Annotated in this window: 48 protein-coding genes and 1 pseudogene (1 of these 49 cut by a window edge); 14 read left to right on the top strand and 35 right to left on the bottom strand. The window is 61.0% G+C overall.

Features of this window, described 5'->3' with window-relative positions; genetic code table 11:
- Nucleotides 1–160 precede the first annotated feature (160 nt).
- The 11 genes from FE782_RS04205 to FE782_RS04160 all read right to left on the bottom strand — a co-directional run bounded on the left by FE782_RS04205 (nt 161) and on the right by FE782_RS04160 (nt 9,710).
- Nucleotides 161–1,423 (bottom strand): YhcN/YlaJ family sporulation lipoprotein, encoded by a 1,263-nt coding sequence (locus FE782_RS04205; protein ID WP_138192800.1) that lies wholly within the window; start codon nt 1,421–1,423, stop codon nt 161–163.
- 204 nt (nt 1,424–1,627) lie between these two features.
- Nucleotides 1,628–1,915 (bottom strand): hypothetical protein, encoded by a 288-nt coding sequence (locus FE782_RS04200; RefSeq protein WP_138192799.1) that lies wholly within the window; start codon nt 1,913–1,915, stop codon nt 1,628–1,630.
- The gene (locus tag FE782_RS04195) at nt 1,912–2,253 is read right to left on the bottom strand and encodes an alpha-helical endospore appendage domain-containing protein (protein ID WP_138192798.1); all 342 of its coding nucleotides are present in this window, start codon (nt 2,251–2,253) and stop codon (nt 1,912–1,914) included. The genes FE782_RS04200 and FE782_RS04195 overlap by 4 nt, the downstream gene beginning before the upstream one ends.
- 20 nt (nt 2,254–2,273) lie before the next feature.
- Nucleotides 2,274–2,561 carry a nucleoside-diphosphate sugar epimerase gene (locus FE782_RS04190; RefSeq protein ID WP_138192797.1) on the bottom strand — a complete coding sequence of 96 codons (288 nt, stop codon included), beginning with the start codon at nt 2,559–2,561 and terminating at the stop codon, nt 2,274–2,276.
- A gap of 1 nt (nt 2,562) precedes the next feature.
- Nucleotides 2,563–3,621, bottom strand: coding sequence for a YheC/YheD family endospore coat-associated protein (locus FE782_RS04185; RefSeq protein ID WP_158299251.1), 1,059 nt, complete (start codon nt 3,619–3,621; stop codon nt 2,563–2,565).
- On the bottom strand, nt 3,618–4,577 hold the full coding sequence (locus tag FE782_RS04180) for an NAD-dependent epimerase/dehydratase family protein (protein ID WP_138192795.1): 960 nt from the start codon (nt 4,575–4,577) through the stop codon (nt 3,618–3,620). The genes FE782_RS04185 and FE782_RS04180 overlap by 4 nt, the downstream gene beginning before the upstream one ends.
- Entirely contained in the window at nt 4,574–5,905 is a 1,332-nt protein-coding gene (locus tag FE782_RS04175; RefSeq protein WP_158299250.1) for a UDP-glucose dehydrogenase family protein, read from the bottom strand. The genes FE782_RS04180 and FE782_RS04175 overlap by 4 nt, the downstream gene beginning before the upstream one ends.
- Nucleotides 5,902–6,753, bottom strand: coding sequence for a GT-D fold domain-containing protein (locus FE782_RS32205; protein ID WP_158299249.1), 852 nt, complete (start codon nt 6,751–6,753; stop codon nt 5,902–5,904). The genes FE782_RS04175 and FE782_RS32205 overlap by 4 nt, the downstream gene beginning before the upstream one ends.
- Before the next feature lie 19 nt (nt 6,754–6,772).
- Entirely contained in the window at nt 6,773–7,612 is an 840-nt protein-coding gene (locus tag FE782_RS04170) for a glycosyltransferase family 2 protein (protein ID WP_158299248.1), read from the bottom strand.
- A gap of 2 nt (nt 7,613–7,614) precedes the next feature.
- Nucleotides 7,615–8,691: a glycosyltransferase gene (locus FE782_RS04165; RefSeq protein WP_138192792.1), complete on the bottom strand. Its 1,077-nt coding sequence runs from the start codon at nt 8,689–8,691 to the stop codon at nt 7,615–7,617.
- Nucleotides 8,688–9,710 (bottom strand): YutH/CotS family kinase-like spore coat protein, encoded by a 1,023-nt coding sequence (locus tag FE782_RS04160; RefSeq protein ID WP_138192791.1) that lies wholly within the window; start codon nt 9,708–9,710, stop codon nt 8,688–8,690. The genes FE782_RS04165 and FE782_RS04160 overlap by 4 nt, the downstream gene beginning before the upstream one ends.
- A 250-nt stretch (nt 9,711–9,960) precedes the next feature.
- Here FE782_RS04160 and FE782_RS04155 point away from each other — a divergent pair, with 250 nt between their 5' ends.
- A complete protein-coding gene (locus FE782_RS04155; RefSeq protein WP_138192790.1) occupies nt 9,961–11,781 on the top strand; it encodes a glycosyltransferase in 1,821 nt (606 codons plus the stop codon).
- Complete coding sequence (locus FE782_RS04150) at nt 11,778–12,860, top strand: glycosyltransferase (protein ID WP_138192789.1); 1,083 nt, start codon at nt 11,778–11,780, stop codon at nt 12,858–12,860. The genes FE782_RS04155 and FE782_RS04150 overlap by 4 nt, the downstream gene beginning before the upstream one ends.
- A 94-nt stretch (nt 12,861–12,954) precedes the next feature.
- Here FE782_RS04150 and FE782_RS04145 read toward each other — a convergent pair whose 3' ends face one another.
- Nucleotides 12,955–14,028 carry a glucose-1-phosphate thymidylyltransferase gene (locus tag FE782_RS04145; protein WP_158299247.1) on the bottom strand — a complete coding sequence of 358 codons (1,074 nt, stop codon included), beginning with the start codon at nt 14,026–14,028 and terminating at the stop codon, nt 12,955–12,957.
- Nucleotides 14,029–14,292: 264 nt separating this feature from the next.
- On the opposite strand from FE782_RS04145, the gene FE782_RS04140 reads away from it, so the two are divergent.
- The 3 genes from FE782_RS04140 to FE782_RS04130 are packed head-to-tail and all read left to right on the top strand — an operon-like array spanning nt 14,293 to nt 16,683.
- On the top strand, nt 14,293–14,508 hold the full coding sequence (locus FE782_RS04140) for a hypothetical protein (protein WP_138192787.1): 216 nt from the start codon (nt 14,293–14,295) through the stop codon (nt 14,506–14,508).
- Nucleotides 14,509–14,520: 12 nt separating this feature from the next.
- Nucleotides 14,521–15,324: an archaetidylserine decarboxylase gene (asd, locus tag FE782_RS04135; protein ID WP_138192786.1), complete on the top strand. Its 804-nt coding sequence runs from the start codon at nt 14,521–14,523 to the stop codon at nt 15,322–15,324.
- Between the two features lie 60 nt (nt 15,325–15,384).
- A complete protein-coding gene (locus tag FE782_RS04130) occupies nt 15,385–16,683 on the top strand; it encodes an aminotransferase class I/II-fold pyridoxal phosphate-dependent enzyme (protein ID WP_138192785.1) in 1,299 nt (432 codons plus the stop codon).
- A gap of 208 nt (nt 16,684–16,891) precedes the next feature.
- On the opposite strand, the gene FE782_RS04125 is transcribed toward FE782_RS04130, so the two are convergent.
- Entirely contained in the window at nt 16,892–17,827 is a 936-nt protein-coding gene (locus tag FE782_RS04125; RefSeq protein WP_138192784.1) for a hypothetical protein, read from the bottom strand.
- A gap of 249 nt (nt 17,828–18,076) precedes the next feature.
- Between FE782_RS04125 and FE782_RS04120 the strand changes: the two are divergent.
- Nucleotides 18,077–18,601 (top strand): annotated as a pseudogene (locus tag FE782_RS04120) (IS256 family transposase); the annotation flags it as partial.
- Between the two features lie 729 nt (nt 18,602–19,330).
- On the opposite strand, the gene FE782_RS04115 reads toward FE782_RS04120, so the two are convergent.
- From FE782_RS04115 to FE782_RS04095, 5 genes are all read right to left on the bottom strand, one after another.
- Nucleotides 19,331–21,049, bottom strand: a complete 1,719-nt coding sequence (locus tag FE782_RS04115; RefSeq protein WP_138192782.1) for an ABC transporter substrate-binding protein — start codon at nt 21,047–21,049, stop codon at nt 19,331–19,333.
- Nucleotides 21,050–21,147: 98 nt separating this feature from the next.
- Nucleotides 21,148–22,053, bottom strand: coding sequence for a carbohydrate ABC transporter permease (locus FE782_RS04110; protein WP_138192781.1), 906 nt, complete (start codon nt 22,051–22,053; stop codon nt 21,148–21,150).
- Nucleotides 22,054–22,065: 12 nt separating this feature from the next.
- A complete protein-coding gene (locus FE782_RS04105) occupies nt 22,066–23,025 on the bottom strand; it encodes an ABC transporter permease (protein WP_138192780.1) in 960 nt (319 codons plus the stop codon).
- Nucleotides 23,026–23,184: 159 nt separating this feature from the next.
- Nucleotides 23,185–24,720, bottom strand: coding sequence for a response regulator transcription factor (locus FE782_RS04100; RefSeq protein WP_138192779.1), 1,536 nt, complete (start codon nt 24,718–24,720; stop codon nt 23,185–23,187).
- On the bottom strand, nt 24,713–26,506 hold the full coding sequence (locus tag FE782_RS04095) for a cache domain-containing sensor histidine kinase (RefSeq protein ID WP_138192777.1): 1,794 nt from the start codon (nt 26,504–26,506) through the stop codon (nt 24,713–24,715). Before FE782_RS04095 ends, FE782_RS04100 begins: the two co-directional genes overlap by 8 nt.
- A gap of 185 nt (nt 26,507–26,691) precedes the next feature.
- On the opposite strand from FE782_RS04095, the gene FE782_RS04090 reads away from it, so the two are divergent.
- The gene (locus FE782_RS04090) at nt 26,692–29,532 is read left to right on the top strand and encodes a glycoside hydrolase family 3 protein (protein WP_138192775.1); all 2,841 of its coding nucleotides are present in this window, start codon (nt 26,692–26,694) and stop codon (nt 29,530–29,532) included.
- A 315-nt stretch (nt 29,533–29,847) separates the two neighbouring features.
- On the opposite strand, the gene FE782_RS04085 is transcribed toward FE782_RS04090, so the two are convergent.
- Genes FE782_RS04085 through FE782_RS04075 form a run of 3 tightly spaced genes read right to left on the bottom strand, consistent with a single transcriptional unit; the run spans nt 29,848 to nt 32,905 of the window.
- Nucleotides 29,848–30,921: an aminopeptidase gene (locus tag FE782_RS04085; protein ID WP_138192773.1), complete on the bottom strand. Its 1,074-nt coding sequence runs from the start codon at nt 30,919–30,921 to the stop codon at nt 29,848–29,850.
- A gap of 35 nt (nt 30,922–30,956) precedes the next feature.
- A complete protein-coding gene (locus tag FE782_RS04080; RefSeq protein WP_138192771.1) occupies nt 30,957–32,159 on the bottom strand; it encodes an ABC transporter permease in 1,203 nt (400 codons plus the stop codon).
- On the bottom strand, nt 32,156–32,905 hold the full coding sequence (locus FE782_RS04075) for an ABC transporter ATP-binding protein (RefSeq protein WP_138192769.1): 750 nt from the start codon (nt 32,903–32,905) through the stop codon (nt 32,156–32,158). The genes FE782_RS04080 and FE782_RS04075 overlap by 4 nt, the downstream gene beginning before the upstream one ends.
- 182 nt (nt 32,906–33,087) lie before the next feature.
- On the opposite strand from FE782_RS04075, the gene FE782_RS04070 reads away from it, so the two are divergent.
- Nucleotides 33,088–33,426 carry an ArsR/SmtB family transcription factor gene (locus FE782_RS04070; RefSeq protein WP_138192767.1) on the top strand — a complete coding sequence of 113 codons (339 nt, stop codon included), beginning with the start codon at nt 33,088–33,090 and terminating at the stop codon, nt 33,424–33,426.
- A 155-nt stretch (nt 33,427–33,581) separates the two neighbouring features.
- On the opposite strand, the gene FE782_RS04065 is transcribed toward FE782_RS04070, so the two are convergent.
- The 7 genes from FE782_RS04065 to FE782_RS04035 all read right to left on the bottom strand — a co-directional run bounded on the left by FE782_RS04065 (nt 33,582) and on the right by FE782_RS04035 (nt 41,817).
- Nucleotides 33,582–35,498, bottom strand: coding sequence for an S-layer homology domain-containing protein (locus FE782_RS04065; RefSeq protein ID WP_238392341.1), 1,917 nt, complete (start codon nt 35,496–35,498; stop codon nt 33,582–33,584).
- A gap of 251 nt (nt 35,499–35,749) precedes the next feature.
- The gene (locus FE782_RS04060; RefSeq protein WP_138192763.1) at nt 35,750–36,397 is read right to left on the bottom strand and encodes a nucleoside/nucleotide kinase family protein; all 648 of its coding nucleotides are present in this window, start codon (nt 36,395–36,397) and stop codon (nt 35,750–35,752) included.
- A gap of 53 nt (nt 36,398–36,450) precedes the next feature.
- Nucleotides 36,451–37,509: a Gfo/Idh/MocA family protein gene (locus FE782_RS04055; protein WP_138192761.1), complete on the bottom strand. Its 1,059-nt coding sequence runs from the start codon at nt 37,507–37,509 to the stop codon at nt 36,451–36,453.
- Complete coding sequence (locus FE782_RS04050; protein ID WP_138192759.1) at nt 37,506–38,234, bottom strand: ThuA domain-containing protein; 729 nt, start codon at nt 38,232–38,234, stop codon at nt 37,506–37,508. The genes FE782_RS04055 and FE782_RS04050 overlap by 4 nt, the downstream gene beginning before the upstream one ends.
- Nucleotides 38,235–38,328: 94 nt before the next feature.
- Nucleotides 38,329–39,927, bottom strand: coding sequence for an extracellular solute-binding protein (locus tag FE782_RS04045; protein ID WP_138192757.1), 1,599 nt, complete (start codon nt 39,925–39,927; stop codon nt 38,329–38,331).
- Nucleotides 39,928–39,956: 29 nt separating this feature from the next.
- Nucleotides 39,957–40,868 carry a carbohydrate ABC transporter permease gene (locus tag FE782_RS04040; RefSeq protein WP_138192755.1) on the bottom strand — a complete coding sequence of 304 codons (912 nt, stop codon included), beginning with the start codon at nt 40,866–40,868 and terminating at the stop codon, nt 39,957–39,959.
- A 19-nt stretch (nt 40,869–40,887) separates the two neighbouring features.
- Nucleotides 40,888–41,817, bottom strand: coding sequence for an ABC transporter permease (locus FE782_RS04035; RefSeq protein ID WP_238392340.1), 930 nt, complete (start codon nt 41,815–41,817; stop codon nt 40,888–40,890).
- A gap of 300 nt (nt 41,818–42,117) precedes the next feature.
- Here FE782_RS04035 and FE782_RS04030 point away from each other — a divergent pair, with 300 nt between their 5' ends.
- Entirely contained in the window at nt 42,118–43,836 is a 1,719-nt protein-coding gene (locus tag FE782_RS04030; RefSeq protein ID WP_138192751.1) for a cache domain-containing sensor histidine kinase, read from the top strand.
- A complete protein-coding gene (locus FE782_RS04025) occupies nt 43,833–45,434 on the top strand; it encodes a helix-turn-helix domain-containing protein (protein WP_138192749.1) in 1,602 nt (533 codons plus the stop codon). Before FE782_RS04030 ends, FE782_RS04025 begins: the two co-directional genes overlap by 4 nt.
- 70 nt (nt 45,435–45,504) lie before the next feature.
- Here the strand turns inward: FE782_RS04025 and FE782_RS04020 are convergent, their stop codons facing one another.
- Together FE782_RS04020 and FE782_RS04015 are read right to left on the bottom strand one after the other, a co-directional pair.
- Nucleotides 45,505–46,086 (bottom strand): hypothetical protein, encoded by a 582-nt coding sequence (locus FE782_RS04020; protein ID WP_138192747.1) that lies wholly within the window; start codon nt 46,084–46,086, stop codon nt 45,505–45,507.
- Complete coding sequence (locus FE782_RS04015; protein WP_158299246.1) at nt 46,064–48,010, bottom strand: DEAD/DEAH box helicase; 1,947 nt, start codon at nt 48,008–48,010, stop codon at nt 46,064–46,066. Before FE782_RS04015 ends, FE782_RS04020 begins: the two co-directional genes overlap by 23 nt.
- Nucleotides 48,011–48,114: 104 nt before the next feature.
- Between FE782_RS04015 and FE782_RS04010 the strand changes: the two genes are divergently transcribed.
- The gene (locus FE782_RS04010; protein ID WP_138192743.1) at nt 48,115–48,387 is read left to right on the top strand and encodes a YusU family protein; all 273 of its coding nucleotides are present in this window, start codon (nt 48,115–48,117) and stop codon (nt 48,385–48,387) included.
- On the opposite strand, the gene FE782_RS04005 is transcribed toward FE782_RS04010, so the two are convergent.
- Nucleotides 48,374–49,165 carry an SDR family NAD(P)-dependent oxidoreductase gene (locus FE782_RS04005; RefSeq protein WP_138192741.1) on the bottom strand — a complete coding sequence of 264 codons (792 nt, stop codon included), beginning with the start codon at nt 49,163–49,165 and terminating at the stop codon, nt 48,374–48,376. The two genes, FE782_RS04010 and FE782_RS04005, sit on opposite strands and share 14 nt — an antisense overlap.
- 52 nt (nt 49,166–49,217) lie before the next feature.
- Nucleotides 49,218–49,676, bottom strand: coding sequence for a chemotaxis protein CheX (locus FE782_RS04000; protein ID WP_138192739.1), 459 nt, complete (start codon nt 49,674–49,676; stop codon nt 49,218–49,220).
- 106 nt (nt 49,677–49,782) lie between these two features.
- Between FE782_RS04000 and FE782_RS03995 the strand changes: the two genes are divergently transcribed.
- Nucleotides 49,783–50,718 carry a zinc dependent phospholipase C family protein gene (locus FE782_RS03995; protein ID WP_138192737.1) on the top strand — a complete coding sequence of 312 codons (936 nt, stop codon included), beginning with the start codon at nt 49,783–49,785 and terminating at the stop codon, nt 50,716–50,718.
- Nucleotides 50,719–50,722: 4 nt separating this feature from the next.
- On the opposite strand, the gene FE782_RS03990 is transcribed toward FE782_RS03995, so the two are convergent.
- The gene (locus FE782_RS03990; protein ID WP_138192735.1) at nt 50,723–52,018 is read right to left on the bottom strand and encodes an MFS transporter; all 1,296 of its coding nucleotides are present in this window, start codon (nt 52,016–52,018) and stop codon (nt 50,723–50,725) included.
- A 130-nt stretch (nt 52,019–52,148) separates the two neighbouring features.
- On the opposite strand from FE782_RS03990, the gene FE782_RS03985 reads away from it, so the two are divergent.
- Both FE782_RS03985 and FE782_RS03980 read left to right on the top strand, forming a co-directional pair.
- Nucleotides 52,149–53,051 carry a LysR family transcriptional regulator gene (locus FE782_RS03985; RefSeq protein ID WP_138192733.1) on the top strand — a complete coding sequence of 301 codons (903 nt, stop codon included), beginning with the start codon at nt 52,149–52,151 and terminating at the stop codon, nt 53,049–53,051.
- A 13-nt stretch (nt 53,052–53,064) separates the two neighbouring features.
- On the top strand, nt 53,065–53,871 hold the full coding sequence (locus FE782_RS03980) for a histidinol-phosphatase (protein ID WP_138192731.1): 807 nt from the start codon (nt 53,065–53,067) through the stop codon (nt 53,869–53,871).
- Between the two features lie 86 nt (nt 53,872–53,957).
- Here FE782_RS03980 and FE782_RS03975 read toward each other — a convergent pair whose 3' ends face one another.
- Both FE782_RS03975 and FE782_RS03970 read right to left on the bottom strand, forming a co-directional pair.
- Entirely contained in the window at nt 53,958–54,452 is a 495-nt protein-coding gene (locus tag FE782_RS03975) for a DinB family protein (protein WP_138192729.1), read from the bottom strand.
- 353 nt (nt 54,453–54,805) lie between these two features.
- On the bottom strand, nt 54,806–57,671 hold the 3' portion of the coding sequence (locus FE782_RS03970; RefSeq protein ID WP_138192727.1) for an Ig-like domain-containing protein. The gene runs 1,889 nt beyond the window's last position; the window shows 2,866 of its 4,755 coding nt (coding positions 1,890–4,755); its start codon lies off the right edge, out of view — the gene reads right to left on this strand; the stop codon is at nt 54,806–54,808.

Genomic DNA, 57,671 nt, shown 5'->3' with positions numbered 1-57,671 from the left:
TAGTATGAGGGGCGAAAACCGATGGTGCTAACGACCCGAAAAATAGGCGCATACGCGATTCTCGGATCGCATATACTTGTCGTCCGATCCCGGAGCGCGCGAAGAACCCTCCCGGACGTTCCCGGGAGGGTTCTTCTTTCGCTTCAATAGCAGGATTCGATTAACGCGCGGACCCGAGCGTGCCCGCCTGCGCCCGGTTCATGCCCGTCCCGGTGCCCGTGACGCCTCCGCCGTTATGTCTCGGATTGTTTCGGTCGAAGCTGTTGTCCATCAACCGAGTCGCCCCGTTGCGGTTGCGTTGGTCGTAGCCGTTCTGCATGTCGTAGCGATTCGCGTCGTTGTCGGCGTTGAAGAGGCGCTCGACGAATTCGTTGAACTGCGAGACGAGGCCTTCGCCGTCTGTGCCGCCGAAGCTGTTCGTCTTGTAGGTGCCGAGGCGCTGCATGAAGCTTCGGTCGGAGCTCACGTATACGTTGCGCACGTTCGGCGCCAACGAGCGCACGATGCTCTCGACGCGGGCGCGCACTTGCATGCTGAGTCCGTTGTTATTATTGTAGGCGCTCAATTGACCGAACTGGCCGCCGTTATGCATAAACCGGCTGTTCGCGTCGTCCGTGCCGTTCATGCCCGTCGGGTTCAACCCGATGCGCCCCGAACGGCCGGTGCCCGTCACTCCGCCGTTGCCGGCGTTCATTCCGTTCATGCCGGCCGAGCCCGCCGCCCCGTTGGCGCCGGTCGTACCGGTCGTACCGGTCGTTCCCGTCCCGCCGGCCGCGCCGGTCGTTCCGCCCGCATGGTCGCTTCGGTCGTTCCGATCGCCGTTCAAGCCGAACATCTGTCCGAGTCCGCCCAGGAAGCCGCCCGGATTGCCGTCGCCGCCCGAATACCCGCTGATTTCCGACCCGCCGCTCAGGCCCCGGCCGGCGCCGCGGGCGTTCGTCCCGTACATGTTCGGAGCGCTCGCCGACGAGCCCGCCTCTTCCAAGCTCGTCGTGCCGACGCCGCCTCGGCTGCGGACGCTCGGAAACACGCGGCTGTCCGTGGCGCCGTAATAGTTGCCTCGCATGCCGAATTCGCTCGCGTTCGCGCTGCTTCGCGCGTTGCTTCCGCCGAGAGCCGGGCTGTTTCCGGCGTTCTCGTTCAACTCCACGGCGACGTAGGCGTTCGATTCTCCCATCACGACGCGAGCGCGGGAGATGCCGTCGATCCGTTCGATCGCTCTCGCGATGTCTCGGTTGATGCGTAGATTGCGATTGTTATGATTGCCGTAATCCGTCGCGCCCCGGATGCCTTGTCCGGCCCCCGTTTGGTTCGTGCGGTAACCGTTCTGCGACATATTCCCGGCGTCGTTCTGTCCTCCGCATGCGGCAAGCGCAAGAACCGAGGCGCCGAGGACGGTTACGCGAAGAAGCTTCTTCAACATCGTCCCTCATCTCTCCGTTTCTCAAGGTTGTGGTGGAAACATCCTATAGGATGCGCCTCCGCTCCCTGATCATGCGCCGCGCGCGTTCCATAAAGCTTGTCTATCAAGGGAAATGGTTTACGGCTCCGCAAACAACTGGGTTCCCTTCGCGCGTTTCCTTCATTTATGTAGGGGAGCCCGGCGGGATCCCGTTGACAATTTCGCTCACCGTTTCCGCCGCCGAGCCTTCGGTTTGCCTCGCGGAGCCTGATACGGGGCGGTCGCGACGCGCGCCCGCTTCCGGGCCGCTTCAAGAAGCTTCGGCGGCGGTGAAGCGCAGCGGGCCAGCGCCGCGATCGCCTCGGGATGCGTCGCGATCGCGCGGGCGCATCCCTCGTCGCGCTCTGCGATGTCGGCGACGCAGGAGAGGATGCGGTCGACCGCGCGGCGGCTTCGCAGCGCGGCCCGCATGTATTCGCTCGCGATCGACTGCAACGAATCCTCGATCCTCATAAGTCTCCGCCCCCTCCGAGCCCGAGCATCCCCGGGTCGCCGAACGTATTGTCGGGAAGAACCTCTTCCTCGACGAGCATCAGCTCGACGTGCTTCGCGAGACCGGCCTCCATCTTCGTAATGCCGTGAATGAGATCGATCAATTGCGCATGAAATTCGCAGGAGCTCGTTACGAATATATTGCAATCCTTAATTCGGGAATGCCGGACCGTATCCAGCATCCAATCCCGAAGCGTCTCCATCTCCGATGCCTTCGCCTCTAGGATGTCGGCGACGCACCACTGCATCGCGGCGGCCGCGGTCAGCATTCGAAGGCTCGCTTTCGTTCTTGCCGACATACCGGCTTCCACCTCTTCCGTTATTCCTCTTCCGAGACGCGCAGTTCCTTAATAGCATATTTGACATGGTTCGCGAGCGCCTCCTCGAAATCGGCGAGCGCATTCACGTACGCCCCGATCTCCCGCATGACGTTGGTCTCGGCTTCCGTGTACGGATTGCCGGAGACGAGCGTCAATTCGTCCGCGCGGATGCGCCGCAGAAGGCTCGCCATGCGCGTGACGACGACGCTCTCCGCCTGCATCGATCGAGCGAGCTGCTCCTGCGACTTCGCCATCGCCTGGAGTTGTTCGTCGATAATATCCTTCATGTTACGCCCCTCCTTCTCTGGAACGAAGCAGCGCCGCCGCATACCGGACGGGGTTCTGGAACGTAGCCGCCCAAGTTTGCCGGTCGCCAGCGTTCCGGAACGTGATCCGAAGGTCGCGGAAGTTCGATTCGATAAACCAAGGGTGACCTTGATCGTCCAAGGCGATGTCGAGCCCGAGATCGGCGATCGGCGGCAGCTCCCGCTCCAACGCGGAAGCGATGCTTACGCCGAGCGCCGCGACCCGCGCCTCTACCTCCGCCGGGTTCCAGCCCCATTCGCGGAACAGCTCGACGGCCTTCATCGAGGTGCCCCCGCAGTGCAAATTCGTCACGATCGCCCGCTTCCTCGCGACCTTGCCGACCATGCCGGTGCACTGCCAGTTCCCGTCCGCTCCCCGTTGGATCGACACGCGGAAGTCGACCGGGCGACCGCGGTATTTCATGAGCGGAATGCCCTGCTGCACAAGATAGTTCCGGCGACGCCCCTTCACCAACGCCGCAATGCGCCGGACGTCGATCCGCTTGCGCTCGGTCCGCCCGAGCCGGTTCACCTCGGCGTACGTCGCGCCGCCGGCCCGGCTGATGCGGATGATGCCGTTCCCGACGGACGCGCGGCTCGGCTTCAGAAATACGTTCCGATTCGCCGTCAACAGGTCGTTCACGGCGCGCGCCGTAAGCGACGCCGTCTCCGGCAAGTAAGGCTGCAGCGCAGGCTCCTTGGCCAGAATCCGATGGATCGTCAGCTTCGAGACGACGTTCCGTTCGTTGCAGACGAGCTTGCCCATGCGCTTCAGGCGAAGAATGCTCCGCCTCGCCGACGCGCGCGTCGTGCGCGTCCGGTTCAGAATGACGTCGGGAATCGGACGCCGCTTCCACACCGGATCGACGCCGTTCCACCCTCTCGCCGTCCCTTCCTTCCAATCGATGTCGACGAGCGAGAAAAACCACATCTCTTCGCCCGCCTCCCGCGCCGCCTGCACGTAGAAGTCGGGCTTTTCGAACGACCGTCCGCCCTTCATGAGGCTCGAAATCAACGTTCTAGGATATAACATCCCGATCATGGCTTCACCTCCGAGCCGTATAAGCGGACGATATACGCCCATTGTCTCGCCATGCCCTCCTCGAGCGATACGGCGGGAGCGTAACCGAGCTCCCGCCGCGCGAGCGACACGTCGGCCCGGGTCGCGAACGGATCGCCCGGCTGCTCGGGAAGGCGCTCGATCCGGAGCGGCTTGCCGGCGAGCGTCTCGATCCGCCGCAGCACGTCGTTCACCGTCGCCGTCTCTACGCCCCCGACGTTGAAGACGGTCCCGTGAACGCCGTACGTCATGGCCGCGACGTTGGCCTGCACCAAGTCGCTGACGTAAGTGAAGTCTCTCGTCTGTTCGCCGTTCCCGTATAACGGGAGCGGTTCGTCGAACAGCGCGGCCTTCATAAACCGATGAAAGCCCATGTCCGGCCGCTGCCTCGGGCCGTACACCGTGAAGAAACGCAGCGCCGTATAAGGGACCCCGAATTCATGATGATACACGTGGCACAGCTGCTCTCCGGCCAGCTTCGTCAGCCCGTACGGGGAGATCGGCCGCGTGGGAGAGTCTTCCGAGCTGTACGCGCCGCCTCCGCCGCCGTACACGGACGAGGAGGACGCATACACCAGCTTCTTCAGCCGAGGCGCGCGCTTGCAAGCTTCCAACACGTTCTGCGTGAGCAGCACGTTCGCATGGAGATAATCCTTGAACGACGAACCCCAGCTGCCTCGAACTCCGGCGATGCCGGCGAGGTGGAAGACGACGTCGGCGTCCGCGAACAGCGCGTCCAGATCGATCGACAGCAGGTCGGCGGGCATCCAGACGAACCGCGGATGCCGGATCGCTTCCTTCAGATTATCCTCTTTGACGAATTTCGCCGGGTGGGCGCCGATCTGATCGACGCCCGTCACGTCGTGGCCGCTCGCGAGCAGCGCCTCGCTCAGGTGCGAGCCGATGAAGCCCGCCGCGCCGGTGATGACGATCTTCATCGCCCCCGCCCCCTCGCCACGCCGTAATACTGCCATCCCAGCCCGCGAAGCGCGACGTCGTCGAGGAAGTTCCGCCCGTCGAACACGACCGGCGTCGCCGCCGCCGTCGCCCATTGCTTCCAAGGCAGCGTCTCGAACGATTTCCAAGGCGTCGTCAAGACGACGGCATGCACGCCGTCCGCCGCCCGTTCGACGTCGGTCGCGACCTTCACGCGTTTCGCGGCGCCCTTGCCGAGCGGCTTCGTCCAACGGATCTCGTCGACCGCCCGGACGGTCGGATCGAACGCCCGAACCTCGCGAACGCCGAGCTTCAGCAGACGCTCCATGAGACGGATGCCGGGCGATTCGCGTTGATCGTCCGTGTCTTCCTTGAACGCGACGCCGAGTACGAGCACCCGCTGCCCCTTGAGCGGCGCGACCGCCTGCATCCGTTCGACGAACCAATCGATCTGGGTGTCGTTCACCCGCTTCGCTTCCGCCAGCATGCTCAGCTTGACGTTCTTCCGATTGGCGAGGTGGAGCAGCTCGGCGACGTCTTTCGGGAAGCAAGAGCCCCCGTAGCCGATGCCCGCGGATAGATGATGCGACGAGATGCGAGGGTCCATCCCCATGCCGCGCGCGACGCCGCCGATATCGGCGCCGACCTCCTCCGCGAGCCGGGCGATTTCGTTAATGAACGAAATTTTGGCGGCCAGGAAGCCGTTGGACGCATACTTGATCATCTCGGCCGTCTCGAAGTCGCATGTGTAGTACGTCGTCGGAAGGCCGGAATAGAGCCGCTTCACCGTCTCGACGGCCAGCGGATTGTCGCCGCCGACGATTGTTCGGGAAGGCTGGAACGAATCGTGCAGCGCGCTGCCCTCCCGAAGAAACTCGGGATTGGAAACGACGTCGACGGGCGTCTTCGTCAGGTCGACCTTCTCGGCGAACCGCTCCTTGATCCAACGGTTCGTGCCGATCGGTACCGTGCTCTTCGTGATGACGATCTTCGGACCGTCGATAAACTCGGCGATCGTGTCGATCGCCGAGGTCAAATACTTCAGATCGGCGTTGCCGTCCGCCGCGGACGGCGTGCCGACCGAGATCATGAGCAGCTGGCTGCTCGTCACCGCCGTGCGGCCGTCGGCCGTAAAGACGATCTTTCCGTCCTGCAGCAGCTCGTGCAGCAGCTCTTCCAATCCGGGCTCGCGGAAGGGCAGCTCTCCGCGATTCAGCCTCTCGACCTTCGAGGCGTCGACGTCGTATCCGATCACTTGATGACCGAGCTTCGCCAGGACGAGCGCCGTCGTCGTCCCGACGTACCCCGAACCGATTACGGTTATATTCACGCTCCTTCTCCTCCTCCAGACGATTGCGGCGCCTCCGGTCGTTCCTGCGCCGGCGCCGCGGACGCCGTACCCGAAACGGAGATCTCGGCCGGCGCCTTCGCGGTCCGCGGCCTCCACGGCCGCACCTTCCGGTCGCCCTTCACCATAAACACCGCGGATTTGCCGAAGTCGATCGCGACCCGCCCTTGCTCCCTAGCGAGCCGCTCCGCCAAAATGACGGCGTTGACGCCCGCCGAGACGAGAACGATATCGCACTCGACCTTCTCCATCTTCCGCAGCACCTTCGGAATTTCTTCGAATCGGTCGATGCGAATGAGCTTCGCGAAATCGATGTCGAAATCGTTGTATTTCGTGCCGACCCATCGCTTCAAATCGCCGGCCCAACGAGAGATGACGACCGCCTTCTTGCCCCGCAGCATCTCCCAGAACGACTCGTACTCCACCATGTGACGGTTGACGAACGTGTGGCATACCGCCTTCGGCCGAATCTTGTAACGGCGGAAGCAGCGGTCGGTCAACGGGCGAAGCGTATGCTGCTTCGCCAAGATTTCGCGATCGTTCTCGTACGGAATGCCGACGATGTCGGCTCTCTTAATGGAAGCGATCAGCTGCTCCCGCAGAAGAACGTTCGGCAGACGCACGCCTTTCCAATTCGTCGTTCGCGACAGTCTCGCCCAGCGAGTGGAGAGAGTTTTGCGAATCGACCAGACTTTGTATTGGGCGAGGCAGATGTTCTCGCCGTCGCCGACGCGGACGACGGACAGGGGCCGCTTCTCGGCCATCGCTTGATGAATCCGTTCGATGACCTCTTCCGTCGACAGCCACGCTTCGCGCTTCGGTTCGTCCATACGCTCCCCTCCCGAAACTTTATTTCTTAATGAGGCGGCCGACCTTCAGCCGTCCGCGCACCCAAACGAATCTTGGTTTATATTTGTCGCCCCAGCGCTTCAGCGCCTTCTTGTACAAATACCTCGTCACTCTGGCGTATTTGTCCCGGTTTTCGATGCGGGAGTTGTTGCTCTCGTGATTGAGGCGGTTATAGATCGCCTTGCGCACCGCTTTGAAGCGATAGCGTCCCGCCAGCTTCAACAAGATTTGCCGGTCTTCCGCGAAGCGCCCGCCTTCCGGCACCCGCGTGGACCAGCCGCCGACCTTGCGCAGCGCTTCGGTCCGATAGAACCGCGGATAGATCATGGAATGGAACGTGATGAAATCGTATTTGCCGCGGATTTGGCGTTTTTTCTTTTTCCCCAAATACTTGAGTCGGTTGCCCCTCTTCTTCTTCCACACCTTGTCGTTTCCGTAGACGACGGCGACCTTCGGCCCGCCCTCCTCCATCTTTCGAAGACATTTCTCGAGCGTATCCTTCTCGTACCAGTCGTCCGCGTCCAGTTGGGAAAAGTACGGCGTATCCACGAGCGACAACGCGTGGTTGAGCGTGTAGCACACGCCTCGGTTTTTCCGCTGCTTCACGTAACGAATGCGCGGATCCCGTTCCACGTACTTCCGCACGATTCTTTCCGTCTTATCCTTCGAGCCGTCGTCGACGATCAAGAGCTTCCAATTGTCGATCGTCTGCTTCAGTACGCTCTCGATCCCGCGGCGAATGAACCTCGCCCGGTTGTACGTCGGAATGACGACGGTCACGATCGGCACGCGTTCCGCGGACGATTCGGGAGTCTCGCTCCCGGAGTTGATCGTAAACAAGCTTATCTCCCCTTTCGCAGCAAACGACGATAGATGTCTTCCAGCCTCTTCACTTGCTTGACCGCGTCGAACCGCCTCTCGACCTTCGCGCGGCCGTTCCGTCCCATCTCCTCGCGCAGCGCCGGCTGCTCGATCAAAGCGATCAGCCCCTCGGCCAGCCGCTTGACGCTGCGCTCCGGCACGAGAATGCCTTCGACGCCGTTCCCGACGAGCTCCGGAATGCCCCCGTGCTTCGTCGACACGACGGGCAGCCCCGTGGCCATCGCCTCCTTGATCGAGTTCGGGATGCCCTCTTGGTTGCCGTCCTTCGTCGTCAGGCTGGGCAGGCAGAAGATGTCGGCCCGGCGCAGCAGGTCGGTCAGCTTGTCGTGCCGGATATGGCCGCGGAGCCGAACGCGGTCTTGCAGCTTCCACTTGCGGATGAGCCGCTTCAGCCGGCGCCCCTCCTCGCCTTCCCCGATGATGACGAGCCGGCTCGTCGGATGCTTCTCAAGCACCTGCCGGAACGCCTTTACCAAGTACCGAAATCCCTTCTTCTTATGAAGCCGGCCGACGCCGACGACCGTGACCCCCTCCGTCCTCGGCTCCCGTTCGACGTAAGGAAACCGAACCAGATCGATCCCGCTGTACATGATCTTGATTTTGTGCCGGGGGCAGCCCCAACGGATCAGCTTGTGTTTCATATGCCGTGACGGCACGGTGAACTTCTCGCCGGCGCGGAACAGCTCCGGCAGCTTGCGATGATAGGCCTTGCGGGGGCTCCGCTTCGCCGGCAGGTCGAAGCCGTGGAACGAGGTCAGCATCGGGATGCGCAGCCGGCGCTTCACCGGCAGCAGGCTGACGCCGGCGTTGCCGAAGCGGGCGTGAATCAGGCGAACGCGGCGTCTTCGGAAAGCGCGGACGATCTTCGAAGGCCGATTCGGCAGCCGCTTGATTTTTTTATAAGGGAATCTCTTCAAGTTCATGCGCTTGCGCGCGAATACGATCGGCTTCACCGTGCGGATGCGCCGCAGCTCTCCGTAGATGAACGTCTCCGACGGAGGAAGGTAGCGAAGCCGGACGAATGCGATGCGTTTCATGCTTTCCCCTCCTTCCCCGAGGACGCGTCGCTGCCGAAGAAGCGCTTCTTCGCGTATTCCGTTCTTCGCCGCTCATGCTCGAGGTAGAACGCCACTTCTTCCTCGGTCATCTTCTTGTACTTCTTCTTGCGCAACGTCCGTTCGAATACGTGAGGGAAGAGCAGGTCGATCTCGACGAGCCGGCGGACGTCCTGCGACAGCGGGTTGATCTCGAGGTAGCGCTGCAGCATGAGGCGGAACGTCCTCGCTTCGAAGGCGCGCCGTTTGGCGTACATGCTGTGAATGCGGATCAAATCTTTGGACGGCGCGTCGTACCGCACATCCTCGAAGTCGATGAGCTTGAGGCTTCCGCCGTGAATCAAGACGTTCTTGTTGTGCAGGTCGCCGTGCACGAGCGTTCGGGCGCCTGCGCTCCCTTCCGCGTAAGCCCCGTAAGCGCTCTTCTTCAGCTCGCGGAACGCCATCTCTCCCGTCTTCAAGAAGTAGGGGATCGCCGCCGCGATCAGACCTTTCTTCCCGCTCTTCGTTCGGCCTTCCTTCGCCAGCCAATCCTCGATAGAACGAAGCCGCTGGGCGTACTCCTCCCGCCAATCGAGATGGCCGTACTCCTGCACGCCGGAGGGATACTCCATTCCCGCCGAAGCGCGGTGGAACCGGGCCGACAGCTCGACGATCCGCAGCAGATCGTCCGGCTTGTTAAGCGGCGCTCCTTCGCCCGGAAGCCACTCGTACAGTACGTACGGCGCTCCCTCGTGCTCGAAGAAGAGGCGTCCGTCCTTCGCCCGTACCGGCGGGGCGAGACCGACGCCGCGCTCCGCCAGCAGCCGCTCCGATTCGGCGATGAATCGCTGCCGCTCCGGCGGTTCGAACAGGCTCTTCAGCGCGTACGCGTCGCCGGATTCGGCGACCAGCTTCGCCACGAAGCTGGAGTCCGGTTTATGTTTGATGAGTTCATGCGATTGGAGGCGGATGTCGTACGCCGCCTCTACTCGTTCGTAAAGCTTTTCCGTAGTGACCACGCTCCCCTGACAGCAAACCCCTCTCTCCCCATCAACCTATGCTCGGGCGGAGTACGAGGAGTGGGCAAAGCGGCAACGATTCTGTGCGGACGACCCGGTTTGGAAGGCGGCTGTCTATACACTCCTACCCGGCGCGTCATAGAGTAAAGCAGCACATTGAAGGGAGGAATGCCTTCTGAATCGCATCGCCGTCGTGCGGTCCGTCTTCCTGCCTATCAGCGAAACCTTCATCTATGGAGAGGTTCGCCGAATGAAGCGTTACGAACCGCACGTATTTTGCGGAAGGCGCATCAACAGAGGCGAACTTCCGCACGAGCATGTCGCCGTCGACCCGACGCATCGGCAGTTGGACGCGCGGCTCGGGAGGGGCGAGTTCGCCTTGATCCACGCCCGATTCGGCAACTCGGGCATCCGCATGCTTCCGTTCCGCCGGAAGTGGCGCGTGCCGCTCGTCACGTCGTTCCACGGCTGCGACGCGCCCGGCACCGCCCGCATGCGTCGACGCCGCGGCGCATTAAAGCGCCTGTTCGCCGAAGGGGATTGCTTCACGGTACCCTGCGAAGCGATGAAATCGGACCTCGTTCGACACGGTTGCCCCGCGGAGAAGATCGTCGTCCATTACAGCGGCATCGACCTCGAGCGATTCGCCTTCAAGGTACGCGAGGCGCCGGACGACGGTACGATCCGGATCCTCTACGTGGGGCGGCTCGTCGAGAAGAAAGGCGCGGAGACGCTGCTCCGCGCGTTCCGCCACGTCCATCAGGTGTTCCCGAACGCGCGGCTGACGATAGTCGGGGAAGGCAAGCTGAAGCCCCGCCTGAAGCGGCTCGCCCGCCGTCTCCGCATCTGGCCGTATGTAGAGTTCTTAGGCGCGCTTCCGCATCGCGCGATCTCGAAGCAGCTGAACGAAGCTCACATCTTCTGCCTCCCGAGCCGGAAGGACCGGACGGGCAACGTCGAGGGCATCCCGAACGCGCTCAAGGAAGCGATGGCTTCGGGGCTTCCGGTCGTCTCTACGTTCCACTCCGGCATCCCGGAGCTGATCGAAGACGGCGTCAGCGGCCACCTCGTCCCCGAGGACAGCGTCGGCGCGCTCGCCGGAAAGCTGATTCACGTCGTGGGGCGGCCGGATACGTGGGCGAAGCTCGGCAAGAACGCCCGGGCGCGCGTGGAGGAAGACTTCGATGCGATCCGGCAGACGGAGAAGCTGGAGAAGCTGTTCGACGCCGTTATCGCCGGTTATGAGAGGAAGGAACGCGAGCGCCGGGAACGGCCGCTGTTCAGCGTCGTCATCCCGACGTACAACCGGGAGCGTTATATCGCCCGCGCGATTCGCAGCGTGCTGAACCAGACGTGTGACGACTATGAGCTGATCGTCGTCGACGACGGCTCCACGGACCGGACGGGGAAGATCGTAAGGTCGTTCGGCCGGCAGGTGCGGTATATTCGGCAGCGGAACCGCGGCCCGTCCGAGGCGCGCAACGCCGGCATCCGGGCGGCCAAGGGGCGGTTTATCGCGTTCCTCGATTCCGACGATCGGTTTCTTCCGAAGAAGCTCGAAGAGAACAAGTCGTTCCTTGAGCGGCATCCGGACTGCAAATTTTTATATTCGTGGTACTACGACGTCCGGGGCGGCCGGAAGCGGCTGCGCAAGGGGAAAGAATACGAGGACCTGGACCGCTTCCGGTACCGGCTTTACCGGCGCGACTTCACGATCCGCACTTCGACCGCGGTCGTCCGCCGCGACTGCTTCGACAAGATCGGCTTATTCCATCCGAAGTACCGGTACTCGCAGGACTGGGATATGTGGCTAAGGCTCGCGACGCATTATCGGGGCTACTGTCAACGGAAGCCGCTGGCGCTGTATCGCCGGCATCCGCGAAAGCCGATCCCGCATGTTAAACGGCACCGCAGCATCCGCCGTACGGCGCGGACGTTGTACCGGTGGGACGAAGCGACCATCGCGTCTTTGCGCGTAAAGTTCGACCGCGGCGAACGACCGAAACAGCCGCAGAGCGCGCAGCCGATGTTCGGCGCGATGTTCGTCACTCGAAGGAGGCCAAGACCATGAACGAACCGTTGCCGTCGATTTTGCATCATAAATATTCCGTGGAGGACGGACACGTCATGGCGCAAATCCGCAACGTGGAAGGTTATCGCGGGGTGCTCGTGACGAAAAGTCCGAAAGAGCTGCGGCCCGGCGCCCCCAAGGCGCAGGTGCTGCAGCTCGAGAAGCTGCGCTCCGATCCGGACCTGCTGAAGCGGCTTCGCGTCGCGGGGCTGCATGTGCATCACGGGACGCTCGCGCCGCCCTTCCAATTTCTGAAGGAGAAATACGGCGTCCCGATGTTCGTGGGCTTTCGCGGCAACGACGCGACGGCCTACCCGAAGAAGGACGAAGAATACCGGAAGGCGCTGCGCAAGCTGTTCGCCGTCGGCGATCGATTTTTCCCGGTATGCGAGCATCTGAAGAAGGAGATCGTCCGGCTCGGCTGCCCGGAGGATCGCATTCGCGTCCTCTACGGCGGCGTCGACCTGTCCCGCTTCGAGTTTCGGCCGAGGTACGTCCAAGACGGGAAGAAAATCCGCTTCCTCGCCGTCGGCCGATTCGTCGAGAAGAAGGGCTTCGACGATCTGATCCGGGCGTTCGCAGAGGTGAAAAAGAGGCGCGAGAAGGCGAAGCTCGTCTTGGTCGGTCAAGGTCCGTGCGAAGCGCAATACCGCAGGCTCATCTCGCGGCTCGGCCTCGAGGGCAGCGTCAAGATCAAGGGATGGGTCGATTATCGGGGCATTCAGGAGATGTATTACCGTTCCCACGTCTTCTGCGCGCCGAGCGTCACCGACCGCGACGGGAACCAAGAAGGTATTCCGAACACGCTGAAGGAAGCGATGGCGACCGGTATGCCCGTCGTCTCGACGATGCACGCCGGCATTCCGGAACTGGTCGATTCCTCGAAATCCGGACTGCTCGTCCCGGAACGTTCGCCGGCGAAGCTGGCGGAGGCGATGATCTGGCTGGCGGAGCATCCGGAGCGTTGGAAGGAGCTCGGAGGGAACGCGCGGAAGAAGGTAGAGACGGATTTCAACCTGAGCGTGCAGCTGAGGAAGCAAAAAGCTTATTACGACGAGGTCGTCGAGCGCCGTCCGTAAGGGCGGCGCAGCGGAGCAGTCGAGGGGCGGGGCAGCCGCCTTTTCTTTCTAGCCGGCGTCGGACGGGCTGCCCCCGGGGCGGCGGGGCCGCCCCTTAACGAGGGAAGAACAACTGCGAATGGTCGCCGATCCACAGCTTCACGCTTTGCGGAGGTTGGGTCCGGCTAAGCACCTTCGAATCGCTGCCGATCAAGCTTTCGTCGATGCGGCGGGCGACGCCTTCCAGCTCCGCGTCTTCCATGACGATACTGTTCTCCACCTCGCAGCGAGCGATGCGAACGCGGTCGCCGACGGACGTGAACGGTCCGATGTAGCTGTCTTCGATTACCGCGCCGTTCCCGATGACGACCGGTCCGCGAATGACGCTGTTTACGATCTTGGCGTTCTCTCCGATCGATACGGGGCTGGACACTTGCGAGCTCGCGTCGATCGATCCCTTCACCCTTAATCCTTCGATCCGCTGCAAGTAATGCTGATTGCACAGGATCAAGTCCTTCGGCTGACCGGTATCCTTCCACCAATACGGCGACCGGAACACGCCGAGCGGCAGGCCGCCGTCGATGAGACGTTGAATGGCGTCGGTGATTTCGTATTCTCCCCGAGCCGACGGTCGAAGCCCCGCGATGGCGTCGAAGAGCGAGGACCGGAATAAGTAGACGCCGTTGATCGCGAGATTGCTGGGCGGCTCCTTCGGCTTCTCGACGACCTTCACGAGCCGTTCCCCGTCGAGCTGCACGACCCCGAACTGTTGGGGCGTATCCACCTCGCTGACCGACACGAGCCCTTCGAGTCGTTCCCTTCGAAACCGTTCGACGAGCGGCGCAAGCGAGCCGTCGATCACGTTATCGCCCAAATAAAGAATAAAATCGTCGTTGCCGACGTACGCTTCCGCCATCCGAACGGCGTCCGCGAGCCCTCGCGGCTCCGGCTGCTCGATCAGCGTAATTTCGATATCCCAAGGCGCCCCGCCCTGGAGCGCTTCGTCGAATGCCTCCCGGTACACGGGAGGAACGACGACGGCGATGCTGTCGATGCCTGCGTCGATCATGGATTCGATGCCGTAATACAGCACCGGCTTGTTCATGACCGGCAGAAGGTGCTTTGGCCTGGAGAACGTGTGCGGCCTAAGGCGCGACCCTTTTCCGCCGCATAATATGATGCCCTTCACGCGAATAACCTCCCCGAAAAGGATTCCTTGCCGCTCCCCATCGCCGGCTTCGCGTCCGCGTCGGACTTGACGCCGGTTTCCGAACCGATTCGGGCTATTGTCCGCGTGCTCGACCGAACCGTTCGAAGAAGCGACAGCTATATCGTATTACTCTATGTGGGCGAGTCGACGCGGGACACGGTAAGTATCACGGAGAGCCATAGGAAAATGTTGCGTTTCTTAGTATAATAACCGAGTGAACCTTCGAAAGGATGGAATCCGCTCATGACGACGGAGCTCGATGCATTAAAGCGCAAGCTGCTGCGGCTCGCGACCGAACTCGCGACCGGCTGTTCCTTCTGCGTATCCGTATCCGACGACCCCGACAGCAAGGCGCCCGTCGCCTGCACCAAGTGGTCCGGCTCCTCGTACCCGGTGGGCGTCAATCCGGCGACCTGCCTCTCGTGCGGCGAATATCGAAAATCGACAACTTTGACATAGGAGACGCTTGCCATGTGGAGCCCATTGTTCCGAGCGCTTACCGAGCTCTCGTCCAGACCGACGATCGCCCGGCTCGCCGGCGCGTTCGCCAAATCGGCCGCCAGCCGCAGACTGATTCCGCGTTTCGCCTCCTTCTACGGCATCGCCCTCGAGGAAGCCGAACACGCGATCGACAAGTATGCGTCGCTGAACGACTTTTTCATCCGAAAATTAAAACCCGGCGCCCGTCCCGTCGATGCGGACGAACATTCCGTCGTCTCCCCGGTCGACGGTCTCGTCGCCGAAGCGGGGACGATCTCGCCCGATCGGACGTTCCTTGTGAAGGGGCAGCGGTATACCGTCGACGAGCTCTTGAACGGCTCGCCGCACGCGGCCCGGTACATGGACGGAACGTTCGCGGTCATCTACTTAAGCCCGGCGAATTATCACCGCATCCATGCGCCCGTCGACGCGGAAGTCATCGAGAGCGACCGGATTCCCGGCGCCGTCTATCCGGTGAACGATCCTTCCCTCCGGCTCATGAAGCGGGTGTTGTCCCGGAACGTGCGCCTCGTGACGTATTTGGAATCCGAGGGCGGCGCCACGACGGCGCTCGTCAAGGTCGGGGCGATGAACGTCGCCTCGATCCGGTACGTCTCCGGCGATCAGCCGCCGGCGCGCGTCGCCAAGGGCGAGGATCTCGCGTACTTCGAATTCGGGTCTACCGTCGTGTTATTGTGGGAACGCGGCCGATTCGTTCCGACGGAGCGCCTCTCGGCCGGCGTCAAGGTGCGAATGGGCGAGAAAATCGGCGAAATCGCCGTCCCTCGCGGATGACGCTCCTGAAGCGTCATGATATAATACACAAAACTACGTCGGAAGGATGAATTGTTTTCCATGAACCCTCAAGCGGTCCAACTGAACGAGACGCTCTCTCGCGTCGCGCCCGTCGTGCACGACATGCTGTCGCGGCTCGGTCTCGGCATGTATTTTCCGAAAGTCGGCATTCTGAATCAATCCGCCGAAGCGAAAAAACAAGCGACGACGTTCAACGCGACGATCGGCATCGCGACGGAAGGCAAGACGCCGATGCATCTCGGCATGATTCAAGAGACGCTGTCGGCTTATGCGCCGTCGGACTTGTATCCGTACGCGCCTCCGGAAGGCAAGCCGGAGCTTCGCGGCGTATGGCGCGAGAAGATGCTGAGCGAGAACCCGTCGCTCGCCGGGAAGACGTTCGGCAAGCCGATCGTTACGAACGCGCTCACCCACGGCCTCAGCATCGTGGCGGATCTGTTCGCCGACGAGGGCGACGCCGTCATCATGCCGGAGAAAAACTGGGAAAACTACGAGCTGACGTTCGGCGTGCGCCGCGGCGCGAACATCGTGACGTTCCCGCTTTATAATGAAGACGGCTTGTTCAACAGCGAAGGCCTGCTCGCCTCCGTCCTCGCTCAGAAGGAGCGGGGCAAGGCGATCGTCGTGCTCAACTTCCCGAACAACCCGACGGGCTATACCCCGACGGCGCGGGAAGCGGACGACATCCTCTCGGCCGTGAAGGCCGGCGCGGAAGCGGGCGTCAAGACCGTCGTCGTGACGGACGACGCGTACTTCGGCTTGTTCTTCGAGGATTCGCTGCGGGAATCGCTGTTCGGCCGCTTGATCGGCCTGCATCCGAACGTGCTGCCGGTCAAGGTCGACGGCGCGACGAAGGAAGAATTCGTGTGGGGGTTCCGGGTCGGCTTCATTACGTTCGGCTGCGAGTCGCCCGAGGCGAACGAAGCGTTGGAGCAGAAGACGCTCGGCATCATTCGCGGCACCGTGTCCAGCTGCTCGCACCCGTCGCAGACGTTCGTGCTCAAGGCGCTGCAGCATCCGGATTTCGAGAAGCAGCGCGACGAGAAGGTGGCGATCTTGAAAGCCCGCGCCAACCGGACGAAGCAGGTGCTCGACGCCGGCAAGTACGACGATGCGTGGGACTACTACCCGTTCAACTCCGGCTACTTCATGTGCCTGAAGCTGAAGACGGTGAAGGCGGAATCGCTTCGCCGCCACGCGCTCGAGAAGTTCGGCGTCGGCACGATCGCGCTCGGGGACACCGACCTGCGGGTGGCGTTCTCCTGCCTCGAGGAAGGCGATATCGAGAAGCTGTTCGAGCTGCTGTACCAAGGCGTGAAAGAGCTGGAGCAAGCGTAGCGTAACGATAGACGTAAGCCGTCCCGGCGCAGGGTTCCCTGCACGGGACGGCTTTTTTTGATGCTCCCCTATGGCTACCCATCGATCGCCGTTTTAGCCTCGCATATGCGCCTAACTCCGCCGGATCGCCTGTCGACCGCCAGCGGTATCGCTCAAAAACAAAAACCGGGCCTCCGGCGGTAGCCGGGGCCCGGTCTTGCAAATACCGCTATTCGTTACCTTTCGCGCTTTGATGCGCACGCTCGATCATCGCGATCGCGTTATCGACGTTCTCCGAGTCGAGGCGAATGCCGACGATCATGTCCTGCATCGCCAGCGGCAGCGATTCGGCGAACGCCGTGCCCGCGAGGTCGATCCCGTACACATGCTCTTCCCCTAGCAAGACGCCGCTCGGATCTTTCGGGTCGGTCTCCGCCTCGGCCGCCTTCTTCGCCGCTCCTTCGGGAAGGATCTCCTTCAGGCGGCCCTCCACCTCCGCGTCCAACGGGAGCAGCACTCCGTTGCGCGCGATCCATTCGAAGCTGGCGTTATCCATCACGTAGATGTCAGGCGATTCGGTCGCCAGCATGACGACGACCTTCTGCAGCATCGCCGCATCCGTCATCCCTTGCTCCGCCATATTGAACGTCAGCACGTCCGCCTCGACGCGCTGCCAACCCGGCATCTGTTCGACGATCGCCGCTTCCAGCGCTTCTTCCGCATCGTCCGCCGTCGGCAACTGGAACATCCCCAAGAAAGATGCCTCCAGCTCGGCCGGCGGCAGCGCCGCGAGCCTCGCCTGTTCCTCCCGATGCTCCACGTAAGCGAAGATGCCGTAAATCACGAGAGCGACCGCCGCGATTCCGCCGATAAGATGCCATTTATAATAGCTGAAAAAATGATCGACCCGCTGCGCCTGACTCGCATATTTCTTATACTTCCCGTATTGCTTCTCTTCGATCGCGCCGACAGCTTCCCGGTGCTCCCATTCCAGGATCAGCTTATACGCCCGATTGATCTGTTCGAAATCGCTGGTCTCCCCGCGAAGCTCCTTCTGCTTCTCCCGGCGCAGCAAAATCTCGTAACGCTTCTCTACTTCCTCTCTCGTCGCGCCTACCGTCAAGCCAAGCTTCTCGTACGCTTGTTGTTTTTCCATTTCGCTCATCTCGTCCACCTCGTTTTTCTAACTCAAATTATATACGATTTCACCCCGTTAACAAATAACTTCCGATTTATACTTACGTGGGAAACGTCCCCTTGGGTGCAAAAGGCGAAACCGCGCTTATTAACGGAGTACTCCGTCTAACCCGATGAAGTAAAATTGTTTGTGTAACAGAATTTGGAGCCTTTAAAGGCAACAAAAAAGTAGGGTATTCTCGGGATTGCGACGTCACCAAGAAAGGAACCCTACTCGATGACTACTTTACAACAAACAAGCATTAACAATCTATTCGAAAATCTTGTCAGAGACTTTGTGAAAGAAAAACTGGAGCTCATCATGAACGAAGAGATGAAAAACTTTATTCAGGTAGAGCACCCCGATCACCGCAATACACGTAACGGATACTACGAACGGACACTGGACACGCGGCATGGCAGGATCGATGATCTCCAGGTCCCCCGAGATCGACGGGGAGAGTTTGAAACACAGGTATTTAAGCCGTACCAACGTCGCGATGAATGGCTTGATGAAGCGATCACCCAGATGTACAGAAGCGGCATGAGCACAAGAGAAGTGGCCCGTTTCGTCGATTGCATGTTCGGAACGAAGTACTCTCCGACAACAGTGAGTAACATTACGGATGCCGTTCTCGATGACATTGAGTCTTGGCAGAACCGTCCACTGGAGAAACGTTATTCGGTCATCTATTTGGACGGGATTTACTGCAAACTCAAACGCGACACTGTCCGCAGTGAGGTCATCTATCTGGCCATGGGTCCATTCGGAAGAGGAAGCAGCCTAAGGATAAAAATCCCTCCCGCGCCTTCGGCTTGGGCTACCCTCTCCACAAGTAACCAGTTCAGCATATTACAAAATCAACAGGAGTCCATCGTTCCTATGGATGCCCTACTACTTACACAAACTTCTTGACACTACCTCTAACCCCCCGGGCGAAGCGCGAATCCGCGCTTATTAACGGAGTTCTCCGTCTAGCCCCCCGGGCGAAGCGCGAATCCGCGCTTATTAACGGAGTTCTCCGTCTAGCCCCCCGGGCGAAGCGCGAATCCGCGCTTATTAACGGAGTTCTCCGTCTAGCCCCCCGGGCGAAGCGCGAATCCGCGCTTATTAACGGAGTTCTCCGTCTAGCCCCCCGGGCGAAGCGCGAATCCGCGCTTATTAACGGAGTTCTCCGTCTAAAACCCCGGGCGAAGCGCGAATCCGCGCTTATTAACGGAGTTCTCCGTCTAAAACCCCGGGCGAAGCGCGAATCCGCGCTTAATAACGGAGTTCTCCATCTAAACCCCCGGGCGAAGCGCGAATCCGCGCTTATTAACGGAGTTCTCCATCTAAACTCCCGGGCGAAGCGCGAATCCGCGCTTATTAACGGAGTTCTCCGCCTCCCCCCCTCCCCGAGCGAAGCGTGCACTCGAAAGGAACCGACGGCCAAGGGGCGTAAACGCAAAAAAGCGAGGCGGCACCAAAGCCGCCCCGCTCTCGCTTATGCGATTATTCGTTCCACAGCTTGACGCGTTCTTTCACGAGCGCCTCGTAGCCGTCTTCCATCTTCTCGACGCCCGCCTTGAGCAGCTCTTCCTGGTAGGCGTCCCACTTCGCGTCGAACTCCTCCGGCTTCGCCAAGATGATTTCCGGGATTCGCTTCCACGTAATGCCCTTCATCTTTTCGGCCAAGATGTTCGTATCGCTGTCGCTCGGCACTTGGATGTTCCATGCCGCGCCCCACGGACGAATCGGGAATTCCTCGCCTTTCGGGAAGTGATCCTTCCACGTCTGCAAGCCGTACGCCGCAAGCGTTTCTTTCTCGACGTCGTTGTACGTCGCGATGATTTGCTCCGGGAACGCCGTCGTGTAGTAGTTGCCCGTCGGATCGAGCACGCCGTCGCCGTAGTGCGCGCCGAGGTTGTGGTAGAATCCTACGCCGGATTCCTTCTGGAAGCCCGCCGGATCGTTCTTCTTCTTCTCCAGAACGTCGGCCGGGATGACGCGTTTGCCGTTCTCCACGACGTAATGCTGACCTTCGACGCCCCAGTTGTCCAAGATTTGGCCTTCGTCGGAAGCGAGGAAGTCCAAGAATTTGATCGCGCGGACCGGATCCGGGTTGTCGACCGTAATGCCGACGCCGTTGCCCGCCATGAAGCCCGTCGGCCAGTACGACGTATCTTTATACTCTTCCGTCAACGTTACCGGATAATGGCCGTACCCGTATTCGAACTTGCCTTCCGCTTTCAGCGCGTTCTCGCCGTCCGCGAAGTCCCAACGCTGGTCGATCAGACCGAGCACGCGGCCCGACGCGATTTTCGCTTTGTATTGGTCGTACTTCTGTACGAAGCTTTCCTTATCCAGCAAGCCTTCCGCGTTCATGTGATTCAACCAGCGGAAGTACTCTTTCTCCACCGGTCGGCGGAAGTGATACGTTACTTCCTGCGTATCGATGTCGATATGGTACTCGCCGTCATCCGGAGCGCCTGTCGTATAGAACGCAGGGTTCGTTACCGAGATGTACATGCGCCAGTCGTCCGCATTCAGCGTCAGACCGATGTTCGGGTTGCCGTTCTCGTCCGTCGGATGCTTCTCGAGATACGCTTTGATCGCGTTTTCGAAATCCTTGACCGTACGGATCTTCGGATAGCCAAGCTCCTTCACGACGCGGTGCTGCAGCTCGAAGCCGCCGCCCGCTTCCAGGCCTTCGCCGCCGACCTCGGCATACGTCGGAATGACGTAGATCGATTGGTCTTCTTCGCTGTACCGCAGACGTTTGATTTGGTCGCCGAACAGCTTCTTCAGATTCGGAGCATGCTCTTCGATCAGATCGGTCAGATCGAGCATCGCGCCCGCATCGACCAGCTTGCTCAATTCGCCTTTCGGGCTGATCAGGTCCGGATAATCGCCGGAAGCGGCGATCAGGGCGATTTTCTGGGAGGAATCCCCGACGGCGTATTCCGCGTCAAGCGTAACGCCCGTCTTCTCCGTGATGACTTTGCCGACGGCGTCCTGCATCTTTTGCCAGTTCGGGCTCTCATCCGCGCCGTAGAACGTAAACGTGATCGGCGATGTATCGTCGGCCGCCGCTTCGCCGCCGTTATTCGCCGGCGCCGGATCCTTCGCGCCGTTGTTGTCGCCGCCCGCGTTGCCGCCGCAAGCCGCGAGCAAGCCCGCTACCATGCTGACGGAAAGAAGAATGCTGCCCCACTTTTTCGTCGTGCCCATGTTCGTAACCTCCCGTTTCTATTGACCCTTGTATAATGCTTGTATTGTACAGGTTACCCTGGTAATACCTTACCCTAGCCGTACGGCTCTCATTCGGATCAGCTCTTCACCGAACCGAGCGTCATGCCGCCGACGAAATACTTCTGCAGGAACGGATACACGACCAAGATCGGAAGCGTGACGACCATCGTAATCGCCATCTTGACCGATTCCGGCGACACTTGCGACATCACTTGGCTCATGTTTTGATCGCGGTAGTCGCTGCCTTGCGTCGTGCTTTGCAGCACCTTCATCAATTCGAACTGCAGCGTCGTGAGCGCGGGCTTCGAAGAGTTGTACAGATACGTATCGAACCACATGTTCCACTGGCCGACGGCGAGGAACAACGCGATCGTGGCGAGCGCCGGCTTCGTCAGCGGCAGGATGACCCGCCAGTAGATCGTGAAGTCGTTGGCGCCGTCGAGCTTCGCCGATTCCTGCAGCGCATACGGCAAGCCGTCGATGAAGGAGCGGATAACGAAGACGTTGAACGCGCTCACGAGGCCCGGCAGGACGTACACGGCGAACGTGCCGATCAGGCCGAGGTCCCGCATGAGGATGTAGGCCGGAATCAATCCGCCGGAGACGTACATCGTCAAGGCCAAGAATACCGAGACGAAGCGCCGTCCTTGGAAGTCCGGGCGGCTCAGCGTGAACGCGAGCATCGAAGCGCTGGCGAGACCGAGCACGGTGCCGACGATCGTCCGCAGTCCCGAAATCTTGAACCCTTGCAACAACCCTTCATAAGTGAAAATGACCTTGTAGTTCTCAAGCGTAAACTCTCTCGGGAAAATCGTGATGCCCCCGCGGACGCTGTCGACGGAATCGTTGAGCGATATCGCCAGCACGTTCAGGAAGGGATACAGGGTAGCGATCGTGACGATAATCGCGACCGCGTACACCACGACGTCGAACATCGTATCGGACATGGACTTGCGTTGACCTCGGATGACTTGTGCGGACATGTACGCCCCTCCTTACATAATGCTTTCTTTAGTAATTTTCTTGAACAAGCCGTTCGCCGCGAACAGAAGCATCAAGCTGACGACGGAGTTGAAAATGTTGATCGCCGTACCGAACGAGAAGCGGCCCATGCCTAACCCGTAATTCAGCGCATACAGATCCAGGACGTTCGAGTAATCGACCACGAGATTGTTGCCGAGCAGGAACTGCTTTTCGAAACCGATGCTGATGAGATGACCGATCGACATAATAAGCAGGATAATGATCGTCGAGCGGATCCCGGGCAGCGTGATATGCCACATTTGGCGGAGACGGCTCGCGCCGTCGACCTTCGCGGCCTCGTACAGCTCCGGACTGATGCCGGCGATCGCGGCCAAGTAAATGATCGCGTTCCAGCCCGTCTCCTTCCAGACGTCCGAGGCGGTGACGATGCCCCAGAACCATTCGCCCTTCGCCATAAACTGAATCGGTTCGCTGATGACGCCGAGCCACAGCAGCAGATCGTTGATGGCGCCGTTATCGGTCGACAGCATCTTCGTTACGATGCCCGCGACGACGACCCAAGAGACGAAGTGCGGCAGGTAGGAAACCGTTTGTACGAATCTCTTAAAGAACATGTGTCGAACCTCGTTCAGCAGCACCGCGAACAGGATCGGTACGACGAAGCCCGCGACGAGGCCCATGAAGCTCATTGCCAGCGTGTTCCGCATGACGAGATAAAACATGTCGTCTTGGAACAACGTCTTGAAATGTTCGAAGCCTACCCATTCTTGTTCGAAGAAGCCTCGTCCCGGCCGGAACTTTTGGAACGCCATCGTCCAGCCCCACAGCGGCAAGTAACTAAATACAAACACCCATGCAACGAACGGCAATGACATCGCGTATAAGTACCGATTTTGCCAGGCGATATGGAAGAAGTGCTTTCGTTTTCCGGCTTTCGTTTCGGTCTTCGCTTGACCCGCTACCGTTACCATCTGTCGGTCCCCCCTTGCTCTATGTTTCAATCATAAAGAATGAAACCGCATACAACTACCCGAAGGAACAAACACAAAATCATATAAAAATTAGTGCACATCCAATGTCAGGTTTTTCCATGAAAAAAGCGCGCTTCGCAGCGCGCCGTACCGAATATTTTATTCTTTCTTCTTATACGCGGACGGGGACGTACCGACGTATTTCCGGAATTTCGTATGAAAATAATCGACGTTCGCGTATCCGACCTGCTCGGCCACCTGATACACCTTCATTCCCTGCTCGAGCAGCGCCTTCGCTTGTTCGATTCTTACTTTGTCCAAATACGTGTTGAAGTATTCCCCCGTCGACTGCTTAAACACCTTGCCCAAATACGCGCTGTTGTAATGGAACAGCTCCGCGATCGTCTCGAGTTTCAAATTTTCGTGATAATTGCGCCGGATCAGGTCGACGACCCGCTTCACGAGCTTCTCCGCGCCCTGCTCCTCGGTCGCCGACATGAGACTGTGGAACAGCGACTTCGTCGCCCGCAGCAGCTCGTCGTATCGATATTCGCGGAATAGGGCGAGCATGTCGACGGACAGGCGGCGGTCGACCGTCTGCAGCTCGGGCCGGTTCGTCGCCAGCTTACCTACGACGGCGGAGACGATCTGTACGATCCTCGTCTTCAGCGTCTGCTCGGGAAGGCCCGCTTCCCTCATCAGTCTGCCGGCCTCGTCGACGAGACGCGACGCCGCGTCCGCGTTGCCGACGTCGACGGCGAGATACAGCTTGTCCTCGAGATCCCGCGTCGCGTCCGAAGCGCTCTCCGCGGATAGCGCCTCGGGCCCGCCCGCCGCGGACGGAGCTCCCGCGTCGCCGTATCGGCGAAGCTCGTCGGCGTCGTAGTAAAACCGGTCCTTCATGAGCTCGAGCGCGCGCTCGTACAGCGACTCGAGCCGATCCCACTCGGACGTCTCCCCCCCGGACACGGCGTCGCAGTCGAGCCCGCGGTCGTGGCACGGCTCACGAAGCGAGCGGAGCAGCGACTCTCGGGCATCCGCGTCTTCGAGCCGGTGTTTCCAGAGCAAGCCGACGTACGGCTCCGCGGCGAACAGTACGCCCTTACCGGTCGGCTCGTACGCCGCTGCCCACTCCTTGCGCACGGCGGCGGCCACGATCGGGTCGATGTCCTCCCGCGCGAGCAGCTTGATCAAGACGAGCTCGTAGCTCGGCCATCCGAAGCCGTCTCCGGCGTCCCCTCCGCCGCGAAGCGCCGCGAGCACTCGCTGCTCCTTCGTCGCTTCTTCCCAACGATCGGCTTGCTTCGACCGCGCCCGCTCCTCCTGCAGCGTCGTCTTCAGCTTCCGCAAGTATTGCTCGAGCTCATCCTCGTCGACGGGCTTCAGCAAATAGCCGTCGACGCGAGAGAGGATCGCCTTCTTCGCATAGTCGAAATCCGCGTATCCGCTCAGGATCAATATATGCAAGCCGGCGTCGACCTCGCGCAGCGCTTCGATCAACTCGAGCCCGTCCATGCCCGGCATCCGAATGTCCACGATCATCAGATCGGGTCGTAGCAGCTCGTGCTTGCGCAGCGCCTCCCTGCCGTTCGACGCCGTGTCGACGACCTCGTACCCGAGCTCCTCCCAAGGCAGCAGCGTCCGAAGCCCTTCCCGGATCATCGGCTCGTCGTCGACGATCAACACGCTATACATATCGATTTCCTCCCAGCGGTATATAGAAATGGATGGACGTCCCCTCGCCGACGGCGCTCCGAATGACGAGCCCGTGCTCGGGTCCGAAGCTGAGCTGCAGGCGAACGTGAACGTTGCGCATGCCGATCCGGTTGTGCTCGAGTTCTTCGGGCGCTTGCAGCGTCTCGTTCAGCCGTTGCAACGTTTCGGGGCTCATGCCGATGCCGTCGTCCTCGACGCACACGCGCACCCGGTCGCCGACGACGTCGGCCCGAATGCGCACCGTGCCGCCGTTTTCCTTATTTTCCAATCCGTGAATGACGGCGTTCTCGACGAGCGGCTGGATGATGAGCGGCGGAATCGGCGTCGCTTCGGCCCGCGGGTCGACGTGCAGCTCGAACTTCAGCCGATCCTCGTAACGGAACGATTGGATTTCCAAGTAGCAGCGGACCATGTCGATTTCGTCGGCCAGCTGAATGACGCGGCTGCCCGCTTCGAGGTTTTTCCGCATCATCTTGCCGAGCAGTCGGACGATGCGGGAAATTTCCTTCTCCCCCTTAAGGTGCGCCCGCATGCGGATCGACTCCAGCGCGTTGAACAGGAAATGCGGATTGATCTGGCTCGCCATCATCTTGAACCGAATTTCGTTCTGCTTCGACTCCAGCAAGCTGCGCTGCCGGTTCGTCTCCTCGACCTCGTCCATCAAGTCGGCGATGCTCGCGGACATCGAATTGAATTGTCTCGCGAGCTGCCCGATCTCGTCCTTCCCGTCGATGCGGACCGTCGTCCGCCATTGTCCCGCGGCCATGCGCTGGATATGCTTGCTCAGGCGGAGCATCCGCGAAGAGAGCATGCCCGAGAAGGCGTACATGAGAAGGAGCGACAAGACGAGGCTCGCGCCGATGACGGACAGCGCCAGCCGGTTGATCCGATTCGCGTCGGCGACGATCGTCTCGATGGAAAACACGGAGACGATGCGAAGGCCGTTCGCGCTCGCTTCCGGCACCAGCGACTCGATTCGAATTTCGGACCATTGCCCGTCGACGACGCCTTCGAATCTCCCGGTTTCGCCCGCCGTAATGGGGTCCTGCACCATGTCGATGTCCGCGAGCGTCAAGCCGATGCGGTCCGTCCGATTGGCGGCGACGATGCGGTCGTTCGAATCGACGATCATCGTATCGAACGTCTCCTGCAGCAAGATGTCCTGGAGCATCTCCATATTGACGTTCAAGACCAGCACGCCGAACGAACGGTGCTCCCAGAAGTCGATCTTGCGCACGAGGCTTAACGTCTGTTTCAAATACCGTTCGTCTTCCATGTACCGCCAAACCGCCAGACCGTTCGCTTCGACGGCGTCCTTGTACCAAGGCGCGTTCACGATGCGTTCGGTCGGGGGAATGAACTCCCAGTTGTTCAGCATCGTCGGGTTGTCCATATAAAATCGGACGCTGCTAATTTCCTTATATAAGCCGACCGTATCGCGAAACTCCGTAAAGTCCCGGTACGCGGAGACCACCTCGTAGGTGGTGTCGTACCTTCGGTTCGCCACATCCTCCAGCAGCTCGTCGTTCGCGAACCGGTACGCGTTGTCGTACGCGACGTCGATGACGTCGCTCGTCCGCTTCATGACCCGCTCGACGTTAATCGCGGTCTGTTCCACCGCGTTGTTGAGCGCCATGGCCCGAAGCTGTCCGGTCAAGAAGAAGCCCACGATCAACACCGGAACGAAGACGACGACGATGAACGAGAAAATCAGCTTCGTTCGCAGCTTCATATCGTTGATAGCGGTAATCCATCGCTGCCACATGCGAGCGGCCCCCCTCGACTCTCTCCCACAATCGTACTATGAAGCATATCCAAATTACACCGGATTTCGCAACCAATTTCGCGGGTATTTTTCCTTCGGGCCCTCGTGATAGAATGAAACGCGCGTAAGAGAACCATGCTTATCCATAGGTTAATGCAACCGTGTCCAAGGAGAGGATAGATTCTATGACTGCGAAAACGACGGAAACGTACCCGTTTCAAAATCCGGATTCGCCGCTCGACGAGCGGGTGAACGATCTCGTCTCCCGGTTTACGCTGGACGAGAAGGTCAACCTGATGTGCCAGTATCAGGACGAAGTGCCGCGTCTCGGCGTCGGCGCGTACAAGCACGGCACCGAAGCGGCGCACGGCGTCGCCTGGCTCGGCGAAGCGACGTCGTTCCCGCAGCCGATCGGTCTGAGCTGCACTTGGGACGAAGCGCTGCTGCGGAAGATCGGCTCGATCATCGGGGACGAAGCGCGCGGCTTCTATGCCCGCGACCCGAAGATCAACGGCCTGACGCTGTGGGCGCCGACCGTCGACATGGAGCGCGATCCGCGTTGGGGCCGCACGGAGGAAGCGTACGGCGAAGATCCGTACCTCGCGGGCAAGCTGTCCGCGGCGCTCGTGCAAGGCTTGCAAGGCGACCACCCGTTGTACGTGAAGACGGTCGCTTCGCTGAAGCACTTCTACGCGAACAACAACGAGATCGACCGCGGCACATGCTCGATCAGCATCGATCCGCGGAACAAGCGCGAATATTATCTTAAGGCGTTCGAGCTGCCGTTCAAGGAAGGCGGCGCCTTGTCGATGATGACGGCGTACAACGCGGTGAACGGCGTACCGGCGAACGTCAACCCGGAAGTCCGCGACATCGTGAAGGGCGAATGGGGCATGTCCGGCTTCGTCGTCAGCGACGCCGGCGACGTCACCGGCACCGTGGACGATCACGGCTACAGCGCGTCGTATAAGGAAGCCGTCGCCTTGACGATCAAGGCGGGCGTCGACAGCATTACCGACGACCATCCGCGCTTCAAGGAAGCGATTCGCGAGGCGCTCGCGGACGGGCTGCTCGCCGAGAGCGATCTCGACGTCGCGCTGCGTAACGCGTTCCGCGTCCGCTTCCGGCTCGGCGAATTCGACCCCGAGCGGAATCCGTACGCGAGCATCGACGAGTCGGTCATTCTTCGGCCGGAGCACGCGGCGTTGTCGCGCGAAGCGGCGCGCAAGGGCGTCGTGCTGCTGAAGAACGAAGGCGGCGCGCTGCCGCTGCAGGGCGCAAGGCTCGGCAAGGTCGCCGTCGTCGGTCCGCTCGGCGGCATCGTCTACCGCGACTGGTACAGCGGCACGCTGCCGTATTCGGTGACGCCGGCCGACGGCATCGCGGCGAAGTTGTCCGCGGGCGACGTCGTCTTCCGCGGCGGCACGAACCGGGTCGCGCTTCGCTCGACGACGACGGGCAAATACGTGCGTCTCGGCGACGGCGACGCGGCGCTCGCCGCGACGGCCGTTGACGCGGCGAACGCTTCCGTGCTGGAGACGACGGATTGGGGCTGGGACAGCCATACGATCGTCGCGCTCGAGAACGGCAAGTACTTGACGACGAACGACGAGCTTGTCAGCGCGACCTCGACGCAAATTTGGGAGTGGTTCACGAAGGAAGTGTTCCACCTTCGCCGGACGGCGAACGGCGACGTAACGCTGACGACCTGGAACGACCGTCCGGTCGTCGTCGACGCGGACTCCGGCGCTCTTCGCGTCGTCGACGGCTCGAAGGACGACGCCGAGACGTTCGCCGTCGAGGTGATCGGCGACGGCCTTCAGGAAGCCGTCGAGGCGGCGGCGAGCGCGGATGCGGCGATCGTGTTCGTCGGCAACCATCCGCTCGTGAACGGCAAAGAGACGATCGATCGGCCGGACATTACGCTTGCGGCTTCGCAGGAGCGGCTCATTCAAGAAGTGTATCGGGCGAATCCGAACACGACGGTCGTCGTCGTCGGCAGCTACCCATACGCGTTTCCTTGGGCCGATGCGAACGTGCCGGCGATTCTGTATTCGTCGCACGCGGGCCAAGAGCTCGGCAACGCGATCGCCGACGTGCTGTTCGGGGACTTCAATCCGGCGGGCCGCTTGTCGATGACGTGGTACAAATCCGTCGATCAGCTGCCGGCGTTCCTGGATTACGACATTATCAAGGGCAACCGCACGTATCGGTATTTCGAGGGCGAGCCGTTGTATCCGTTCGGATACGGCCTGTCGTATTCGCGGTTCGAGTACGACAATCTTGCGCTGGACCGCGAACGGCTCGGCGCGGACGACGTCGTTACGGTCCGCTTCCGCGTAATGAACAACAGCGACGTCGCCGGCGAAGAGGTGCCGCAGCTGTACGCGCGCGCGCTCCGTTCGCGCGTGAAGCGCCCGAACAAGGAGCTGCACGGCTTCCGCCGCATCGCGCTCGCCGCCGGCGAATCGGCCGAGGTGACGTTCGAGCTGAAGGCGGCCGACCTCGCCTTCTGGGACGTCACCCGCGACCGGTATTGCGTCGAAAGCGGCGAGTATGAAGTTATGGTCGGCGCCTCGTCCGCCGACATTCGTCTGACGGCGTCGTTCGCGATCGATGGCGAGACGGTGCCGCCGCGCGATCTGTACCGGGCGACGAGCGCCGCGAACTACGACGACTACGCGGGCGTATTCATCGGCGAAGGGCCGAACGGCGGCGATTGCGTCGTCGTCGACGATCCTTCGGCCGGCGCGTGGATTCGGTTCGACGACGTCGAGCTCGGCGAAGGCGCAGGCGCGAACGGCGTCGAGCTCGTCGCCGCGGCCGCGGCGCCGGCGGCGTTCGAGGTGCGCCTCGACGCGCCGGACGGCCCGATCGCCGCAAGCGGAACGGTGGAAGGCGCCGAAGGCGCAAAGCCCGCTTGGCGCGCGTTCGCGGCGGCGGCGACCGGCGCGAGCGGCCGTCGTTCCGTCTACGTGACGCTCCGCGGTCCGGCGCGCGTCGCAGCGATTCGTTTCCTGAAGTAACCAAGCTAGTCGATGACCCTCGTTCGGACCGTCGCCGGTCCTATGGACGGGGGTCTTTTCATCGTTTTTCAAAACATCGCCGCGGATTCGGCGACGATTGCGGCAGTACAGCTTTCTTTTTTCGGGCCGTTGCTACCGCGAATAAGGAACTTTCGTGTTCCCTAACAGCCGGGTGCACTCAGCTGAGCCAAGGGCAATCCAGGAGAAGGAGCTCCTGAACAACTTCCCGAAGCGCAACTCCTCAATGATTGCGTGAGCCGGTCAGTCAAGAAAAAAAACCGCCGAATCGCCGGCGGTTTTTCCCTTATCGCTTCATTAGAACACCCACTTGCCGTTCTTCTGCACGAGCTCGCCGTCGAGGTAGATTTCCCCGCCGTCCTTAAGCCCCTTCACGATGTCCCAATGGATGACCGAGACGTTGCCGTCCGGGCCGCCTTGCGCGTACGCTCCTCCGAGCGCCAGATGCACCGAGCCGCCGATCTTCTCGTCGAACAAGATGTCCTTCGTCGGGCGTTCGATGCCGAAGTTCGCGCCGATGCCGAGCTCCCCGAGGTAGCGCGCCCCCTCGTCGGTGTTCAGCGCTTCCTCCAGAAACTCCTGCCCCTTCTGCGCCGAAGCCTCGACGACCTTCCCTTCCCGGAACGTCAGCCGGATCCCGGCGATTTCGCGCCCCTTGTACGTGGTCGGCCACTCGAAGAAAATCGTCCCCTCCGTCTTCCGGAAGTTCGGCGTATAATAAAACTCCCCGTCCGGAACGTTATGGATGCCGGCCGCGAGAATGCCCTTGCGCCCTTCGATGTCGACGGTAACGTCGGTGCCGTTCGTTCCGACGATGCGCACCCGGCTCGCGGCGTCGAACTTCGCCGCGGCCGCCAGCATCGATCGTTCGATCTCGGCGTAATCGACGAGCGCGGCGGAGTAGATGAAGTCCTCCAGCTCCTCGAGCGACATCTCCGCGTCCTGCGCGTACGCCTGGGTCGGGAACTTCGTCAGCACCCACTTCGCCTTGTCCGCCATCAGATGCTCGAGCGCAGGACGGCGCGCCTTGCTGCGGGCGGTCGAACGCCACGATTCCACGTTCGTAAGGTCCTTCGTGTTTTCCTCGGACAAAATGTTCACGTAACCGTCCATATGGAAGAACAGCAGTTCCGTCCAGCCGGCATGCGTCAATTGCTCCTCCGTGCCTTCCCGTAGGAACGTACCGAGCAAGCCCGGAATTTCCACGTTCGTATGCGGGTGTCCGCCGGCCTTCAACACGGCGCGGTACACTTCCTTAATCAGGGGGATGGCGCTCGTCGAACCGCTGATCAAGATTTTCTCCCCGCGTTGCACCTTCAAGGAATGATTCACCAAAATATCCGCAAGCTTCACAACTCTTTCGTCAGCCATCGAACTACCCCCTGCGTTCTATAATTATCTACTTATTATACGCGTTCGGGTCTTGTCCTGGCAAAAAGAAATGCGGCTGCCATCCCCGCCGCCGCGCACCCCGCCGCCAGCGGCAACGAGACGGCGAAGGCGGGCGACACCGCCAGCAGCGCCGCGGCGATCGCGTGCGCCGTCCGGCGTACCGAGCGCTGCGAGCGGGCGCGGGCGGTCGGCGGCTGCGGCGACATCGCGACGAGCAGCGGCTCGGCGGGCGGCGACTGGATGCCGCGCAGCTGCAGCCCGATCAGCCAGCAGAAGACGACGTACATCGCGACCGCCGTCCACGGATGGGGGAACACCCACACGAGAACGGCTTCCAACACGACCATACGAAGCGCGAGCGACGCCATCGACGAGCGAAGGAACGTCCGCCAATACATATATAGGAACGCATGGCCGGCATCGTAACGGATGAGCCGCAGCAAGCCGTTCAGATAGCGGCGCGGGCGATACGTCTCCGCCCGATGCGGCAAGTCGACGAAGAAGCCGAACCAGCTCTCGTGCAGCGCTCGCGTCCGCCGCTCCCGATCGAGCTGATGCTCCCAGTGGATCCGGTACGCCTCCGGCAAACGCAGCGCGGCGGCGTACGCAACCCAGACGAGCGCGAGCAGCGCGTCCGCCGGTTCGAGCGGTCCCCGGAGCAGCGCGAACGCGGTGGCGACGACGGCGACCGCCTTGACGACCGCGAACGCGGCGCGGACGCCGCCGTACCGGAAGCGGCGCTCGCGCCAAGCTCCCGCGTACAGCAGCGCCTTCAGCGCCAGCAAGCTCGCCGAAGCGATCGCGTACGATGCGGCGCCGCCCGCCCCTGCCGCCGCATACAGCGGCCAATACAGCAGAAGCGCCGCCAGCGTCAGCGCGGTCGACATTGCCGCTCCCCAAGCCCATGCGCCGCGGAAATACTCGTTCATCCGGCTCTCCAGCCGAAGCAGCATCGCGAGGTCGGGCTGCCGCAAATACGTGCGCGCCGGGTTCCATAAGAGCGCCAGCGCGAGCACCGCCGCCGCGCCGAGCGGCAGCCAGACGTCGGCGCTCCCCGCCGCCCGCGTCCGATTCAGCAGCGCCGCGTAGCCCTGGATCGTCAGGATGACCGCGAAGCCCATCGCCACGCCGCCGCTGCTCATGACGTACTTCCAGTACGGCAGCACCTCGCGCAAATATCGAGCCCGTCGTTCCATCCAGAGGAGGCGCAAGTTCATCGGCCGCTTCCTCCCACGAGTCGGAAGAACGCCTGCTCCACCTTGCCGGACGGCGGCGTCCCGGCGGCCGCGACGACGTCCTCCGCCGTACCGCTCGCGACGACCGCGCCGTCATGCAGCACGACGTAGCGATCGCAATAGCTCTCCAGCATCGACAAAATATGAGAGCTGACGATCAGCCCGCAGCCGGCCTCTTTCTCCTCCCGCATCTGCTCGAGCAGCGCCCGGATCGCCAGCGGGTCGAGTCCGAGGAACGGCTCGTCGATGACGTAGAGCGGCGGCCTCGCGAGGAAGGCGCACATGAGCATCACCTTCTGCCGCATCCCCTTCGAAAGATGACCCGCGAATTTCGTTCGTTCCTTCTCCATCCGGAAGCGGTCGAGCAGCCGCTCCGCCCGCTCCCGGAACGTCTTCTCTTCGACGCCGTACGCCATGGCGGTCCATTCGAGATGCTCCCAGACGGATAATTCGTCGTATAACAGCGGGCTCTCCGGCACGAACGCGAACGAAGCGCGGTACGCTTCGCCGGACGATCCAAGCGTATGCCCGCACACCTCCACCGTGCCTCCGATCGGCTGCAGCAAGCCGATGATATGCTTCATAAGGGTGCTCTTCCCCGCCCCGTTCAGCCCGAGCAGGCCGACGAGCTCGCCGGGCCGCACGCTCGCGTCCACTTCCTTCAAGACGGGCCGCTTCCGGCTGTACCCGCCGACCAAGCCCCGCACCGTCAACACCGATTCGCTCATCGTTCACCTCGTGGTATGATGTCTTATGGAACATTCTGTTTCCATTATAAACCACGGCGGCGCCGAAATAACATTCGGCTTCGCGAAGCGGCCGAGGCGCGGAATGCCGTTCGGCGCGCAGGAATATTATTCCACGCTTGTATTCCTTGACACGCATATTCGAGATGGAGTATATTCAAATCATGGATGCTACTACATTTAGCGCTCTCGCCGAGCCGAACCGATTGCAAATCGTTGAACTCTTGAGAGACGGACCGCTCGCCGTCGGCGAAATCGCCGAACGCATCGAGCTTCAACAACCGCAAGCGTCCAAACACTTGCGCGTGCTCAGCGAAGCGGGTCTCGTCGAGGTGCATCCGGTCGCCAACCGTCGGATTTACAAGCTTCGCCCCGAGCCGCTCCAAGAGCTGGACACGTGGCTGGAGACGTTCCGGCGCATGTGGGAAGAACGCTTCGACCGGTTGGACCTGTACCTTCAAGCCTTGCAGAACAAGGACACGAAGCCGGGCGATTTGAACTGACGGAGATCGCCTTGCCATCTTGACCGGGAAGGGGGATCGTCAATACCGCTTGTTTCCGAATGAATGACGCCGATCGAGAGAGCGGCGTCATTTTGTTTGCCTCCACGCGAAGAGGCCTCAGCCGTATCCTCGGCTGAGGCCTCTTTCCGTTATATTTACTTAATGGTAATGACGTTCACCACTTGGTTCGTCACGAGCAGTTCGACGTCCGATACGCCCTTCTCGAGCGTCAACGCGTTGCCGTTCACGACCGCGTCCGGCGAGACGTTATAGATGCGAGTCACGACGCCGCTCGACTGCACGGTGCTGATCGTAATTTGCGTCACTTTGCCGTTCGACGTACGGTGGCTTTGGTACTTGCCTTCTACGGTGTATACGCCGACGTTGTTATCCGATACCGGATCCGTCACGTTCAGGTGGAGCACCTTGCCGTTCACGAGCAGCACGCTCACTTCGTCGCCCGGCTGCACGACGTTCAGGGCGACCGTAACGCCGTTGCGAACGATCGTCGCATTCGTTTCGACCGCGTACGTAACGGCGGCGGAGCCGTTCCACAAGTCGATTTTATCGGCGTAGACCGCAGAGACGACGCCGGTCACTTGACCGTTCTCCGCTACGGGCTGCGTAACGCTGACGTGTACGATGACGCCGCCCGCCACGACCGCGGTCACTTGATCTCCCGCTTTCAGCGCGCTCAGCGCGACCGTCGCGTTGTTGCGAACGATAACGGCATCGCTCTTCACCGTATATTCCGTCGCGACGCCGTCTTTCGTCAGCGTCAGCTTGTTCGTGCCGATCGCCGTTACCGTGCCGGTCTTTTGACCGTCCGTTACGGTGACGGCCGTCGTCACGTTCACGTGTACGATGACGCCGCCCGACACGATGACGGTCACTTGGTCGCCGACTTTCAGCGCGCCGAGCGTCGCCGACGCGTTATTGCGGATGATCGTCGCGTCGCTCTTCACCGTGTACTCCGTCGCGACGCCGTCCTTCGCAATCGTCAATTTGTTGGAGTCGATCTTCGTGATCGCGCCCATCTTCTGACCGTCCGTCACGGCGGCCGCTTGGGTGACGTTCAAGAAGATAATCGCTCCGTTCGAGACGACGGCGGACACCCGGTCGCCCGGAAGCACGGCGCCGATGCCGACCAACGCGTTATTGCGAAGCACCGTGACGTCCGAGGCGAGCGTGTAGGACACCGACTTGCCGTTGACCGTGAGCGTCGCCTTGCCGTTCGCATAGCCGGCGAACGTGCCGGTCACTTGACCGAAGCCCGAATCGTCCTCCGGAATTTGGTCGCCCGTGCGATCCAGGATAGCCGCGAGCTCGGCGCGCGTCACCGGCTGGTTCGGACGGAACGTGTTGTTTTCGTAGCCGGTGATGAGGCCCTTCTCCAACGCGACCGCCACATAACCGACGGCGCCGGCCGGGATTTCCTTCTTGTCCTTGAAGCTAAGCTCCGCGTTCATCTTCGCCTTCGCTTCGCCCTCGAGGCCGAGCGCCTTCACGAGCAGAATCGTCGACCACAGACGGTCCGCCGGCTTCTCCGGCTGCACTTCCGATTCCGTCTCGAGGAACAGATCGTTTTCGACGGCGACGGCGACGTAGCCGACGGCCCACGGGTATTTCTTCTCGATCTTGTCCGCGTCTTTGAAGTTCAGCTCCGTCGCCATCTCGGCCGCGGATTCCGCTTGCGCGCGAAGCCCCATCTGGCGGACGGCCGCCGTGATCGCTTCGATGCGCGTAACCTTCTGGTTCGGACGGAACGAGCCGTCCTCGTATCCGGTGAAGACGCCGCGCTTCACGAGCTCGGCGATATATTGCAGCGCCCAAGCGGACTCCTGGCGGACGTCGTCGAATTTCAATTCGATTTTCTTGCCGTTCACCTCGACGTGGATGCCGCGGGCTTCATCTTTGTATTCGAACTTGTCGTCGTCCCATTCGAACTTAACGTCGTCCTTGTCCTTGCCCTTGCCCGCCCACTCCGGCTTCGCAGCGAACGCCGAGGTTGCGCCGCCCGCCACTAACGAGAAAGCCAAACAGCTGATCATCGTCTTCTTCCACATGCTCATCTTCATCCACACTCCCACTATTATAGAAAAGTTCGCCGAGTCCGAAGCGGCCCCGATATGCTCATACCGTTCGGACCCCGGGCGACGTTTCGGGGGGTGCAGTAAAAAATTGGGTGTAAGGTCCCAGAACACAAGGAAGTGCGGCCCACCCCCGCATGCAAGCTGCGAATGCGGACCGCGACGTTCGTCACCTATGCCGGGAGAGAGAAAGCGCATGAATCACGGGAGAAGCCGGGTCTCGGCATACGCCGTCATTTCAGCCGGAAATGTTTCGTTACGAAATCGAATGTCTCTTCCGCGGATCTCGCGCCGTCGACGACGACGGAAGCAAGCTCATGCCGTTCCGCTCGGCGCATCATCTCGTCGGCGAACCCGATATCCCGGGCCATCCAATTCGAGAACGCGAGATCCGGGTTCTCGTAATGCTTCAATACGCCGCCGATCCATTCCCTGTCCACGTAATGGCTTATTTGAAATTCCGCCGCCGGGAATAGCCATACCCCCTGATGCGGATGAAGAAGATGAGGCGCGACCGAAGAGGGGAGCAGCGCCGCCCCTTCGACCACGATTTTCGTATCGCTAGGCAATGCTAACAGATCTTCCAGAATCAACTGGAATTGTTCCTCGTATACGGCGATTACGTCGCGGATTTGCCGGTCGACCGGCTCGGCGCAAAATTTACTGGACCATACCTGGTTCCAAGTGAAATCCTTAATGCTGTACATCGCGGGGTGCCGCTCCGCGGTGCTTCTCGCCATATGATCGTCGTAGCAATCGTCGCACTTATAATACCGGAAGCCGTACTCGCCGCTTAACCGTCGGGCGACGGTGCTCTTCCCTGCGCAGGGAGAGCCGCCGATCCAATACACATGAGCAAGTTCATGTTGAAATAAGGACATGATTTCATCTCCCAAGCTTTTGATCTAGGGATAGAATCATACCAAACGTATCCCTATTCCGGCAACCGCACCGTACGCTTCGTTTCGTGGGCTCGAACGACGGCGTCCAACACTTGTTGGTTCCGGTATCCGTCCAAGAAGCCGGGGAGGCCGTCCGGGACTTCGCCTTCGAGAACCGCGAAGAAGTCGTCGTATTGCTTCCGCTTGCAGCGGCTCGGTACGTCCAGCGTCGTTCTCCCCAACTGCCCGGGCGATTCCTCGCGAATGACGATCACCTGATCCGGCGACAGCGTCGAGGCGTGGATCGTGCCGCGGTCGCCGTAGATCGAAACCTCGTGTTCGTTGCCCGAGCCGACCGCATTCCTCGTCGTCTGGAACGTGCCGACGATCGAGTTCGTCAGACGCGCCTGGAAGCTGGCAAAGTCGTCGACGTCGACGCGCACGGACTCCCCGCTGCCGGGATCTCTCCGCTCGGCGACGATCGTATGCAGCACCGCGGACAGCTCCTCGAACTCGCCGAACAGGTAACGCGCCATGTCGATCATGTGCGACCCCAGATCTCCCAGCGCGCCGGTGCCGGTGATCTCCTTATCGTACCGCCACATATAAGGCGTATCGTAGATCGCGGAGCCCCAGCTTTGCAGATAGCGGATCGAGAAGCTGCGCACCGCCCCGATGTCGCCTTGGCGAATCAGCTCCCTTGCATAGCGGAACGACGGCGTATACCGGTACGTAAATCCGATCATCGCAGGTACGGGCCGCCGGTCGTATAACGCGAGCAGAGGCGCCGCCTCCTCGAAGTCGCGGGTGAACGGCTTCTCCGCCAGGAACGGCTTCCCCGCCTGAAGGCAAGCGCGAATAATTTCGGCATGCACATGATTCGGCGTGACGGAGACGACCGCGTCGACTTCCCGGTCGCCGATGAGCGAACGGAAGTCGGCGTACCGCTTCTCCTCGCCGAGGCCGAGACGATCCCCCGCCTTCGCCATCGCCTCCGCGCTGACGTCGCTGACGGCCGCGATCCGAAACCGGCCGGTCTCGTTCATCCAACGCAGATGCTCCTGCGCCATGCCGCCCAGTCCGATCAATCCGATTCGGTAGATCGTCTTCATGCCTTCCCCCCGATCCGCTCCAGCGGCTTCGCGTTCCCGTAAGCGGGACGGCTTCGCCGAACCGGCCGCGCCCACGCCGCCGCGTTCGCGATCACGCGCTGGATGTCCTTGTGATAATACGTCGGATACGTCTCGTGTCCCGGGCGGAAATAGAAAATTTTCCCGTTGCCGCGAACGTACGCGCAGCCGCTTCGGAACACCTCGCCTCCCTCGAACCAGCTCGTGAAGATCAGTTCGTCCGGCGCCGGGACGTCGAAGTGTTCGCCGTACATCTCTTCCTTCTCAAGCTCGATGTACGCTCCGATGCCTTCGACGATCGGGTGCCCCGGCGACACGACCCACAGCCGCTCCTTCTCGTCCGCTTCGCGCCACAACAGATCGCAGCTCGTTCCCATTAACGCCTTGAAGATCTTCGAGTGATGTCCGGAATGCAGCACGATCAGCCCCATGCCGTCCAGAACGCGCTCCTTCACCTTCCGGACCGTCTCGTCGCCGACCTCCCCGTGCGCCAGATGCCCCCACCAGACGAGGACGTCGGTACCGCGCAGCACGTCGTCCGTCAGCCCGTGTTCCGGCTCGTCCAACGTCGCCGTTCTCGTCTCGAATCCCGCTTCCGACAAGAAGCTTGCGATCGCCCCGTAGATGCCGTTCGGATACAGCGCTCCGACGGCCGGATCGTTTCGCTCATGCCGATATTCGTTCCACACCGTTACCTTCGTAGTCATCGATCCATACCCCTTTCGAAAATGGTCCCCCGCCCTCGCCAAGGGGAAGCCCCGCGACGGTGCGCGGGGCTTCCTCTCGGGCGTCGGCGTCGCGTTATTCGACGCTCATATACCGGTCGTACGCTTCTTGATAGATCGCGATCAATCGCTCAAGCCCCATGGCGTTGAGCTTTCCTACGTAGTCGTCCCAGCCTTCGTCGATGCCGCCCTGCGTCACCCATTGGGCGCGGGCGCTTGCGATGAAGCTGTTGATATCGGTCGTCAGCGTGGGCAGCTCCTGGTATTCATCCGCCGTATGCATAACCTCCGGGTATGGCTGGGTGACGAACTCCTTGCCGAGCTTGTCGAGCTCCATCTTCAGACCGTCCCCGGTCGTCGGGTCCAGCTTGATGTTTTTCTCGAACGAGGGGCTTACGTATTTCGGTCCGAAGTCGCGGAGCGAATTTTCCCAATACCACGCGTCGGCGCTCGTCCCTTCCGGCGGAGCCATCAGCGAGAACGTGCCGTCGTCGTGCTTCTCGAGCGACGTGCCGATGGCGCCCCAGAAGTTCTGAATGCTCGCCTCGGACGTGTAGAACTGGTCGATCCAACGCGCCGTCACTTCCGGATGCTCGTTAAAGGTCGTAATCAATACTTCGTTGCGTCGGAAGTTCAATCCCTCCGGCTCCCCCTCTTGATACTTCCCGCCGTCCGGACCGGCGATCGGCGCGATCGTGACGTATTGATCGCTCCACTTGCCGAAGACGGCGTCGGGCGTCCATTGATACGAAAATCCGATGAGCGGAACGTCCGGATTTTGCCGCTTCGCGCTGAGCATCGTGCCGTCCTGCGTGAACGATTCCGGATCGATCAGTCCCTCCGCATACAGCTTATGCGCCCACTTCAGCCCCTCTTTGTAAGCTTGCGAAGTCGGGAAAAATACGGGCTTGCCGTCTTGGATCAACATGTTATTGGCTCGAAGATTCGTGATGCCGAACGGCATGAGCAGCTGCATCTCGATATCGCCTTCGTTGCTGACCGGAATTTCGTCCGCTTTCCCGTTGCCGTTCGGATCCTGCTCTTTGAACGCTTTCAACACCGCGTAGAGCTCGTCGACGTTCGTCGGCGGTTGCAGCCCCAACTTGTCAAGCCATGCTTTATTGATGACCGGCTGCGTCGCCGAGACGGGACGCGACGGCAATCTAGCCGGCAGCGAATAGATGCTGCCGTCCGGGAAGGTGCTCAGCTTGCGCATGACGGGCGTCTCTTCCATCGCCGCCTTCAAATTCGGCATATATTCCTCGATATAGTCGTCCAGCGGGCGGAAATACGTTAAGTTATTGATGATGTCCGAGTCGCCGAGCGCAAGATTTCCTAGAATCACGTCCGGCAGCTCCCCGCTCGCCAGCATGACCGACTTCTGCTCTCCCCAATCGTTCGAGGACATGACCTGCCAGTTGATCTTCACGTTGGTCGCTTTCTCGAGCTCCTGCAGCCACGCGTTCTTCGTGAAGCTGTCGCCCATGTTGCCCCAACGAACCGTCAGAACGTCGAGCGTAATCGGTTCGTTTACGAGCGGAAGGCCCTCTTTGTTATAACCGCTCTCCGAACCGCTTTCGGCAGGCGTCCCGCCCGTCGCTCCGCCGCTGCAGCCGGCCAGCAGGACGGCGATCGATGAACCGAGAGCGAGATAAGATACCGTTTTCTTCAACATACCGCGTTTCCCCCTAAAATAAAGTGTGATCATTGCTTCACCGCTCCGATCATTACCCCCTGATTGAAGTGCTTCTGCACGAACGGATACGCTAGCATGATCGGGATCGTCGAGACGATGATGACGGAATACCGCATCAGATTCGCGAGCCGCAGCGCGATTTCGGCCGCTTCTCCGCTGCCCATGCTCGACTGCATCTGATTGGTGATGAGAATGTTGCGAAGCACGAGCTGCAGCGGGTACAGCGATTCGTCCTTCAAATAAATCAAAGCGCCGAAATAAGAGTTCCAATGACCCACCGCGATCCACAACGCGAGCACGGAGACGACCGCCTTCGAGAGCGGCAGGACGAACTGGAAGAAATAACGGAGGTTCCCGCAGCCGTCGATCTGCGCCGATTCCCATAGATCGGCGGGAATGCTGTTTTGGAAAAACGTCCTCGCCACGATAATATCGAATACGCCGACCGCGAACGGCAGCACCATGACCCAGAACGAGTTGTACAAGCCAAAATCCCGAATCGTAAGGAAGGTCGGAATCAATCCGCCGTTAAAGAACATCGTGAACAGAAAGAAGAGCGTAATCGCCTTGCGTCCGAACAAATCTTTCCTCGACAGCGCGTAAGCCGCCGACAAATTGACGGCCAACCCGATTCCCGTTCCGACCGCCGTGTAGAAAATCGTGTTCCGGTATCCGACCCAGATGTTGGAATGATTCAACAGCTCTTTATATCCTTCCAACGTAAACCCCTTGGGCCACACCCACACTTGCCCGTTCCCGACCGCGGAAGGATCGCTGAACGAAGCGATGACGATGAAGTAAAGCGGATATAACGTGATCAGAAGCACGAAAGCCGCCCACACGTACAATAAACCTTCTAGAAGCGAATCGGAAGATCGCCTCTTCGGCGCTCTCCGGATCGCTGACGCGGCGAGTTCCATCGCTGTCGTCCCCTCCCTTCTACCAGAGACTGTTGTCGCTGTACCTTCTCGCGATATGGTTGACGAGCAGCAGCAGGACGAAATTGATGACGGTGTTGAACAAGTTGATCGCGGCCGAGAAGCTGTACTGCGCGCTTAACAGCCCGATTTTGTAAACATACGTGGAGATGACTTCGCTTCCGGAAATATTCAGGTTGTTCTGCATCAAGTATACCTTCTCGAATCCGACCCCGAGCAGTCCGCCGATTCGCAATATGAGCAGCGTCACCGCCGTCGGCATGAGCATCGGAACGTCGATATTCCAGACGTTCTGCCATCGGTTCGCCCCGTCCACCTTGGCCGCTTCGTAAAGACTCGGGTCGATCGCCGATAACGCCGCGAGGAAGATAATGCTGTTCCACCCCGTCTGCTGCCATACGTCGGACCAGACGTATACGCTGCTGAACAAGGCGCTGGAGCCCATTAGATTGGGCGCTTCGGCCCCGAATAGGCGATAGACGTGCCCGACGAGTCCGTTCCCCGGGGAGAGCAGGATGAGCATCAGTCCGACGAGCACGACGGTGGAGATGAAGTGCGGCATGTACGTGACCGTCTGGAAGAAGCGCCGGAACCGCTCGACCCGCATTTGGTTCACCAGCAGCGCGAACGCGATCGGGATCGGGAACGTCGCGAAGCTGTACAGGCTGATGAACAGCGTATTTTTCATCGTAATCTCGAATTGATAGGATGCGAAATACTTTTCGAAATACTTGAATCCCGCCCAAGGGCTCCCGGAAATCCCGAAGGCCGGACTGTAATCTTTGAAAGCGATGATCACCCCGTACATCGGTTTATAGGTAAAGCATATCAGCAGCGTCACGGCCGGAAGCAGCAGCAAATAAAGCCCCCAATTCCTCGCGATGCTTCCCGCCGCGCGCCGCCGCCGGACGAACGCTGGACTTGAGTTCAAAATCGAATCCCCCTCTCTTTCTTGTCGTCCCTCGGAACTATTCTCATCATAACGCATCCGTTCGCGACGAACCGGACCACCTCGAACGCGGAATCCGGACCTTCCGCGCGTACCGGACGCCGCCCGACAGTCGAATCCGGACCTTCCCTGCTCCGAATCGGACCTTCGCGCCGAGAAGACGCTTGCATCTTGTATTCCCGCGGGGACGCTTGATAAGATGAACATCATCCGGGCGTTGCGATTAGATCGCCGCGTCGCGAGAGGAGGCCGAAAACTATCGCGAACCGAGCGGAAGAAAAGATGTATTCGATCAAGCATTACGTTCGGATTTTGCTCTGGATCTCGTTCATCGCCTTAATCGTCGATTTCGCGATCAGCTTCTCGTCCATCGCGCTCGTGCGTCAGCAGTCCGCCAGGTATTTGCAGGACACGGCGGATTTATATATCGACCGGATCGACAACAACTTCGCTTACATTCATCATTTCATGGGCTGGACGCTGGCGAACGACGAAAACATGGAAACGATGAGCGAACGGAACGCCGACGATACGCTTTTCTTGAAGGCGAACGACAACATCTATAAGCGTTTCGCCGAGCTCCAGAAGAGCCATGGGAAAGAATACAACTTCTTCGTCTACTTGAAGGACAAAGATTTTCTGCTGAACGTCGCGCCGATGACCCTCACCTTCCCCCAGTTCGAAGCGTTGAAGCGAACCGTGAACGGGGACGTCGGAAGCGCCGAAATTTACCAGAAGTATTACTCCCGATGGACGACGATCGAGTTGAACGGCACGTACTATATGATCAATATCGTGCCTTATCATGACCGGTATTTGATCGGATTGGTGTCCGCGGACGATCTGATTCGCCCCCTGCGCGACATCAATCTCGGCGGCGGCGGCTTCGCTTCCTTGGTGAACGATGACGGGGTCCGCGTCACGAGTCCGATCTCGAACGTCGGCGAGACGATCCGGGATCATGCGAAGCCCGAATCGATCCTCGACCGATTGCAGCCCGGCACGACCGTCATCCGCGAGTTTTCGGACGCTTCGTTTTATATCGAGCTCGTCATTCGATTCGGGGCGTTCGAGAAAATCATGATCGCTCAACTGTTGGTCGTCGTCCTGGCCGTGCTCATCGCCTGCAATTTATGTTTTATCCTGCTGTATTTTCAGAATAGAGTGTTGAAACCGATCAAGCATTTCTCCAACAATCTTGCGATTTTGACGAACGACGGCGAACCGATCGACTTCGAAAACAACAAAATCATAGAATTGGAGAAAGCGAACCGGCAGTTCGTCGACTTGGTGAAACAAATCCGCACGATCAAAATCGACCTGTACGAACGCGAACTGGAGAAGCAGCGAATGCACTTGAACTATATGAAGCTGCAAATCAAACCTCACTTCTTCCTGAACTGCTTGACGACCATCTACAGCATGGCCCAGATGCAGCTGCACGAAGAGATCGAACGGATGACGTTATCGATTTCGAAATATTTCCGATACATCTTTCAGAACGGTCGAGACTTCGTAAGTCTCATAGACGAGATCGAGCATGTCCGCACGTATTTGGAAATTCAAAGGGAGCGCTACCGCGACGCGTTCCATTATCGGGTCGACCTCGACCCCCTGGCCGCCGGCGTGCAGCTGCCGCCTCTCCTCATTCAGACGTTCGTCGAGAACGCGATGAAATACGCCGTGTCCCGGGATCGAGAGGTCCGGCTTGCGATCGAGGTCGAGCGGCAAGCCGTCGGAGACGCCGGCCGGACGGAAATCCGGATTTCCGATACCGGTCCCGGGTTCCCTCCGGACGTGCTGGAGAAACTGGCGTCCGGACAGCCGTTGGATCAGTCGGGCGGTACGCGCATCGGCATCATGAACGCCGTGCAGCGCTTGCATTATTTGTACGCCGACGCCGATATTCGCTTTTCCAACGCGGCGGACGGCGGCGCGTCGATCACTTTAAGGCTTCCGGATCGTCCGGAAGCGACTACCGGAACGGAGGAGCGCCCATGAACGCCTTGCTCGTCGACGACGACTACTTCGTCCTGACCGCGCTGGAGAAGAAGATCGATTGGAAGGCGCTGCAGATCGATAACGTGTATACGGCTCACAACGTCGCGCAAGCCCGGGACATCATTCTCCGTTTTCCCGTCGAAATTTTGGTTTCCGATATCGATATGCCGCAAGGCAGCGGACTGGAGCTGTTGGCTTGGATTCGGGAGGAAAAATACGACATTCAAGCGATCTTTCTCACCAACTACGCGGACTTCAATTATGCGCAGAAAGCCATCGAATTGCAGAGCTTCGAATATTTTCTGAAGCCGATCGAGTTCGACAAGCTGATGCTCATTTTGCAGAAGGCGGTCGCCCGCGCGAAGCAGCACCGGAACGACGAGAAAGCGATCCAAGAGGGGTACTTCTGGCAGAAAAACCACGCGAAGCTGCGGGAGCACTTCTGGCGGAAGCTGGTCGACGCATGCACCTCGTTCCCGATGAAGCCCGCCGATCTAATCCGCTCGATCGAAGAGCAGCGCCTCGCGTACCGCATGACGGATACGTTCCAACCGCTGCTGCTCCATATGTTCCCTTACAACGGCAGTTTAGGGGACACGGAGAAGGGACTGTTCGACTTCGCGCTGCTGAACGTGTTGTACGAGTCGTTCCAGAGCGCTGGGTTTACAGTCGAGACGATATTGGAAATCAGAGGCTATCACTGGATCGCCGTTCTGAAATGGAATCGAACGCCCGACCCCGACGTCGTCGAAGCGCTCTGTTCTTCCTTCATTCCGAAGGCGAACCGGTATCTGAAAGCCGACGCCTGCTGCACGATCGCCTCTTCCGGCAGTCTGGAACAGATGAGCGGCATCGTGAAGCGGCTGCTGCACATGAACGACGAGGTCGTCAAGTGCCGGAATCAGACGTTCCATGCGGAACGCTTCCGCCGCCAGTCCGTCGACTACGTACCGCCCGACCTGCCGAAGCTGGAGGATTGGCTGAACCTGAACCGTCCCGACGCGTTCCTAGCGGAGACGTCGTCCTACTTGAAGCAGCACCTCAGCCGTCAGACGTTGAATGCATCCACGCTCAGCCTGTTCCGGTTGGATATCGTGCAGCTCGTCTACTCGTTCCTCAAGACCAAAGGCATCGAGGCGCATAAGCTGTACGCCGGCCGCACGAACGACCGGCTGCTCGCGTTGTCGTTGGATTCGATCGAGGATATGGAAGCGTATCTGAATTACCTGGTCATTACCGCCATGGACTATCGGAACTTCACCGAGCAGCCGAGGTCGGTCGTCGAACAGATCAAGCGGCATATCCATACGCATTGCAAGGACGATCTGACCCGCAACGATTTGGCGGAGCTCGTCTACCTCCACCCGGACTATCTGGCGAGGCTGTTCAAAAAAGAAACGGGCGTATCGCTCGGGAGCTATATAATCCAGGCGCGGATCGCGGCGGCGAAGCATCTGCTCGAGACTTCGAACTTAGCCGTGCAAGCCGTGGCTCAGCGGGTCGGCTACGCGAATTACTCGTACTTCGCGAAGCTGTTCCGGCAAGAGGTGGGCCTCAGCCCGAACGAATACAAGCGGGGGTCGAGGAGCGAGGAATGATACGAGCCTAGATAGAAAAAGCGGCAGCCCCGGACGAGTCATTGCGTCCTGGACTGCCGCTTTTTTGCGGTTAAAAGAAGGGATTCGTCAATTTCAACTTCAGCCGAACCTCGTCCGCTTCGAACGAGACCGTCTCGATCTCGGCCGGGATGCGCGCGTCGAAGGCGAGCGGCACGCGAATGGTGCCGATCGCGAGCAGCGACGCCGGAAGCGGGATGTCCTTCAGAGCGGTCGAGACATGCGTCGCCTTCACGTCGGGCTTCTCCCACTCGAGTCGGAATCGGTGAGTGAGCGGCAGGCGGATGCTCCCGGCGATCGTCACGTCGGTGCGCACGATCAGCGTGTCGCCGTCCAGCGCGACGTCGGCGCCGGTCATTTCCGCTTGTTCGCCGAGCCGCCGTTCTTCGTAGAGGTTCGCCTTCACGAGCGCATTCAGCTCCGCCTCCGTGATCGCGACGGACAGCGACTGCGAGGCGATCATGCCGCGAACTTTCTCGGCGAGATCCGGCCCGCCCTGCGACGACCAGTCGAGCGGGGGCTCGGTAGAGACGTACGCCGCCGTTCCGCCGACGAGCAGCCCCGCGATGACGAGCAGCCACAGGAGCGGGGCGAAGGCGCGCCGCACGGGTTTAACCTTTTGGGGTACCGCCATCCGATTCTCCTCCGTTACCCTCCTTTTTATCTTTCAGCCAGCGAGGGGCGCCCTTGTTCTTCTTATCGCGATGGCGTTCCTTCGCGACGGGCGCCGCCGCCGGCGCCTTGCCGGCGCGGGCGGCGGGCTTGACGGAAGCGGGCTTCGCGCCGCGTACGTCCAGACGATCCGCGCGTACCGTCGCCGGCTTGCCGAACCGCTCGCCGCTCGGACGCGCCGCCGTGCGCTCTCCCGCCGGCTTGCCGAACCTCTCGCCGCTCGGACGCGCCGCAGGGCGCTCTCCCGCCGGCTTGCCGAACCGCTCGCCGCTCGGACGCGCCGCAGGGCGCTCTCCCGCCGGCTTGCCGAACCGCTCGCCGCCCGGGCGGCCCGCAGGGCGCTCCCCTGCCGGCTTGCCGAACCGCTCGCCGCCCGGGCGGCCCGCAGGGCGCTCCCCAGCCGGCTTGCCGAACCGCTCGCCGCTCGGGCTGCCCGCAGGACGCTCTCCCGCCGGCTTGCCGAACCGCTCGCCGCTCGGGCGGCCCGCAGGGCGCTCTCCCGCCGGCTTCCCGAACCGCTCGCCGCTCGGGCGGCCCGCAGGGCGCTCCCCTGCCGGCTTGCCGAACCGCTCGCCGCTCGGACGCGCCGCAGGCGCAGCGCCCGCGACCTTCGCCGGCCGCGCAGCCGCCGGCGTCGTCGAAGCCGTCGGCGGAAAATACGTCTTCCTCTCCTTCAGCTCGCCGCCCTGCAGCTTCTTCTCCTTGATCTCGATCCCCAGCTGCTCCGCGAACTTCGACGCGATGAACGTCCGGTTCGGCGCCAGCACGAGCACCGACTCGCCGCGGCGTCCCATCCGCCCCGTCCGCCCGGCGCGATGCAGGTAGCGCTCTGCGTCTAACGGCGGATCGACGTGGATGACGTGCGTCACGTCCGCCGCGTCGAGTCCGCGCGCCGCGACGTCCGTCGCGAGCAGCAGCTTCAGCTTGCCGCTGCGGAATCGGCGCATGACCGCCGTCCGCTCCTGCTTCGGCTGATCGCCGTAGATCGCCTCCACCTGCAGCCCGTGGTACTGCAGCTTCGCTTCCACCTCCGCGATCGATTCCGTCTGATTGACGAACAGCATCGCAGCCTTCGGCTGCAGCGTTCGAAGCAGCCGGCGCACCGTATCGATCCGGTCGCGCTCTTCCGAGACGACGTACGAGTGCGTTACCGTCGACGGCAGCCGCTGCGAAGCTTCCTCGCCCTGCGGCTCCGCCTCGACCCACACCGCGTTCTTCGTCCACTTCGCGACGACGGCGGCGGCCGCTTCCGGCATCGTCGCCGAGCAGAACACCCGCTGCGCGGACGCCGGCACCGCGGCCAAGATGCGCTCCGCCTCGCCCCCGCTGCCCGCGGCGCCGAGCGCGAACGTCTGGTCCGCCTCGTCGAGCACGATGAGGCGCACTTCGTTCATCTTAAGCTTCTTAATGGTTAGAATCTCTTGAATACGTCCCGGCGTGCCGACGACGAGCTGCGGATGGGTTTTCAGCTTGTCCAGCTGCCGCTGCAGCGAAGCGCCGCCGATCAGCGCGAGCGTCCGCAGCTTCGTCCCCTCGGCGAGCTCCGCCGCTTCCTTCGCGATCTGCATCGCAAGCTCCGCCGTCGGCGTCAAGACGACCGCCTGCAGCTTGTCGAGCGTCGGGTCGATCTTCTCGAGCGCGGGCAGCAGGAACGCCAACGTCTTCCCGGTGCCCGTGCGGGACCGAATGACGGCGTCGCTTCCCCCGAGCAGCGCCGGCACGCCGACCGCCTGAATCGGCGCCGCGTTCGCGATGCCGCGGCTCGCGAGCCGCTCGACCCAAGGCCCCTTCACCCCAAGCTCGGAAAACGACGCCGTCGCCGGAGCCGGATCGCGGGGCGAGTCCTTTTCATGTTCCAAAGCAGGTTCTACTTCGTTCTCGTTCATATACATCCTCCGAAATTCATATTGGATCGATCGCTTTGACACCTTCAACTTATGTACGATAGACTGAACTCGAACTCGACTTCCTCGCGCAAAGGAGAACCGCCATGAAGCTGCTCAACGATCCATCGCTGCGGCAATCGTTCGACGCTTTAATAGAAACCTACGCCGATCTGTTGATCGGCGACGCGTCCCCGGACGCGGTGGAGAAGGTGAAGCTGTGGGCGCTGTACAGCCATATCCACAAGACGATGCCCGCGCTCGCGAATCATTGGAACGCGTCGCATCCCGAAGCCAAGCTCGCCGTCCGCGAGCTGTTCGAGGACGTCAAGGCGCTGAACGAGCGGAAGCGCGCGCAGACGCCGCCTACTTCAACTTAAGAAAGCGCGCCGAGAACGCGTTCACGAGCCCGATCGGAAGCGCTTGGGACAGCCGCGCCGCGGCGCCGAGCCAACCGGGCACGTTCACTTCCGCCCGGCCCCGGTCGAGCCCGGCGAGCGTCTCCCGCGCGACCCGCTCCGGCGTTACCATCATCGACTTCACGCCGTTCACATAGCCGCCTTCCGGGTCCGCGATGTCGAAGAACGCCGTGCGCACCGGCCCCGGATTGACCGCCATGACGCGAATCCCGGTGCCGTGCAGCTCCTGGCGCAGCGCGTTCGTGAACCCGAGCACCGCGTGCTTCGTCGCCGCATAGCCGGCCGACTTCGCGGTAGCGGTCTTCCCGGCGATCGACGCCACGTTGACGATCCATCCTTCGCGCCGCGACAGCATGCCGGGCAGAACCGCCCGGGTGCATCGCACGGTTCCGAAATAGTTCACGTTCATCATCGATTCGAACGAATCCGCCGGCGCGTCCGCGACGAGCTCGAACCGGCCGAAGCCCGCATTGTTCACGAGCAGGTCGACGCGGCCGAACCGGGCCTCGATCTCCTCGAACGCCCGGGCGACCGAGTGTTCGTCCGCGACGTCCAGTGCGACCGCCATCGCCCGGCTTCCAAGCTTCTCGGCGAAGTCGTTCAGCTTGTCGACGGACCGAGCCGCCAGCACGACATGCGCGCCTCGTTCGTGGAGCGCCTCGGCGACGGACCCGCCGATGCCGCCGGACGCGCCGGTCACGACCGCGATCTTGCCGTCGTATCGCATAGTACCCATCATTATCTTTCCTCCCGAACAACAAAAAAAAGCGAGGAGCCCTCGCTTTGAATGATTACGCGATTAACAGCTGAATGTCAAGTTCGCCGATGCCTTCCATCGTGAGCGGGATCGACAGCACCTTGGTCGCTTCGATTCCCTGGCCGTCCGTCGAGCTGAGAATCTTCGGCGGCGTAATGTCGACGCGCACGCCCTGATTGTACAACATCGTGCTCGCATTGCCGCTGATCATGTTGCTCAGCTCCGAGATCGCGCTGTGTCCCATCTCGCCGAGCTCGTCCAAGACGTAACCGCCCATCATCGCGGACACCATCTTCAGCGCGACCGCCTCGTGCAAGCCGTAAATGATATCGCCGTTCATCTGTCCGGTCAGGCCGATATGAATCCACAGGTACTCGTGATGCTTCGTGATTTCCTTAATGCCGAACTCGCCGGCGGACGGCTTGACGCCGGCCACTTGTTCGATAACGATACGCGCGGACTCCAAGAACGGGTGGACATATTCGTGGTTCATTCGCTTGCTACCTCCATGCGGATCAAGTTCGACCTTTCGAACTAGTTACTATGTAATACGGTCTATTATAACCGACATTTTCCGACAAGTATAGGAGGGATTGCGCATGCCCAATGTATGGACGCATTCGATTTACGGGGAAATCCTTCTGGAGCGGCTGTCTCTGACGCGAATGCTCGAGGGGGATCCCGCGCTCGGCCCGCTGTTCCGGTTCGGCTGCCAGGGCCCCGACCCGTTGTTTTACCATCGTTTCTATCCATGGATGAAAAAGGAATCCGCCCGCTCCGACGCCCTCGGCGGCCTGCTGCACAAGAGCCGCTGCGGCGCCTTCCTGCGCGACCTGCTGCGATGCTGCGACGGCGCCGCCCCGAACGATCCGCGCGCCGTCTACGCGCTCGGCTGGCTGGCGCATCATGCGCTCGATCGGATCGCGCACCCGTTCGTCTTCGCCCGGCAAGGCGATCGGAAGCGCGATCACCAACGGCTCGAGACCGCGATCGACACCTACGTCGCGGAGCGGCTGCGCGGCATCGACACATTGCGGGTGCCCGTCCGGCAGACGCTCGACGCCGGCAAGACGCTTCCGGGCGGCGTCGCGAAGCAGGTCGAAGACGCCGTGCGCCGCACGTATCCCGAGTACGATTCGCCGTTCCTCGACGGCCTCTGGCAGCAGAGCTACAACGACATGCTGACGGCGTTCTCCTTGTTCCACGACCCGTCCGGCCTCAAGACGAAGCTCCTCGCCGGCGCGATCGAGCCGTTCGTGCCCGGACGGCGGGACGCCGCGCTCGACCCGATGAACGATCGCCGTGCGCCGTGGCGCCCGCCCGCGGACAAAACAAAGACGTCCCAGGAATCGTTCTGGGACGTCTGGGAGCGCGCGCTGGGCGACGGCGAGCGGCTGGTCGGCGCGGCGGCCGCGTGGCTCGCCGCGAGCCGGGCCGGCGGCGGCGGCGCGGCCGACGCCGGCGACGCTTGGCGCGCCTTCGAGGCGGCGCTAGGCGATCTGTCCTACGAGACGGGCTTAGCCGCCGATCGGTAAGTCGCTACAGGGATAACGCCGGGTCGCGCGGCGGAACGTCGCCGTCGGCCCGGGCCGCCTCCCGCTCGCCCTTGTCGAGATCGACGAACATAAGCACGGCGATGCCGAGCACGAAGAACGCGATCAGAGCGAGGATGCCGAGCCGGCTGCTCCCGATCATGTTCACGTAGCCGAAGACGGCCGGGCCCATCATGCCGGCGAACTTGTTCCATACGCTCATGAAGCCGAAATATTCGGCTTCCCGGCCGACCGGAATGAGCCGCGTGAAGATCGAGCGCGCCAGCGCTTGGCTGCCGCCCTGCACGAAGCCGACCATGACGGCGAGCAAGTAGAAATGCAACGCAGTCGTCATGAAATACCCAAGGATCGTAATCACGACATAGATGCACAGCGCCGCGTACAACGACGACTTCGCGCCGAAACGGCCGGCCAGCTTGCCGAACAGAATCGCGCACGGAAAACCGACGAACTGCGTAATGAGCAGCGCGGTAATGAGGTGGGTCGTGCCGATGCCGATGTTTTCCCCATAGAGCGTCGCCATCCGGATGATCGTGCCGATGCCGTCGCTGAACAACCAGAACGCGATCAAATATTTCAACAGCTCCGGGTAGTTCCTCAGGCTCCGAAGCGTCGTGCCGAGCCGTCGGAACGCAAGACCGACCGAACGTCCCATCGGCACCGACGTCGTCGGCTTCGTCTCCGGCACGCGGCGGAAGAGCGGAATCGAGAAGACGAGCCACCACACCGCCACGGACAGGAACGCAAGACGGATGCCGCCGAGATCGTCCAATCCGAACCATTCCGGCTTCTGGACCATCATCAGGTTGACCGCAAGCAGCAGGCCGCCTCCCAAGTAACCGTACGCGTACCCTTGGGCCGAAACGCGGTCGCGATCCTCCGGCTTCACGATGCCCGGCAGCAACGCGTCGTAGAACGAGTTCGCGCCGCTGTTGCCGACGACGCCGAGCAGCGTCAGAACGACCGCGAACCAGAGCATCCCTTCCCCGACGAGCGCATATAGCGCCGTTGAGATGACGCCGAGGAGCATGAACGCGCCGAGCAGCTTCTTTTTCGAACCGGACACGTCCGCCACCGCCCCCAGAATCGGGGACAGAATGACCAGTAGCAGCATCGCCGCAGACTGCGAGTACGCCCAATACGAAGCCGCCGCGTCGCCGACTCCCGCGCCCGGCACGCTGACGAAGAAGATCGGCAGCACCGCCGCCACCATCGTCGTCGAATAGGCCGAGTTCGCCCAATCGTAGAGCACCCACGCCCTTACCGTTTTCTTCTGATCCATCGGCATCGTTTCTCCTTCGCGGCCTTTTGATAATGCTTACATTTTACTTGATGGGGACGCGCGGGGGTATCTTTTTCTTTGTTAATCTTTTGTAATATAATTGATGTTGGCTGAGAGGGGGGCGTTCCGCATGAACTTAAACCAACTGGAGACCCTGATAACGATATCCAAGACGATGAGCTTCCGGAAAGCGGGCGAGGTGCTGAACCTGACGCAGCCCGCCGTATCCGCGCAAATCAAGAGCCTCGAAGACGAATTCGGGACCGTGCTCGTCGACCGGAACCAGCCGGTGACGCTGACCGACGCGGGCGTGCTGTTTCTCGAGCAAGCCGAGAAAATTCTCGCCATCGTCGACGAGCTGAAGATGAGACTCAGCGACATCGACGCGACGCCGCAGGGCCATATTCGCCTCGGCACGACGACGTCGATCGCGATGCAGATCCTGCCGCGCATCTTCTCGTATTTCAACAACCAATACCCGCATATTCAGACATCGATTCATACGATGCCGTCTTTGCAAATCATGACCAGCGTGGAAAACGGGTCCGTCGACATCGGCATCGCCTACTTGGTCGAGAAGACGCCGAGCCTCGTCACTTCGACGCTGTATTACGACACGTTCGAGCTCGTCGTCTCGCCGGAGCATCCGCTGGCGGCTCATAAGCATCTGCCGCTGTCGGCGTTGGCGGACGTGTCATTCATTATGCTGTCGCCCGATACGATCGGCCGGCGGTTCGTCGACAGCGTCTTCGAGAAGCACGGCATCGTGCCGAAGGTCGTCATGGAGCTGTCGAGCAGCGAGGAAGTGAAGCGGATGGTCGAATTGAACATGGGCGCGACCGTCATCTCTAAGATGTCCATCGCGAGCGAGCTGCGGCTCGGAACGTTGAAGATGATTCAAGTCAACGAACTGGAGATCGCCCACCCCGTCGGGGTCATTACGAAAACGGGGCGCTATCTGAATTCCGCGATGCGGCAATTTTTGAGCGACCTGAAAGGCATGCCGGAGACCCATTTCATCGGCTCGGAATAGGAGGAATCTCGTCATGATGTTCGACTTGCATACGCATCACGAACGATGCGGCCACGCGGACGGCCCGATCGAGAAGTATATCGAAGCCGCGATCGAGAAGGGCGTCGCCGCGATCGGCATCTCGGACCATTCGCCGTATTTCGGCCACAAGGACGATCACCCGAACCCGGGGATCGCCATGGCCGCGAGCGAATTCGAGAACTACGTGAACGAAGTGCTGCAGCTGAAGGAGAAGTACGCCGGGCGCATCGAAGTGCTGCTTGGCGTCGAATCGGACTTCTTCCCCGAGCATGCGGAGAAATATCGGGGCATCTATGCGAAATATCCGTTCGACTACATTATCGGCTCCGTCCATCAAGTCGAAGGCGTCTCCATCTTCAACCGCAACCGATGGAAGAAGCTGACCGAGAAGCAGAAGCAGCAAACCAAGGAGCGGTATTACGAGATGATCGGACATTCGGCGAAGAGCGGCATGTTCGACATCCTCGGGCATATCGACGCGATGAAGGCGTATTATCCCGCGTTCTCGGACATCCAGACGGAGGCGGTCGACAAGACGCTGCAGCTGATCGGGGAATGCGACATCGCCATCGAAATCAACACCTCGGGGAAAATGAAAGACGTCGGCGGCTGGTACCCGGCCGACGACATGCTCGAGCGCGCCTTGTTCCATGGCGTGAAGGTGACGTTCGGCTCGGACGCCCACGTGCCCGAACGGGTCGCCGACGATTGGGAGTTCGTCCGCGGACGGCTCAAGGAGATCGGCTTCCGCGAGTGGTGCTACTTCCGCCGCCGCGAGCGCGTGTTAGTGGAGCTGTAAAGAGCGCTAGCGCCATAGGCATCGGTTTTATGATCCGATGGCTATGGCGCTTTTTTTGTGCTCGTCCGCATAGTCAGCCTCGTTCGTCAAGCTTCCTCGTCGGCCGTGGGGCCGTACAGGCCCGGCACCGGAATGTCGAGTTGGCGCAAATAAACCCCGAGCTGCGCCCGGTGATGGATCATGTGGCTTAATCCGAAAGTGCGAAGCGCGATCGCCCGCGGCTGGCGGAGGATGATGTAGTCGCCGCGGCGCAGCGTCCATTCCTCGCCCAGCGTTTTTTCGTCGCATTCGGCGAGCAGCTTTTCCAGCTTGCCGACGTTCGCGTCGAACTCTTCCAGAATGTCCGCGCGCTTTACCAAAGCGTCGCGCCGCGACGGCACGATCGAAAGATCGAACTCCGAGTACTGCAATATCGCGATTTGCCAGTTCAGCAGGTTGATCAGGTGCGTGGACAGCGCGCCGAGCGTCATCGACTTCTTGTGCGGCTTCCACGCCATATGCTCCTCGGGCAAGCGCTCCAGGACGCGGCGCGTAGCGGCCAGCTCATGCGCAGCATCGCCGATGATGAATTGTTTAACCATAAATTACCTCCCCTTTCTTAAGAGTAAACATACAATATATTCGGGCGGGCCGAAAGGTTTGCATAACCCGCTAGGTACTCTCTGCATACTCCCTACGCACTTTCCCCCGCCAAGCCGTCAGCTGACGCTCTTCCTATGCAGAGGAGCGGCGGCTGAGCGAAAGGAAACCGAGGAGAAGAACTCGCAAAAGAGGAACCCGGTCCCGATATGCCGCTCCCCGCATAAAAAAAAGCGGACCTGGCCGCCGAAGCGTCAGGTCCCAAGATATATTTCAAAAAGGGGGTCTTGCCATTTATAATACATGCCCAATATTAGAGCGCCGTAACGGCAATGTTACCGTTTGATGACAAATGTCAGTCGTCGACGCCGCGAGGCCCGTTCCCCTGTTCCTGACCGAACTCGGGACCGCGTCCGTTGCCCGGGCCGTTCGGCGGCACCGGCAGCGACAGCTGCTCCGCGAACAGCGCCGCGCCGCGCGAGCCGTCGGCGTCGACCGCGACGAGCTCGAACGCGTACACTCGGTTGGCCGATAGTCCCGTCACGCGATGCTCCCGAACGGTTCCGGGAACGATCGCGACGATCCGCCCATCCATCGACAGCTCGTAACGATCGACGCCCGCGGCGTCGATCGCCGCCGGCCAATGCAGCGTCATCGCCGTCGGCATCACGTCCGAGACCGTTAGTGCCGCGCCCTCGGACCATGCCGGCGGCGCGCGATCCGGCAGCACCGTCAGCGTAAGCGCGCCGACGGCGGAGCCGTACGTCGCCGTGATGACGGTCGTGCCGGGCCGCAGCGCCGTTACCGTGCCCGAAGAGGCGTCGACGACCGCTACCGAGTCGTCGCTGCTGCCGAACGCGATGCCGGCCGGCGTCGGAACCGGCTCGCCGTCCGCCCCCAGCGCCTTCGCGACCAACGTCTGCGATTCCCCAACGTGTTGAACCTTCGCGCCGTCCACCTTCAATCCGGCCGCCGTCGCAGGCCCGACGTCCCGCTTGCCGATCGTAAGCGACCCGACGCGCGACACGAGCCCGAAATAACCGGGTCCCTTCAAAGCATCCGTCCCCGTATCCAAATAATTGAACACCTCGACGCCGTCCACGCGCAGGATCAAGCGCACGCCGCCCTCCTCCTCGAACGAGCCGAGCTGCACCCGCTTCGTCTCGCCGATCGGCAGCAGCGTGTTCGGCGCCGCATCGCCGCCGAGGCTCTCGTATCCGGCGATGTTGCCGTAGATGACGGTCCGCCGCCCTTCGTTGAACCGCTGCAGCTCGAATGCGGAGGCGCTGATCGTCACGAGATAGGAGCTTCCGTTCGAATAGCCCCGCTCCCGGTCTTGATTGCCGAACATGAGCGCGTACCAGCTGCCGGACCCGTTCACGGTCAGGTCGAAGTCCAGCAGCTCGTTCTGGAACGTCCGTCCCTGGTAAATCGCATGTCCGCCCGGCGTAGCGATCGTAATGTCCTGATCGCCCGCCGTAACGGAGCCGCTCCCGCCGGAACTGACGTACCATTCGTCCGCGCGGTCGATCTCGCTCCGAAGCGTATAATCGCCTTGATAGGTTTCGTCCCACACCTTCAGGAGAATCGAGCTCTCCGCCGGATTTCCGAGGTACGTCCCGCGCATCGTGAGCACGGTCGATCCGACCGCGCGGGCGGTCAATACGCCGTCCTCCGACACCGCTGCGACGGCGGGGTCGCTCGATTCGATGCGCAGGTCCTCGATGTTCTCGAGGCGGCCGCCGAATTCGGTTTCGCCCTCGACTGCCAGCGCCTTCGACGTGCCGGCCTTCGCGTAAGCGACCTTCCCGACCTGATCGACCAACCGAATGCTGGATATTGTATCGCCGACGAAGACGTCCGTCTTCACCGTACGAAGCACGGTGCCGCTCACGATCCGCATCGTCAGCGTCGTAGCGCCCTTCCCGACGCCGGTCACGACACCCGAAGCGTCCACCGTCGCTACGGACGGATCCGCTATCGAGTAATACACTTCGCTTTGCGACGCGTCGACCGGCTCATCCTTCCCGTTCCGCGCATGGAGAACCGCGGCGGCGCTGCCGCCGACGTTCAGATTGACCGGCTCCGTCTTCCATCGGCTGACGCGGCCCGCCGCCAAACCCGCGAATTCCGCCTCCAAGCCGGAAGCCGCGATAATCGCGCGCGCCGCGGCCGGCCAATTCGCGTCCGGGTGCACGCTCGTGCCGACGAACGTATTGTTATAACCGTTGTTCGTATGCTCGGGCGCGGTCGTGTAGTTGTTCACGAAATCCAAGTCGTGGATCGTCCCGGTCCAAGCCGACGCCCACCGAACCGGACTATGCCATGGCGGACTCTCCGACAAATCGACGACGTTGTTCTCGTATCTCCAATACGCCGAGCCTTCGTCGGCGTACAGCGGCGCCGTGCCGTCCATCTGGTTGCGGACGTAGTTGCCCGAGACGAGGTTTTTCGTCTCGGCCGTCGCGCCGGTCGTCCCGAGGCTGTAGAACGCTCCGCCGTCGCGTACGCCCATGCCCATCAGGTCGTATACGAGGTTGTTTTGAATTTTTACGTTTTTCGTGACCGGGTCGAATTCTCTCGCCCAGCCGTACCCGATATGCGTTCCGCTGTACGGGATGTTGTAAATTTCGTTATGGCGGATATCCATGTCCAGCGGATACCCGGCCGAGATGGCCGCAGCGGACTTATAGTCGACGCCGATATCGTGGATCAGATTGTTGACGATATCGTTGTTCTTCATCGCCAATCGATGATCGTCGGGGTTGAACACGTCCCGAATCGTCGAGAACGGCTGGCCTACGTTGACGGCGCTGCCCGAGATGTCATAGAATCGATTCCCCTCGATCAACGTATTTTGCACGCCGTTCTCCATCCGTATGGCGGAGATGCCGAGCTTCGCGAAATCATTGCCTCGAAAATGCACCGTATTCGCCAGCTCCATGCGAATGGCGGCGTCGGGCAGCTCGTCCGGAGCGCCCGGGTAACGCAAATGATTGTTTTGCGCGTCCGCATGGCCGGCCGCCGTGCTGGGGCGCATCCAAGTCGTGTATAGGAACTGGAGACCTTCGAATGCCAAGTTCCGGACCGGCTCGTCGACGGAGTCGCCCTTGATCGTCAGCAGCCGCTCCAGCGTCGGCGCGACCACTTCCGCGCTCGACAGCCGCTCCCATGCGCGCGGCTTGTAGTACAACGTCCCTTCCGAACGGTCGAGGTACCAT

It is taken from the genome of Paenibacillus antri, from assembly GCF_005765165.1.
Lineage (GTDB): Bacteria > Bacillota > Bacilli > Paenibacillales > YIM-B00363 > Paenibacillus_AE > Paenibacillus_AE antri.
The sequence above is the reverse complement of the archived record's forward strand: the minus strand, read 5'-3'. Positions and strand labels throughout refer to the sequence as shown.

Bases quoted from the DNA above. Each gene is read 5' to 3' on its own strand.
- FE782_RS04150 (WP_138192789.1), top strand. From the start codon at position 11,778: ATGAACGAACCGTTGCCGTCGATTTTGCATCATAAATATTCCGTGGAG.
- FE782_RS03990 (WP_138192735.1), bottom strand. From the start codon at position 52,018: ATGGATCAGAAGAAAACGGTAAGGGCGTGGGTGCTCTACGATTGGGCG.
- FE782_RS04055 (WP_138192761.1), bottom strand. From the start codon at position 37,509: ATGAAGACGATCTACCGAATCGGATTGATCGGACTGGGCGGCATGGCG.
- FE782_RS04080 (WP_138192771.1), bottom strand. From the start codon at position 32,159: ATGAACTTGCGCCTCCTCTGGATGGAACGACGGGCTCGATATTTGCGC.
- FE782_RS04000 (WP_138192739.1), bottom strand. From the start codon at position 49,676: ATGAACCACGAATATGTCCACCCGTTCTTGGAGTCCGCGCGTATCGTT.
- FE782_RS04075 (WP_138192769.1), bottom strand. From the start codon at position 32,905: ATGAGCGAATCGGTGTTGACGGTGCGGGGCTTGGTCGGCGGGTACAGC.
- FE782_RS04040 (WP_138192755.1), bottom strand. From the start codon at position 40,868: ATGGAACTCGCCGCGTCAGCGATCCGGAGAGCGCCGAAGAGGCGATCT.
- FE782_RS04025 (WP_138192749.1), top strand. From the start codon at position 43,833: ATGAACGCCTTGCTCGTCGACGACGACTACTTCGTCCTGACCGCGCTG.
- FE782_RS04030 (WP_138192751.1), top strand. From the start codon at position 42,118: ATGTATTCGATCAAGCATTACGTTCGGATTTTGCTCTGGATCTCGTTC.
- asd (WP_138192786.1), top strand. From the start codon at position 14,521: ATGTGGAGCCCATTGTTCCGAGCGCTTACCGAGCTCTCGTCCAGACCG.
- FE782_RS04095 (WP_138192777.1), bottom strand. From the start codon at position 26,506: ATGTGGCAGCGATGGATTACCGCTATCAACGATATGAAGCTGCGAACG.
- FE782_RS04020 (WP_138192747.1), bottom strand. From the start codon at position 46,086: ATGGCGGTACCCCAAAAGGTTAAACCCGTGCGGCGCGCCTTCGCCCCG.
- FE782_RS32205 (WP_158299249.1), bottom strand. From the start codon at position 6,753: ATGGACGAACCGAAGCGCGAAGCGTGGCTGTCGACGGAAGAGGTCATC.
- FE782_RS04015 (WP_158299246.1), bottom strand. From the start codon at position 48,010: ATGAACGAGAACGAAGTAGAACCTGCTTTGGAACATGAAAAGGACTCG.
- FE782_RS04155 (WP_138192790.1), top strand. From the start codon at position 9,961: ATGAAGCGTTACGAACCGCACGTATTTTGCGGAAGGCGCATCAACAGA.
- FE782_RS04105 (WP_138192780.1), bottom strand. From the start codon at position 23,025: ATGGTAACGGTAGCGGGTCAAGCGAAGACCGAAACGAAAGCCGGAAAA.
- FE782_RS04200 (WP_138192799.1), bottom strand. From the start codon at position 1,915: ATGAGGATCGAGGATTCGTTGCAGTCGATCGCGAGCGAATACATGCGG.
- FE782_RS04190 (WP_138192797.1), bottom strand. From the start codon at position 2,561: ATGAAGGATATTATCGACGAACAACTCCAGGCGATGGCGAAGTCGCAG.
- FE782_RS04085 (WP_138192773.1), bottom strand. From the start codon at position 30,921: ATGGCTGACGAAAGAGTTGTGAAGCTTGCGGATATTTTGGTGAATCAT.
- FE782_RS04195 (WP_138192798.1), bottom strand. From the start codon at position 2,253: ATGTCGGCAAGAACGAAAGCGAGCCTTCGAATGCTGACCGCGGCCGCC.
- FE782_RS04070 (WP_138192767.1), top strand. From the start codon at position 33,088: ATGGATGCTACTACATTTAGCGCTCTCGCCGAGCCGAACCGATTGCAA.
- FE782_RS04050 (WP_138192759.1), bottom strand. From the start codon at position 38,234: ATGACTACGAAGGTAACGGTGTGGAACGAATATCGGCATGAGCGAAAC.
- FE782_RS03985 (WP_138192733.1), top strand. From the start codon at position 52,149: ATGAACTTAAACCAACTGGAGACCCTGATAACGATATCCAAGACGATG.
- FE782_RS04185 (WP_158299251.1), bottom strand. From the start codon at position 3,621: ATGATCGGGATGTTATATCCTAGAACGTTGATTTCGAGCCTCATGAAG.
- FE782_RS04140 (WP_138192787.1), top strand. From the start codon at position 14,293: ATGACGACGGAGCTCGATGCATTAAAGCGCAAGCTGCTGCGGCTCGCG.
- FE782_RS04115 (WP_138192782.1), bottom strand. From the start codon at position 21,049: ATGGGCACGACGAAAAAGTGGGGCAGCATTCTTCTTTCCGTCAGCATG.
- FE782_RS04100 (WP_138192779.1), bottom strand. From the start codon at position 24,720: ATGTATAGCGTGTTGATCGTCGACGACGAGCCGATGATCCGGGAAGGG.
- FE782_RS04130 (WP_138192785.1), top strand. From the start codon at position 15,385: ATGAACCCTCAAGCGGTCCAACTGAACGAGACGCTCTCTCGCGTCGCG.
- FE782_RS04110 (WP_138192781.1), bottom strand. From the start codon at position 22,053: ATGTCCGCACAAGTCATCCGAGGTCAACGCAAGTCCATGTCCGATACG.
- FE782_RS04060 (WP_138192763.1), bottom strand. From the start codon at position 36,397: ATGTCCTTATTTCAACATGAACTTGCTCATGTGTATTGGATCGGCGGC.
- FE782_RS04005 (WP_138192741.1), bottom strand. From the start codon at position 49,165: ATGATGGGTACTATGCGATACGACGGCAAGATCGCGGTCGTGACCGGC.
- FE782_RS03995 (WP_138192737.1), top strand. From the start codon at position 49,783: ATGCCCAATGTATGGACGCATTCGATTTACGGGGAAATCCTTCTGGAG.
- FE782_RS04125 (WP_138192784.1), bottom strand. From the start codon at position 17,827: ATGAGCGAAATGGAAAAACAACAAGCGTACGAGAAGCTTGGCTTGACG.
- FE782_RS04065 (WP_238392341.1), bottom strand. From the start codon at position 35,498: ATGAGCATGTGGAAGAAGACGATGATCAGCTGTTTGGCTTTCTCGTTA.
- FE782_RS03975 (WP_138192729.1), bottom strand. From the start codon at position 54,452: ATGGTTAAACAATTCATCATCGGCGATGCTGCGCATGAGCTGGCCGCT.
- FE782_RS04205 (WP_138192800.1), bottom strand. From the start codon at position 1,423: ATGTTGAAGAAGCTTCTTCGCGTAACCGTCCTCGGCGCCTCGGTTCTT.
- FE782_RS04090 (WP_138192775.1), top strand. From the start codon at position 26,692: ATGACTGCGAAAACGACGGAAACGTACCCGTTTCAAAATCCGGATTCG.
- FE782_RS04045 (WP_138192757.1), bottom strand. From the start codon at position 39,927: ATGTTGAAGAAAACGGTATCTTATCTCGCTCTCGGTTCATCGATCGCC.
- FE782_RS04165 (WP_138192792.1), bottom strand. From the start codon at position 8,691: ATGAAACGCATCGCATTCGTCCGGCTTCGCTACCTTCCTCCGTCGGAG.
- FE782_RS03980 (WP_138192731.1), top strand. From the start codon at position 53,065: ATGATGTTCGACTTGCATACGCATCACGAACGATGCGGCCACGCGGAC.
- FE782_RS04180 (WP_138192795.1), bottom strand. From the start codon at position 4,577: ATGAAGATCGTCATCACCGGCGCGGCGGGCTTCATCGGCTCGCACCTG.
- FE782_RS04010 (WP_138192743.1), top strand. From the start codon at position 48,115: ATGAAGCTGCTCAACGATCCATCGCTGCGGCAATCGTTCGACGCTTTA.